General features: G+C 66.5%; 54 protein-coding genes, 3 tRNA genes and 3 riboswitches (2 of these 60 running past the window's edge). Of the genes, 21 read left to right on the top strand and 36 right to left on the bottom strand.

Going from position 1 to position 55,001, the window contains the following annotated elements; translation table 11 throughout:
* Nucleotides 1–620, bottom strand: partial view of an extracellular solute-binding protein gene (locus tag L0V05_RS15595; protein ID WP_234872012.1) — the 5' portion only. It extends 424 nt beyond the left edge of the window; 620 of the gene's 1,044 nt are visible here — the first part of the coding sequence; its start codon is at nucleotides 618–620; the stop codon falls past the left edge of the window.
* A 231-nt stretch (nucleotides 621–851) separates the two neighbouring features.
* The gene (locus tag L0V05_RS15590; protein ID WP_406565977.1) at nucleotides 852–1,907 is read right to left on the bottom strand and encodes an extracellular solute-binding protein; all 1,056 of its coding nucleotides are present in this window, start codon (nucleotides 1,905–1,907) and stop codon (nucleotides 852–854) included.
* A gap of 212 nt (nucleotides 1,908–2,119) precedes the next feature.
* Between L0V05_RS15590 and L0V05_RS15585 the strand changes: the two genes are divergently transcribed.
* The 5 genes from L0V05_RS15585 (at nucleotide 2,120) to L0V05_RS15565 (ending at nucleotide 7,751) form a co-directional block, all read left to right on the top strand.
* The gene (locus tag L0V05_RS15585) at nucleotides 2,120–3,349 is read left to right on the top strand and encodes an aminotransferase class V-fold PLP-dependent enzyme (RefSeq protein WP_234872010.1); all 1,230 of its coding nucleotides are present in this window, start codon (nucleotides 2,120–2,122) and stop codon (nucleotides 3,347–3,349) included.
* Nucleotides 3,350–3,489: 140 nt separating this feature from the next.
* Entirely contained in the window at nucleotides 3,490–4,899 is a 1,410-nt protein-coding gene (locus L0V05_RS15580; protein WP_234872008.1) for a cryptochrome/photolyase family protein, read from the top strand.
* A 62-nt stretch (nucleotides 4,900–4,961) separates the two neighbouring features.
* Nucleotides 4,962–6,173: a class I SAM-dependent methyltransferase gene (locus L0V05_RS15575; RefSeq protein WP_234872007.1), complete on the top strand. Its 1,212-nt coding sequence runs from the start codon at nucleotides 4,962–4,964 to the stop codon at nucleotides 6,171–6,173.
* A 7-nt stretch (nucleotides 6,174–6,180) separates the two neighbouring features.
* On the top strand, nucleotides 6,181–6,621 hold the full coding sequence (locus L0V05_RS15570) for a TrgA family protein (RefSeq protein ID WP_234872005.1): 441 nt from the start codon (nucleotides 6,181–6,183) through the stop codon (nucleotides 6,619–6,621).
* Nucleotides 6,618–7,751, top strand: coding sequence for an NUDIX domain-containing protein (locus tag L0V05_RS15565; protein ID WP_234872004.1), 1,134 nt, complete (start codon nucleotides 6,618–6,620; stop codon nucleotides 7,749–7,751). The genes L0V05_RS15570 and L0V05_RS15565 overlap by 4 nt, the downstream gene beginning before the upstream one ends.
* Here the strand turns inward: L0V05_RS15565 and L0V05_RS15560 are convergent.
* From L0V05_RS15560 to surE, 3 genes are all read right to left on the bottom strand, one after another.
* Nucleotides 7,745–8,890, bottom strand: a complete 1,146-nt coding sequence (locus tag L0V05_RS15560; protein WP_234872235.1) for a M23 family metallopeptidase — start codon at nucleotides 8,888–8,890, stop codon at nucleotides 7,745–7,747. The two genes, L0V05_RS15565 and L0V05_RS15560, sit on opposite strands and share 7 nt — an antisense overlap.
* Nucleotides 8,891–8,994: 104 nt before the next feature.
* Entirely contained in the window at nucleotides 8,995–9,636 is a 642-nt protein-coding gene (locus L0V05_RS15555) for a protein-L-isoaspartate(D-aspartate) O-methyltransferase (RefSeq protein WP_234872002.1), read from the bottom strand.
* The gene (gene surE, locus L0V05_RS15550; protein WP_234872000.1) at nucleotides 9,633–10,418 is read right to left on the bottom strand and encodes a 5'/3'-nucleotidase SurE; all 786 of its coding nucleotides are present in this window, start codon (nucleotides 10,416–10,418) and stop codon (nucleotides 9,633–9,635) included. Before surE ends, L0V05_RS15555 begins: the two co-directional genes overlap by 4 nt.
* 234 nt (nucleotides 10,419–10,652) lie before the next feature.
* Between surE and L0V05_RS15545 the strand changes: the two genes are divergently transcribed.
* Nucleotides 10,653–10,865: a DUF1127 domain-containing protein gene (locus L0V05_RS15545; protein WP_234871998.1), complete on the top strand. Its 213-nt coding sequence runs from the start codon at nucleotides 10,653–10,655 to the stop codon at nucleotides 10,863–10,865.
* A gap of 86 nt (nucleotides 10,866–10,951) precedes the next feature.
* Here L0V05_RS15545 and cueR read toward each other — a convergent pair whose 3' ends face one another.
* Together cueR and L0V05_RS15535 are read right to left on the bottom strand one after the other, a co-directional pair.
* Entirely contained in the window at nucleotides 10,952–11,359 is a 408-nt protein-coding gene (gene cueR, locus L0V05_RS15540; RefSeq protein WP_234871996.1) for a Cu(I)-responsive transcriptional regulator, read from the bottom strand.
* Nucleotides 11,356–13,839 (bottom strand): heavy metal translocating P-type ATPase, encoded by a 2,484-nt coding sequence (locus L0V05_RS15535; RefSeq protein ID WP_234871994.1) that lies wholly within the window; start codon nucleotides 13,837–13,839, stop codon nucleotides 11,356–11,358. The genes cueR and L0V05_RS15535 overlap by 4 nt, the downstream gene beginning before the upstream one ends.
* Before the next feature lie 165 nt (nucleotides 13,840–14,004).
* Between L0V05_RS15535 and L0V05_RS15530 the strand changes: the two genes are divergently transcribed.
* The gene (locus L0V05_RS15530; RefSeq protein ID WP_234871992.1) at nucleotides 14,005–14,193 is read left to right on the top strand and encodes a heavy-metal-associated domain-containing protein; all 189 of its coding nucleotides are present in this window, start codon (nucleotides 14,005–14,007) and stop codon (nucleotides 14,191–14,193) included.
* A gap of 6 nt (nucleotides 14,194–14,199) precedes the next feature.
* Here L0V05_RS15530 and L0V05_RS15525 read toward each other — a convergent pair whose 3' ends face one another.
* Together L0V05_RS15525 and katG are read right to left on the bottom strand one after the other, a co-directional pair.
* On the bottom strand, nucleotides 14,200–16,905 hold the full coding sequence (locus L0V05_RS15525; protein WP_234871990.1) for an HAD-IC family P-type ATPase: 2,706 nt from the start codon (nucleotides 16,903–16,905) through the stop codon (nucleotides 14,200–14,202).
* Between the two features lie 144 nt (nucleotides 16,906–17,049).
* Nucleotides 17,050–19,269: a catalase/peroxidase HPI gene (katG, locus tag L0V05_RS15520; protein ID WP_255683781.1), complete on the bottom strand. Its 2,220-nt coding sequence runs from the start codon at nucleotides 19,267–19,269 to the stop codon at nucleotides 17,050–17,052.
* A 209-nt stretch (nucleotides 19,270–19,478) separates the two neighbouring features.
* Between katG and L0V05_RS15515 the strand changes: the two genes are divergently transcribed.
* Entirely contained in the window at nucleotides 19,479–20,414 is a 936-nt protein-coding gene (locus L0V05_RS15515) for a LysR substrate-binding domain-containing protein (RefSeq protein ID WP_234871988.1), read from the top strand.
* Here L0V05_RS15515 and L0V05_RS15510 read toward each other — a convergent pair.
* The 14 genes from L0V05_RS15510 to cbiE all read right to left on the bottom strand — a co-directional run bounded on the left by L0V05_RS15510 (nucleotide 20,411) and on the right by cbiE (nucleotide 32,564).
* Nucleotides 20,411–20,680, bottom strand: a complete 270-nt coding sequence (locus tag L0V05_RS15510) for a DUF1127 domain-containing protein (protein ID WP_234871986.1) — start codon at nucleotides 20,678–20,680, stop codon at nucleotides 20,411–20,413. The genes L0V05_RS15515 and L0V05_RS15510 overlap by 4 nt on opposite strands.
* Before the next feature lie 125 nt (nucleotides 20,681–20,805).
* Entirely contained in the window at nucleotides 20,806–21,684 is an 879-nt protein-coding gene (locus tag L0V05_RS15505) for a DNA adenine methylase (protein ID WP_234871985.1), read from the bottom strand.
* 227 nt (nucleotides 21,685–21,911) lie between these two features.
* Entirely contained in the window at nucleotides 21,912–23,429 is a 1,518-nt protein-coding gene (exaC, locus tag L0V05_RS15500; protein ID WP_234871983.1) for an acetaldehyde dehydrogenase ExaC, read from the bottom strand.
* A 140-nt stretch (nucleotides 23,430–23,569) separates the two neighbouring features.
* Nucleotides 23,570–24,526: a GAF domain-containing protein gene (locus tag L0V05_RS15495; RefSeq protein WP_234871981.1), complete on the bottom strand. Its 957-nt coding sequence runs from the start codon at nucleotides 24,524–24,526 to the stop codon at nucleotides 23,570–23,572.
* A gap of 157 nt (nucleotides 24,527–24,683) precedes the next feature.
* Nucleotides 24,684–25,439 carry a precorrin-6A synthase (deacetylating) gene (gene cobF, locus L0V05_RS15490; protein ID WP_234871979.1) on the bottom strand — a complete coding sequence of 252 codons (756 nt, stop codon included), beginning with the start codon at nucleotides 25,437–25,439 and terminating at the stop codon, nucleotides 24,684–24,686.
* 63 nt (nucleotides 25,440–25,502) lie between these two features.
* Nucleotides 25,503–26,180 carry an energy-coupling factor ABC transporter permease gene (locus tag L0V05_RS15485; RefSeq protein WP_234871977.1) on the bottom strand — a complete coding sequence of 226 codons (678 nt, stop codon included), beginning with the start codon at nucleotides 26,178–26,180 and terminating at the stop codon, nucleotides 25,503–25,505.
* A gap of 64 nt (nucleotides 26,181–26,244) precedes the next feature.
* A riboswitch (cobalamin riboswitch) is annotated at nucleotides 26,245–26,460 on the bottom strand.
* A 72-nt stretch (nucleotides 26,461–26,532) separates the two neighbouring features.
* Nucleotides 26,533–27,324: a CbtA family protein gene (locus tag L0V05_RS15480; RefSeq protein ID WP_234871976.1), complete on the bottom strand. Its 792-nt coding sequence runs from the start codon at nucleotides 27,322–27,324 to the stop codon at nucleotides 26,533–26,535.
* A 22-nt stretch (nucleotides 27,325–27,346) separates the two neighbouring features.
* The gene (locus tag L0V05_RS15475) at nucleotides 27,347–27,520 is read right to left on the bottom strand and encodes a CbtB domain-containing protein (protein WP_234871974.1); all 174 of its coding nucleotides are present in this window, start codon (nucleotides 27,518–27,520) and stop codon (nucleotides 27,347–27,349) included.
* Nucleotides 27,521–27,554: 34 nt separating this feature from the next.
* A riboswitch (cobalamin riboswitch) is annotated at nucleotides 27,555–27,762 on the bottom strand.
* Between the two features lie 60 nt (nucleotides 27,763–27,822).
* Nucleotides 27,823–28,140: a DUF1636 family protein gene (locus L0V05_RS15470; RefSeq protein WP_234871972.1), complete on the bottom strand. Its 318-nt coding sequence runs from the start codon at nucleotides 28,138–28,140 to the stop codon at nucleotides 27,823–27,825.
* Entirely contained in the window at nucleotides 28,137–28,862 is a 726-nt protein-coding gene (gene cobA / locus L0V05_RS15465) for a uroporphyrinogen-III C-methyltransferase (protein ID WP_234871970.1), read from the bottom strand. The genes L0V05_RS15470 and cobA overlap by 4 nt, the downstream gene beginning before the upstream one ends.
* The gene (locus L0V05_RS15460) at nucleotides 28,859–30,172 is read right to left on the bottom strand and encodes a cobyrinic acid a,c-diamide synthase CobB (protein ID WP_234871968.1); all 1,314 of its coding nucleotides are present in this window, start codon (nucleotides 30,170–30,172) and stop codon (nucleotides 28,859–28,861) included. Before L0V05_RS15460 ends, cobA begins: the two co-directional genes overlap by 4 nt.
* Before the next feature lie 78 nt (nucleotides 30,173–30,250).
* Nucleotides 30,251–31,015: a precorrin-4 C(11)-methyltransferase gene (gene cobM, locus L0V05_RS15455; protein WP_234871966.1), complete on the bottom strand. Its 765-nt coding sequence runs from the start codon at nucleotides 31,013–31,015 to the stop codon at nucleotides 30,251–30,253.
* Entirely contained in the window at nucleotides 31,012–31,368 is a 357-nt protein-coding gene (locus L0V05_RS15450) for a cobalamin biosynthesis protein (RefSeq protein WP_234872232.1), read from the bottom strand. The genes cobM and L0V05_RS15450 overlap by 4 nt, the downstream gene beginning before the upstream one ends.
* Nucleotides 31,365–32,564, bottom strand: coding sequence for a precorrin-6y C5,15-methyltransferase (decarboxylating) subunit CbiE (gene cbiE / locus L0V05_RS15445; RefSeq protein WP_234871964.1), 1,200 nt, complete (start codon nucleotides 32,562–32,564; stop codon nucleotides 31,365–31,367). The genes L0V05_RS15450 and cbiE overlap by 4 nt, the downstream gene beginning before the upstream one ends.
* Here cbiE and L0V05_RS15440 point away from each other — a divergent pair.
* Nucleotides 32,563–33,312: a cobalt-precorrin-6A reductase gene (locus L0V05_RS15440; protein WP_234871962.1), complete on the top strand. Its 750-nt coding sequence runs from the start codon at nucleotides 32,563–32,565 to the stop codon at nucleotides 33,310–33,312. The genes cbiE and L0V05_RS15440 overlap by 2 nt on opposite strands.
* Here the strand turns inward: L0V05_RS15440 and cobJ are convergent.
* Genes cobJ through L0V05_RS15405 form a run of 7 tightly spaced genes read right to left on the bottom strand, consistent with a single transcriptional unit; the run spans nucleotide 33,288 to nucleotide 41,237 of the window.
* Nucleotides 33,288–34,040, bottom strand: a complete 753-nt coding sequence (gene cobJ, locus L0V05_RS15435; RefSeq protein ID WP_234871960.1) for a precorrin-3B C(17)-methyltransferase — start codon at nucleotides 34,038–34,040, stop codon at nucleotides 33,288–33,290. The genes L0V05_RS15440 and cobJ overlap by 25 nt on opposite strands.
* Entirely contained in the window at nucleotides 34,037–34,777 is a 741-nt protein-coding gene (locus L0V05_RS15430; protein ID WP_234871958.1) for a precorrin-2 C(20)-methyltransferase, read from the bottom strand. The genes cobJ and L0V05_RS15430 overlap by 4 nt, the downstream gene beginning before the upstream one ends.
* Nucleotides 34,774–35,403 (bottom strand): precorrin-8X methylmutase, encoded by a 630-nt coding sequence (locus L0V05_RS15425; RefSeq protein WP_234872231.1) that lies wholly within the window; start codon nucleotides 35,401–35,403, stop codon nucleotides 34,774–34,776. Before L0V05_RS15425 ends, L0V05_RS15430 begins: the two co-directional genes overlap by 4 nt.
* A complete protein-coding gene (locus L0V05_RS15420; protein ID WP_234871956.1) occupies nucleotides 35,400–36,536 on the bottom strand; it encodes a ferredoxin-like domain-containing protein in 1,137 nt (378 codons plus the stop codon). Before L0V05_RS15420 ends, L0V05_RS15425 begins: the two co-directional genes overlap by 4 nt.
* On the bottom strand, nucleotides 36,533–39,811 hold the full coding sequence (gene cobN, locus L0V05_RS15415) for a cobaltochelatase subunit CobN (RefSeq protein ID WP_234871954.1): 3,279 nt from the start codon (nucleotides 39,809–39,811) through the stop codon (nucleotides 36,533–36,535). The genes L0V05_RS15420 and cobN overlap by 4 nt, the downstream gene beginning before the upstream one ends.
* Before the next feature lie 9 nt (nucleotides 39,812–39,820).
* Entirely contained in the window at nucleotides 39,821–40,858 is a 1,038-nt protein-coding gene (gene cobW / locus L0V05_RS15410) for a cobalamin biosynthesis protein CobW (protein WP_234871952.1), read from the bottom strand.
* A complete protein-coding gene (locus L0V05_RS15405) occupies nucleotides 40,851–41,237 on the bottom strand; it encodes a DUF1636 family protein (protein WP_234871950.1) in 387 nt (128 codons plus the stop codon). Before L0V05_RS15405 ends, cobW begins: the two co-directional genes overlap by 8 nt.
* A 198-nt stretch (nucleotides 41,238–41,435) precedes the next feature.
* Nucleotides 41,436–41,651, bottom strand: a riboswitch (cobalamin riboswitch).
* A gap of 38 nt (nucleotides 41,652–41,689) precedes the next feature.
* On the opposite strand from L0V05_RS15405, the gene cobO reads away from it, so the two are divergent.
* Both cobO and L0V05_RS15395 read left to right on the top strand, forming a co-directional pair.
* Nucleotides 41,690–42,310: a cob(I)yrinic acid a,c-diamide adenosyltransferase gene (cobO, locus tag L0V05_RS15400; RefSeq protein WP_234871948.1), complete on the top strand. Its 621-nt coding sequence runs from the start codon at nucleotides 41,690–41,692 to the stop codon at nucleotides 42,308–42,310.
* 91 nt (nucleotides 42,311–42,401) lie between these two features.
* Complete coding sequence (locus L0V05_RS15395) at nucleotides 42,402–43,853, top strand: cobyric acid synthase (protein WP_234871946.1); 1,452 nt, start codon at nucleotides 42,402–42,404, stop codon at nucleotides 43,851–43,853.
* Between the two features lie 3 nt (nucleotides 43,854–43,856).
* Here L0V05_RS15395 and L0V05_RS15390 read toward each other — a convergent pair whose 3' ends face one another.
* Nucleotides 43,857–44,216 (bottom strand): hypothetical protein, encoded by a 360-nt coding sequence (locus L0V05_RS15390; protein ID WP_234871944.1) that lies wholly within the window; start codon nucleotides 44,214–44,216, stop codon nucleotides 43,857–43,859.
* Nucleotides 44,217–44,421: 205 nt separating this feature from the next.
* Between L0V05_RS15390 and L0V05_RS15385 the strand changes: the two genes are divergently transcribed.
* Both L0V05_RS15385 and L0V05_RS15380 read left to right on the top strand, forming a co-directional pair.
* Nucleotides 44,422–44,497, top strand: a tRNA-Val gene (locus L0V05_RS15385).
* A 129-nt stretch (nucleotides 44,498–44,626) separates the two neighbouring features.
* The gene (locus L0V05_RS15380) at nucleotides 44,627–45,415 is read left to right on the top strand and encodes a DUF1684 domain-containing protein (protein WP_234871942.1); all 789 of its coding nucleotides are present in this window, start codon (nucleotides 44,627–44,629) and stop codon (nucleotides 45,413–45,415) included.
* Nucleotides 45,416–45,426: 11 nt separating this feature from the next.
* Here L0V05_RS15380 and trhA read toward each other — a convergent pair whose 3' ends face one another.
* From trhA to L0V05_RS15365, 3 genes are all read right to left on the bottom strand, one after another.
* Nucleotides 45,427–46,092: a PAQR family membrane homeostasis protein TrhA gene (trhA, locus tag L0V05_RS15375; RefSeq protein WP_234871940.1), complete on the bottom strand. Its 666-nt coding sequence runs from the start codon at nucleotides 46,090–46,092 to the stop codon at nucleotides 45,427–45,429.
* Between the two features lie 82 nt (nucleotides 46,093–46,174).
* The gene (gene tdh / locus L0V05_RS15370) at nucleotides 46,175–47,200 is read right to left on the bottom strand and encodes an L-threonine 3-dehydrogenase (RefSeq protein WP_234872229.1); all 1,026 of its coding nucleotides are present in this window, start codon (nucleotides 47,198–47,200) and stop codon (nucleotides 46,175–46,177) included.
* A gap of 8 nt (nucleotides 47,201–47,208) precedes the next feature.
* Nucleotides 47,209–48,420: a glycine C-acetyltransferase gene (locus L0V05_RS15365; RefSeq protein ID WP_234871938.1), complete on the bottom strand. Its 1,212-nt coding sequence runs from the start codon at nucleotides 48,418–48,420 to the stop codon at nucleotides 47,209–47,211.
* 170 nt (nucleotides 48,421–48,590) lie between these two features.
* On the opposite strand from L0V05_RS15365, the gene blaOXA reads away from it, so the two are divergent.
* From blaOXA to L0V05_RS15330, 7 genes are all read left to right on the top strand, one after another.
* Nucleotides 48,591–49,397: a class D beta-lactamase gene (gene blaOXA / locus L0V05_RS15360; protein WP_234871936.1), complete on the top strand. Its 807-nt coding sequence runs from the start codon at nucleotides 48,591–48,593 to the stop codon at nucleotides 49,395–49,397.
* Between the two features lie 96 nt (nucleotides 49,398–49,493).
* Nucleotides 49,494–50,429, top strand: a complete 936-nt coding sequence (locus L0V05_RS15355) for a pirin family protein (protein WP_234871934.1) — start codon at nucleotides 49,494–49,496, stop codon at nucleotides 50,427–50,429.
* Between the two features lie 63 nt (nucleotides 50,430–50,492).
* A complete protein-coding gene (locus L0V05_RS15350; RefSeq protein WP_234871933.1) occupies nucleotides 50,493–51,371 on the top strand; it encodes an alpha/beta hydrolase in 879 nt (292 codons plus the stop codon).
* A gap of 109 nt (nucleotides 51,372–51,480) precedes the next feature.
* Nucleotides 51,481–51,557, top strand: a tRNA-Asp gene (locus tag L0V05_RS15345).
* 52 nt (nucleotides 51,558–51,609) lie between these two features.
* A tRNA-Asp gene (locus L0V05_RS15340) sits at nucleotides 51,610–51,686 on the top strand.
* Nucleotides 51,687–51,752: 66 nt separating this feature from the next.
* A complete protein-coding gene (locus L0V05_RS15335) occupies nucleotides 51,753–51,974 on the top strand; it encodes an RND transporter (protein ID WP_234871931.1) in 222 nt (73 codons plus the stop codon).
* Between the two features lie 130 nt (nucleotides 51,975–52,104).
* Nucleotides 52,105–52,773, top strand: a complete 669-nt coding sequence (locus L0V05_RS15330; protein WP_234871929.1) for a hypothetical protein — start codon at nucleotides 52,105–52,107, stop codon at nucleotides 52,771–52,773.
* On the opposite strand, the gene L0V05_RS15325 is transcribed toward L0V05_RS15330, so the two are convergent.
* Both L0V05_RS15325 and L0V05_RS15320 read right to left on the bottom strand, forming a co-directional pair.
* Complete coding sequence (locus tag L0V05_RS15325) at nucleotides 52,774–53,217, bottom strand: GNAT family N-acetyltransferase (RefSeq protein ID WP_234871927.1); 444 nt, start codon at nucleotides 53,215–53,217, stop codon at nucleotides 52,774–52,776.
* Entirely contained in the window at nucleotides 53,214–54,587 is a 1,374-nt protein-coding gene (locus L0V05_RS15320; RefSeq protein WP_234871925.1) for a M20/M25/M40 family metallo-hydrolase, read from the bottom strand. Before L0V05_RS15320 ends, L0V05_RS15325 begins: the two co-directional genes overlap by 4 nt.
* A 126-nt stretch (nucleotides 54,588–54,713) precedes the next feature.
* Here L0V05_RS15320 and L0V05_RS15315 point away from each other — a divergent pair, with 126 nt between their 5' ends.
* A protein-coding gene (locus L0V05_RS15315) for a 5-aminolevulic acid synthase (RefSeq protein ID WP_234871923.1) crosses the window boundary here: on the top strand, nucleotides 54,714–55,001 show its start. It continues 309 nt past the right edge of the window; the window shows 288 of its 597 coding nt (coding positions 1–288); the start codon lies at nucleotides 54,714–54,716; the stop codon falls past the right edge of the window.

Here is a 55,001-nt window from a genome sequence, read left to right as displayed (position 1 = left end):
CAGTAGACGCGAACATTCGGATGCACCTTGCGCAGCCAGTCGGCGGCCGCCTGGAATTGCTCGTCCGTCACCGTGGTCCAGTCGGTCACGCCGGTGGCCAGCAGCGCCAGCGACCAAACGTCATCGGTGTTGTCGGGCAGAGAGATACGGCCGGCATATTTCGGATCGGTGAATACGCTCAGCGACGCGACATCCGCCTCGGGCACTTCCTTGGAGTTGTAGGCAATGGCCGTATAGGCGTAGTCCGTCGGAATGAACCAGACACCGCCATCATCCTTGAACGTGGTGGAGTTCAGGAAGCGGGGGTTGATGTTGGCGAATTCCGGGATCTTGCTGACATCCCAGGGTTCGATCAGGCCGGCATCGCGATACTTGCCGATCATCTGAGAGCAGGGGTGGCCGACATCGGCCTTGAACCCCGCCGACATCTTCTGGAACGCCTCGTCGTCATCGGCGAAGAAGGAGTAGGTTGGCGTGGTTCCGTGTTTGGCGGAGTAGTCCGGAATGAGGTCCGGTACTTCCCAGCCGGCCCAGTCGAACACGATCAGGTCAGGATCGGTCGCGAGGGCCGGCGTTGCCACCGACAGAAGGGCGGCTGCCAAAAGGCTCTTCTTGAACATGGAGGCTCCCGTTGGGTTTGTTCTTGGTTTTATATTTAAGAATTAGGGGGCGACCGGACCATGCAGCAAGTCACATTTGTCCGATTGCAGCACTGGAGTTGCCTTACGTTAAGGCAATTGGCGGAATTCTGACCATTTAGTTGTCGGCTGGCGGCCAAAACCCAAGCCATCCTACAAATGATTCGCGCCCGGGCATGGCCCGGGCGCGAATGCGTCTGCCTGAAACGCAGATCAGAAGCCGGCTTTGATCTGTTCGAATTCCTCGAGCATCCGGTTGCGCATTTCCGGATCGATCGGGGTCTGCGACAGGACCGTGCCCTTGATCGGGCTGACGCCGGCGGCGACCAGTTCGTCATTCGGGATCGTGGCCAGCGCGGCATCGTCGGCATGGGCATAGCCGATCTCGTCCAGGAGCGTCCGCGCGCTGGCGGGCGTCAGCCAGGAATTGATGAAGTCATAGGCCTTGTCTTCCTTGCCCGGACCGTTCTTGAAGTTGACATAGCCGCAGAAGAAGGACGACACACCTTCCTTCGGCTCACGCTGGAAGCCGATCGGGAAGCCTTCCTTCTTGAGGATGGTCACGCTGTCGTTCCAGGACCAGGCCACCAGAACCTCGCCGGTCGCCATCAGCTGCGACAGTTCAGACGGGTCTTTCCAGTAGGCGCGGACATTCGGGTTCACCTCGCGCAGCCAGTCGGCTGCAGCCTGGAACTGCTCGTCGGTGATGTTGGTCCAATCGGTCACGCCGGTGGCGAGCAAGGCCAGTGACCAAACGTCATCCGTATTGTCCGGCAGCGAGATGCGCCCGGCATAGGCCGGGTTGCGGAACACGTCGAGCGTCGCGATGTCCTCGGCCGGAACCTTCTCGGTGTTGTAGGCCACGGCGGTGAAACCGTAGTCGGTCGGAATGAACCAGACGCCCTTGTCGTCCTTGAAGATCGTCGACTGCAGGAAGGCGGGGTGGATATTGGCGAATTCCGGGATCTTGCTCACGTCCCAAGGCTCGATCAGGTCGGACTCGCGGTACTTCGCGATCATCTGCGAGCAGGGATGGCCGACATCGGCGCGGAATCCGGAAGCGACCTTCTGATAGGCTTCGTCATCGTCGCCGTAGAAGGAATAGGTCGGCATGGCGCCATTCTTGGCCTGATAGTCGGTCATCAGCCCGGGAAGACCGAAGCCGGCCCAGTCCAGCACCAGCAGTTCCGGGTCTTCGGCCTGTGCGGCAAGCGGGGCCATGAGCGCCAGGGCGCAGAGCCCGGCTTTCAGCATGCTCACATGTTTCATTGTACCTCTCCTCTGGGCGCCGGCCGACGACTCATTCGCGGGAAGGCGCAATCTCGAGGCGACTATGCCATGTCTCGATGTGGGCGCAATGGTGGTCCCATAAATTTGATCAAATTTTGAAAGTTCCGTAACGGCTGGAGCGGATCCTTGCCGGATGCTAGGAGGATACGACCGGATTTCCCCGGCGATGCAAGCAACGGACTACAGAGACGATGCCCTTTGACCTTGACTTCGTGCGCAGCCAGTTCCCCGCCTTTTCGGTTCCGGGCCTCAAGGATCAGGCCTTCTTCGAGAATGCCGGCGGGTCCTATCCCTGCCGCCAGGTCGTGGACAGGCTTCACCGCTTCTACACCGAACGCAAGGTGCAGCCCTATGCGCCCTTTGCCGTCTCGCAGCTGGCGGGGGAGGAGATGGACGAAGCCCGCGCGCGGCTCTCGGCGATGATGGGGATCGCGCCTGACGAGCTGAGCTTCGGCCCATCGACCAGCGCCAATACCTTCGTTCTGGCGAATGCGGTGCGGTTGTGGCTGAGGGGAAAGAACGCGGCAATCGTCGTGACCAACCAGGATCACGAGGCCAATTCCGGAGTCTGGCGGCGTCTGGCGGACGAGGGGATCGAGGTCCGGGAATGGAAGGTCGATCCCGAGACCGGGCATCTCGACTCGGCCGATCTGTCCCGGTTGCTTGGCGACGGCAAGGTGCGGCTGGTCTGCTTCCCGCATTGCTCGAACGTGGTGGCAGAGATCAACCCGGTGGCCGAGATCTGCGCGATGGCGCGGGCGGCGGGCGCCCGGACGGTGGTCGATGGCGTGAGCTATGCCCCGCATGGCCTGCCTGACGTTCCGGCGCTCGGGGCGGATGTCTACCTGTTCTCGGCCTACAAGACCTATGGCCCGCATCTGGGCATCATGACGATCACCCGCAGCTTTGGCGAGGAACTGCCGGCGCAGGGCCACTGGTTCAACGCGGGTACCCTCTACAAGCGCTTCACCCCTGCGGGACCCGATCACGCCCAGATCGCGGCCTCGGCCGGGATCGCAGACTATATCGACGCGCTTCATGCCCGCCATTTTGCCGCTGCGGGCGACCCAGCAGAGCGCAACCGGGCGGTCCATGACCTGATGCGCGCCCGCGAGGTCGAGATTGCGGCGCCGCTGCTCGAATACCTCGCCGGACGCAACGATCTGCGCCTGATCGGGCCGCGCGGGGCGGCGGAGCGCGCGCCGACGGTTGCCGTGGCGCTTGACCGGGCGGCGGAGCCGGTGGCGGGCGAGCTTGGCAAACGTGGGGTCAATTGCGGCGGCAGCCATTTCTATGCCGTCCGTCCGCTTGAGGCGATGGGCGTGGACACGGAGAAGGGCGTGCTGCGGATGAGCCTTGTCCACTACACAAGCGCCGAGGACGTTGCGCGCCTGATCGCCGCGTTGGACGAGGTGCTCTAGGGCAAAGAAGGGAGGGGGCTGTCTGCCCCCTCTGGCCCGTGCCGGGCCATTCACCCCCGAGGATACTTGGAAACGGAAGAAGACCTGATCCGTTTGCCCTTGTCCGGCGTATAAGAACCAATACTCCGGCTCGGCCTGATATGACCCAACCGCTCATCCTCTGGTTTCGCCGCGATCTTCGGCTTGCGGACAACCCCATGCTGACGTCGGCGGTCGCATCAGGGCGTCCGCTGCTTCCTGTCTTCATTCTGGACTCCGAAACCGAGACCCTCGGTGCGGCCGCAAAATGGCGACTGGGGCTGGCAATCGAAGCCTTTGGCGCGCGACTGGAGGGGATTGGCAGCCGCCTGATCCTGCGGCGCGGTCCGGCGCTTGTGGAACTCGAGTCGCTGATCGCCGAAACCGGCGCGGCGGGTGCGATGTGGACCCGGGCCTATGATCCCGAGGGCCGCGCCCGCGACACGGCGGTCAAATCGGCCCTGAAGGCGCGCGGACTGATCGCCGAAAGTCATCCGGGCCATGTGCTCTTCGAACCCTGGACGGTCGAGACCGGGCAAGGGGGATGCTTCAAGGTCTATACGCCCTTCTGGAAGGCGGTTCGCGGGCGGCCGGTCCCACAGCCGTCGCCCGCACAAGTCCGTTTGCCCGGCCCCGCGACCTGGCCTGGATCGGATCGCCTTGGCGATTGGCGGATGGGGGCGGCGATGCGGCGGGGCGCTGCGGTGGTTCTGCCCTGGCAGGCCGTTGGCGAGGCGGCGGCCAACGACCGGCTCCGGCGCTTCCTCGCTGGACCGATCCAGGACTACCGCGAGGCGCGGGACTACCCGGCCCGCGATGCAACCTCGCGCCTGTCCGAGAACCTGACCTATGGAGAGATAGGCGCGCGGACGATCTGGCACGCGGGCTGGCGCGCGATGGAGGAGGGCAAGGCGGGCGCCGAGCATTTCCTCAAGGAACTGGTCTGGCGCGACTTCGCCTGGCACCTGCTTTACCACACCCCCCATATCGCGACGCGCAATTGGCGCGAGGACTGGGACAGCTTCCCCTGGGCGGGTGACAATCCCTTGGCCGAGGCCTGGCGCCGTGGCATGACCGGCGAGCCGCTGGTCGATGCCGCGATGCGAGAGATGTATGTGACCGGCACCATGCACAATCGCGGGCGGATGATCGTCGCGTCGTATCTGACGAAGCACCTGATGACGCATTGGAAGGTGGGTCTCGACTGGTTCGCCGAATGCCTGACCGATTGGGACCCGGCGTCGAATGCGATGGGCTGGCAGTGGGCGGCAGGGTCGGGGCCCGATGCCGCGCCATACTTCCGCATCTTCAACCCTGCGACCCAGGCGGAGAAGTTCGACCCAGAAGGCACCTACCGCCGCCGGTTCGTCGCCGAACTGTCGTCGCGAACGGGATCGGAGGCGATGTCCTATTTCGACGCCGTGCCCAGATCCTGGCATCTCGACCCCAAGACGCCCTATCCGAAGCCGATCGTCGCCCTCGAGGCCGGCCGCGAGCGGGCACTGGCCGCCTATGCGTCAAGAAAGTCTTGAGCCTCGGGACATCATCGGCCAGCATCGCGCAAAACAAAAGACGACTAAGCCGGGGGGAAAAGGTGACGGCACTCACATCAACGAAGGACCAGAAAGACCTGCCGCGGTATTTCACGGCGGCTTTCGACGTCGCGCGTCGGCTGCAGAACGGCAGGCTGGACTTCGTTCTGCCGGACGGACGGCGCTTTCGGGCGGAAGGTCCAAAACCCGGTCCGGTTGCCGAAATTCACATCCATAACCCCGATACCTTCGCCCGACTGATCCGCGAAGGCGATCTGGGGTTCTGCGATGCCTATCTCGACGGCTGGTGGACGACCCCCGATCTGCAGGCCTTCATGGATCTGGTCCATGAGGACAACGACGGCGTGTATGATGGCTACCCCGGTCTCGGCCTGATCCGCGCCTACGAGAAATTCCGCTTCTGGCTGCAGCGCAATACCCGCGAGCAGGCGAAGAAGAACATCGAGTACCACTACGACCTCGGCAACGACTTCTACCGGCTCTGGCTCGATGATACGATGACCTATTCCTCGGCGCTGTTCCGCACCGGGCAGGAAAGCCTCGAACGGGCGCAGATCCAGAAATACGCCAGCATGGTCGACCAGATGGGGGCAGCCCCGGGCGACCATGTGCTCGAGATCGGCTGCGGTTGGGGCGGGTTCGCGGAATATGCCGCCAAGGAGCGCGGTCTGAAGGTGACGGGCCTGACCATCTCGAAGGCCCAGCACGACTATGCGGTGGAACGGATTGCCCGCGCAGGTCTGTCGGACCGGGTGCAGATCAAGCTGCAGGACTATCGCGACGAGACGGGCGTCTATGACGGCATCGCCTCGATCGAGATGTTCGAGGCCGTGGGCGAGAAATACTGGCCGGTCTATTTCAACACGCTGCGGGACCGGCTGAAGCCGGGCCGGAACGCAACGCTGCAGATCATCACAGTTCAGGACAAAAGGTGGGAGGTCTACAAGCGCGGCGTCGACTTCATCCAGAAATACATCTTCCCCGGGGGCATGCTTCCCGCCCCGTCGATCCTGCGCGCCGAGGTCGAGAAGGCCGGGCTCAAGGTACGCCACTCGATCGAGTTCGGCCAGAGCTACAGCCAGACGCTGCGCCGCTGGCACGACACCTTCAACGACCGGTGGGACGATATTGCCAAGATGGGCTTCGACGACCGCTTCCGGCGCATGTGGAACTTCTACCTCACCTCTTGCGCCGGCACCTTCCGCGGCGGTAACTGCGACGTGACCCAGATCACCGTCACCCGACCGCAATAGGGACGCGATGCCGACCGCCGCCAAGCTCGTTGCTGCCATCCTTTTCGCCGCGCTCAGCTTCTTGGTCGCCGAGATTTACAAGACCACGATCACCGAACGCACGGTCTGGGGCTACTTGAGCGAGGTTTCGGCGTTCATGGGCCTTGTCTGGGGCTGGCGAGTTTCGGGGCGGTTCGCGGGGGCGGGCTACTGGGCGTCAATAGGCTTTGGCGCGCGCACGGTCGTGACGGTGTTCTTCTGGGTCATCCTGACCTTCGCGATCTACGTCATGGTCATCCAGTCGACCCGGAGGATCTACGGAGATCCGCTGGAGGCGCTTCTGGGTGCGGGCAGCTTGATGCTTGATTTCGGTCGATCGATCCTGACCGTCGATGTTCTGGTGCCGGCCTTCGCCGGCGGCATCCTGGCCGGGATCATCTGCGAATTCGTCAGCCGGCGGTGGCCGTGAGCGCAGACGTCTTCCTGCATGGCGCCCTTGCATTGCCCGTGTCCTGCAGCGCCATCCTGGGGCGGGAGGCTGCGAGCGCCCGCACGAGGCTTGCGGATCATGCCATCGTCCTTTCGGAAGACGACCCCTGGCCGCTGCTCCTGGCCTCGGAGGGCGAGGACGCCGAGGGTGTGGTGCTACGGCTGGATGCAACGGCGCTCTCCCGGCTCGAATTCCTGGCAGACGTCCTCGACCAGAGCCTGGCGCTGGTGACGATCGCAACCACGGCAGGGGGAGGAACCGCCCGCGCGCTGGTTCCGCGCCACCCACCGTCGAAAAAGGTGATCCCCTTGCAATCCGGCCCTTGGACAAGGCAATGGGCCGCGACCCTTGCCGCGACAGTCGAGGACGTTCTGGCGCTTCAGGGGCAGGCGCACCCGGCCCAGATCCGCCGCCGGCTTCGGCTGATGATGGTGCGCGCCTCGTCGCGGGTGCGGGCGCTGGCTTCGCCGGCCCCGGCGACGCTCCGTCACGATGCCCGGCCGGGCGATGTCGCAACGCGCGCGATCCGGCAGCCCTATGCGAATTTCTTCGCGGTCGAGGAATATGAGCTTCGCCACGTCCGGTTTCGCGGCGGCCTGGGCCCCGAGGTCAACCGGGCGGTTTTCATCTCGGGCGATGCGGTGACGGTGCTGCCTTACGATCCGGTGCGCGACCGCGTGCTGCTGATCGAGCAATTCCGCCCTGGTCCCCTGGCGCGGGGCGATGCGCAGCCCTGGCTGCTGGAGGCGATCGCCGGGCGGATTGATCCGGGCGAGACACCGGAGGAGTCGGCACGGCGCGAGGCGGTGGAAGAGGCGGGCCTCGTGATCGGACAGATGCATTTTGCCGCCGGATACTATCCCTCGCCGGGCGCCAAGGCCGAGTACCTTTACTCTTACGTCGCGCTGACGGACCTGCCTGATGGCAGTGCCGGGACCTTCGGGCTAGCCGAGGAATCAGAGGATATCCGCGGTCACCTGATCGGCTTCGAGCGGCTGATGGAGCTGACCGGCAGCGGCGAGATCAACAACGCGCCGCTGCTGGTGACGGTGATGTGGCTGGCCGCGAACCGCGACCGGCTGCGGGCAGGGGGGCAGGTGCCCTACTGAACGTAGGGCGCCGGATCCACCGCCTCGGTGCCCTTGCGCACCTCGAAATGCAGATAGGTCGGGTCGGCCTTGCGCACCGTGGCGAATTGTTGGCCGCGCTTGACGGTGTCGCCCTTCTTCACGGTGATGTTGTCGACATTGGCATAGACCGTAGCCAGGTTGCCGGCATGGCGGATCACGACGATCGCCACGCCAGAGGTATCCTTCGTCACGGCGCCGATCGTGCCGTCGTCTGCGGCCTTGACCGGGCTGCCGCCCGGCGCGCCGATGTCGATGCCCATGTTCGCCTTCGGCGCGAAGGCCCGGATGATGCTGCCCTGCGCCGGCATGGCAAAGCGCGCGGCGGACGCAGAGGTGCGCTGCTTGCCAAGATCGGGCGAGGGGGGCGTTCCCTCGGGCTTGGCGGAGGCGGGCTGGGTTTTCTCCTTGGGCAGCGGCTTGGAGGCCGAGGGCGGTTCAGGCGTCGGTGAACCCGTGCCTGGAGCGTTGACCACCGTCGGCGCGACCGCAACGGGAGCAGCGCCGGGCAGGGCCACCGGGATCAGCAGGTACTGGCCTTCATGCACTGACAGATCGGGGCCAAGTCCGTTCCATTCCGCAAGTGACTTGGCCGAGACGCCGTACATCCTGGCGATGGAATAGGCGGTCTCGCCACGGGCGACCTTGTGGCGGATCGGCTCCACTCCTCCGGGCGCAGGGGCGCTGGTGGTTGTGCTTGTTGCTGTGGAGCGGTCGATCGCGCTGGAGGCGATGGCCGTCACCTCGATGCCCCCTGCCGTTGCCCCCGGAGCTGTCGGGGTTGCGGTGCCCATTGGCGCGCTTTCGGCAACGCGGCTTGGCAGCGCGAGGACAGCGCCATCGTTGAGCGGCGTATCGACAGTCAAGGCGTTGAACTGGGCCAGCTGCGTCGGTGCAATCCCGACACGCGTGGCGACGCTGCCGACCGTATCGCCTTGCCGCGCGACGGCAACCTGATAGCCGGGATAGGAGATGACGCCGCGTGCGTCAGGCGTCGGACGGTTGGCCGTCGCGGTCATCGCTGCCTCGGTGGTCGAGGCCCCGTTCGCACGCAGATCCCAGTCCTGCGCCCCTTGCGGGCTGACGCAGGCAGTCAGCGCCGACAGGGCCGCGCCCGCCATCAGCACGCGAACCGTCGCACCGGAATTCGATCCGCCGAAAGCCATCCTGCCAGAAAACACCATGCCTTGCCCCACCTTGCCGCCCGGGTTGATCCCGATGCGCTTCATTCCGACCCGAGCCCTTCGACCAGCGGAACGAAGCGCACCGGTCTAAGTTCCTCGTATTCGAAGCCAGTTTCGGTCCTTGTGACCTTGATCAGGCTTTGCACCGCATCGGACTGCCCGACCGGAAGTACCATGATACCGCCGATCTTCAACTGCGCCAAGAGCGGCCCCGGCGGGTCTTCCGCCGCGGCCGTCACGATGATCCGGTCGAACGGCGCCTGGTCTGGCAGGCCGAAGCTGCCATCTGCCGTCATCGCCGTGATGTTTACCAGGTCAAGCTGCTGGAACAGCTCCTGCGCCTCGCGGACCAGCCGCCGGTGGCGGTCGACCGTATAGACCCGCCGCGCGAGCAGGCTCAGGATCGCGGCCTGATAGCCCGAGCCTGTCCCGACCTCGAGCACCTTGTCGCGCGTGTTCACATTGAGCGCCTGCGTCATCAGGCCCACGACCGAGGGCTGGCTGATCGTCTGCCCGCAGGAGATCGGCAGCGGCATATCCTCATAGGCGCGTTCGGCGAAGAGGCCGCGGACGAACAGGCCACGGTCGATCTTCTCCATCGCCGACAGAACCCGAGCGTCGGTCACGCCCTTGGAGCGGAGTGCGTAAAGAAAGCGCATCTTCTGCTCCGCGGCATCCGTCATCCGAGCGCCACCTCGAGATCGCCAAGGCGGTCATGCGCCGTCAGGTCCGCGCGCATGGGGGTCACCGAGATGTAGCCGTCAAGATTGACCGCCACATCGGTGCCCGGCAGGGTCGGGCGGTGCTGCGCGCCGCCCTTGATCCACAGGAAGCGCCGCCCCGAAGGCGACATATGCGGTTCGACCGAGAACGAGGTGTCCCGGCGGAACCCTTGCGCCGCGACACGAGACCCGCGCACCGCGGCCGCAGGAACCGGCGGGAAATTCACGTTGTAGAACAGCCGGTAATCCGTCTGATCCCAATGGCCGCGCTCCAGCAGCCGCCGGATCAAGTCAGTTCCATGCGTGCGGGCCGCCTCGAAAGGATCATCGAGCCCCTCGGTCGCGCTGCCCATGAATTGCGAGAGTGCGATTGCCGGGATGCCTTGCAGCGCCGCCTCCATCGCTCCGCCGATCGTGCCGGAATACAGCACGTTCTCGCCAGCGTTATTGCCGCGGTTCACGCCCGACAGGACCAGGTCCGGCCATTGCCCGTCGAGCACATCGTAGAGCGCTGCCAGCACGCAGTCGGCAGGGCTGCCTTCGGCGGCATAACGCCGTTCGCCAAGCTTGGCGATCATCATCGGGTGGGTGTAGCTGATGCAATGTCCGACGCCCGACTGCTCGAAGGCCGGGGCGACGGTCCAGACCTCGCCCCTTGGCCCGGCAAGTTCGGTGGCGATCTGGGTCAGCACCTCGAGGCCTGGCGCGTTTATGCCGTCGTCATTGGTGATCAGAATGCGCATTCGCCTGCCTTTCGCCGTCCGTTTCCTGATTAGACGAGGGCGTCTCTGGCGTAAAGCGGCCAACGCCCGCAAGGCGGCGGGACAGGCGGGCGGAGCCGATGCGAAGCAGAGTCAAGCCATGCGATATGTGCATGGCGGTTCTTCCGGATGCATGGGTTAAAGTCAGCGGTACATACCTATATGCTGCAATGCAGAAAGCGGAGGAAAGTCCGCTTGCTAAGAAAGGACCAAGATATGACCATTTCCATTGCCCATAGCGCACCCCGCAGCACCGTTGGTTTCTTCACCAACCTGAAGCAGGCCTTCGCCCGCAAGATGCTCGAGATGCACGTCTATGCTCAGACCCGCGACGAACTCGAAGCGATGACTGACCGCGAGCTGGCCGATATCGGCATTGCCCGCTTCATGATCGGCGACATCGCCTCCGAAGCCGCGCGCCGCGCATGATTTCGCGGACTTCCCCGAACGGGGAAGGACGAACATGACCCTCCGCCGCCCGCCCTCCGGGTGGCAGAGGGGTCCGGACCACCTGTCTAGTGGCAGGCCTTGGCTGGACTACTGCCCAGATCATCCAGGATCGGGCAGTCGGGCCGCCCGTCGCCCGCGCAGGTTTCGGCCAGATGTCGCAACGTGCTTGCCATCGCCTGCATCTCGGCGATCTTTCGTTCCAGATCCGCAACGTGGTCGAGCGCCAGCCGCTTGACGTCTGAGCTTTGTCGGCTGCGGTCGCGCCAGAGCGCCAGAAGCGCCGCGATCGTCTCGACCGGAAACCCCAGATCGCGCCCGCGCCGGATGAACCGCAGGATCTGCACTTCGGTATTGCCATAGGTCCGGTAACCCGAATTGGTCCGCGCGGCCGCCGGGACCAGGCCGATCGACTCGTAATAGCGGATCATCTTCGCCGAGACGCCCGAGGCGCGGGCAGCTTCCCCGATATTCATGCCGGACGCTCCGGATGGGGGGCAAAGCGCCGCAGACGCAGCGCGTTGCCAAGGACAAAGACAGACGACAGACCCATGGCCCCGGCCGCGACGGCGGGTGATAGCAGGATGCCATAGGCGGGCCAAAGAACACCGGCCGCCAGCGGTATCAGCGCGGTGTTGTAGGCGAATGCCCAGAACAGGTTCTGCCGGATGTTGCGCATCGTCGCCTTCGACAGGGCGATCGCGTCCGAGACTCCGGTCAGCCGGCCCGACATCAGCACCACATCCGCCGCTTCGATGGCGATGTCCGTCCCGGTCCCGACCGCGATGCCCACATCCGCCTCGGCCAGCGCCGGGGCATCGTTTATGCCATCGCCGACGAAGGCGAGCCGGCCCATCTCCTTCAGCCGGCGCACTACTGCGACCTTGCCCTCGGGCAGCACCTCGGCCACGATCTCGTCGATGCCGAGCTTGCGGGCGATGGCCTCGGCCGTCCGGGCATTGTCGCCCGTGACCATCGCGACCTTTAGGCCAAGCGCATGGAGCGCTTCGATCGCCTGGGGCGTCGTCTCCTTCACCGGGTCGGCCACGGCGAGGATTGCCGCCAACCTTCCGTCGATCGCGGCATAAAGAGGCGAGCGGGCTTCGTCCGCCATCCGCTCCGCCTCGGCTGCGAAGGGCGCGGTATCGAGCCCGAGCTTCGCCATGTAGCGGTCAGCGCCCACGGCAACAGTCGTGTCGCCCACCTTCGCCGTCACGCCATAGCCGGTGACCGAGGCGAAGTCGGTTACCGCCGGCACCCCGAGACCCTCGGCAGTGGCCGCCTCGACCAGTGCGCGGGCGATCGGATGCTCGGACCGTGCCTCGACCGCGGCCACGGCGGCAAGAACCGCGGACCGGTCGAAACCGGGGGCAAGCGTCAGGTCGGTCAGGCGCGGATGGCCCTCGGTCAGCGTGCCGGTCTTGTCCAGCGCGACCACGGTGACATCCTGCAGGGCCTGCAGCGCCTCGCCCTTGCGGAACAGCACGCCCAGTTCGGCGCCGCGCCCGGTGCCGACCATGATCGAGGTCGGCGTGGCAAGGCCCATGGCGCAAGGGCAGGCGATGATGAGGACGGCAACCGCGTTGACCAGCGCGAAGGTCAGCGCAGGCGAGGGTCCGAAGGCCAGCCAGGCGGCGAAGGTCAGGGCCGACAGCGCCATGACCGCTGGCACGAACCACAGCGTCACCCGGTCGACGAGCGTCTGGATCGGCAGCTTGCCGCCCTGAGCTTCTTCGACCATGCGGATGATCTGCGACAGCATCGTTGCCTCGCCCACCGCCGTCGCCCTGAATGTGAAGGCGCCGGTCTGGTTGACCGTGCCACCGGTGACCTGCGCACCGGCAGCCTTGGCCACGGGCAGAGGCTCGCCGGTGATCATGCTTTCATCGATCCAGCTTGTCCCCTCGGTCACCGTGCCATCGACCGGCACCCGCTCGCCGGGGCGAACCTCGACCATTTCCCCGGTCCGCAACTCGGCGACAGGCAGTTCGACAACCCCGTTGACCCTCCGGACACGCGCCGTCTTCGGTTGCAGCCCGACCAGCCGCCGGATCGCTTCGGAGGTGCGGCCCTTGGCCCGCGCCTCGAGCCAGCGGCCGAAGAGGATCAGCGTCACGATCATCGCCGCGGCCTCGTAATAGACATTCACCGTGCCAGGGGGCAGCAGACCGGGAAGGAAAGTCGCCACCAGCGAATAGCCATAGGCGGCCAGCGTGCCGACGGCGACGAGGCTGTTCATGTCGGGTGCGAGCCGGGCCAGAGCCGGAAGGCCCTTGCGGTAGAAGCGCAGGCCCGGACCAAGCAGTACCGCTGTCGTCAGGGCGAATTGCAGATACCAGCTGTTCTGCATCCCGATGGTGTTCATCACCGCCATATGCACGGCCATGAACAGATGCGATCCCATTTCCAGCACGAAGACCGGCAGGGTCAGCGCGGCGGCGATCAGCAGGTCCCGCTTCAGCGTGGTTTCCTCGACCGCGCGGCGCTCGGCGGTCTCCGCCATGGCCGCACCGGCAGCGGCAGCCACCCGCGCGTCATACCCCGCCTTCTCGACCGCCGCGATCAGCGCCGCCGGGTCGGCGGACCCCGCCACCGTCGCCCGTTCGGTCGCAAGGTTGACTGCCGCCGAGGTGACGCCGGGCACCGCTGCCAGCGCCTTTTCCACCCGCGCCACGCAGGAGGCGCAGGTCATCCCCTCGATCGCCAGATCGACAGGCGGGCGGCGCACGTCATAGCCTGCGGTCTCGACCGACCGGATCAGTGCCGCGCGGTCGAGGTCAGGCCCCGTGATCTCGGCCCGTTCGGTCGCAAGGTTGACCAAGGCGCTCTTGACCCCTGGCACGGCCTTCAGTGCCCGCTCCACCCGGCCAACGCAGGACGCGCAGGTCATTCCCTCGATGTCGAGAACGAGCCGCTCGACAGAGGGTTTTGCTACGGGTTTCTCATGTCTGGTCATGGCGGGACTCCTTTCATGGATGTCGTCCGCTGACCCAGATAAGGTTTCCAATGATGGGAAGGTCAAGACCCGATCTGCTGCAAATCAACGATTGGCTTTGCTCTTGACCTTGCCACCGTTGGAAGCCCTATCTCGGGGAAACCAGTTCCGAGCCAAGAGGCCATCATGCAGTTCCACGTCGAAAACATGACCTGCGGCGGATGCGTCCGCGGTGTCACGCGCGCAATCCAGGGCATCGACCCTGAAGCCGAGATCAAGGCCGATCTCGAGACGCGAAACGTCGAGGTCAAGACGGGTGCCGAACGTCAGGCCATAGTCGCCGCCCTCGCGGAAGCGGGATTCGAGGCGGCGTAAGTCGCCTCAGACGAAGTGGCGGCGCAGGAGGTGCTTCTCGATCTCAAGAAGCACCAGCGACCCCGCACCGACGGCGAGGATGATCGCGCCATCGCTCAGCGAGAGCGGGCGAGAGCCGAAGATGCCCTGAAGCGCTGGAAGATAGGTGAAGGCCAGTTGCCCCGCGACGACCACCGCGACGGCAGCCAGCACCGGCCCCGTGCCCTTCACTCCTGTCAGCGAAAAGGACGTGCGGTGCAGATACCGGACGCTGAACAGATAGGAAATCTCCAGCACGACCAGCACGTTGACGACCATTGTTCGCGCGGTTTCCAGGTCGCGCCCTTGATCCAGCGCCCAAAAGAACATGGCAAGGCAGATCGCCGTGAACAGCGCCGTGACGAAGGCGATCCGCCAGACGAGGAACCGCGACAGAAGCCCTGCATCTGCCCGGCGCGGCGGGCGTTGCATGACGCCCGGCTCTGAGGGCTCGAAGGCAAGAACCAAGCCGAGCGTTCCCTCGGTCAACAGATTGACCCAAAGGATCTGGACCGGCGTCATCGGCAGGACGAACCCCAAGAGGATCGCCGCGATGATGATCAGCGCCTCGCCGCCATTGGTGGGCAAGGTCCAGGCCACGACCTTGCGGATGTTGTCCTGAACCGTGCGACCCTCCTGCACGGCGGCGACGATCGAGGCGAAGTTGTCGTCCAGAAGCACCATCTGGGCCGCTTCCTTCGCCGCCTCGGTGCCCTTGAGACCCATGGCGATCCCGACATCTGCCTGTTTCAGGGAAGGTGCGTCATTCACCCCGTCGCCGGTCATCGCGACGATGCGATCCTCCGACTGGAGCGCCTGCACGATCCGCAGCTTGTGGGCAGGGCTGGTTCGGGCAAAAACCGTCACGTCGCGGATAGCGGCCGCAAAGTCAGCGTCGGACAGGCGGTCAAGATCCTGTCCGGTCATGACTGTGACGTGTTCCGACAGGTTCAGTTGACGCGCGATGGCCAGTGCAGTCTCGGCATGGTCACCAGTTATCATCCTGACCGCGATCCCGGCCGAGCGGCATTCGGCAATGGCGCGGATTACCTCGTCTCGTGGCGGGTCGATGAGGCCGACGATGCCAAGAAAGGTCAGATCCCTGCGAAGATCGTCGAAGCCGATGGAGTCCTGACCGCCAGGCAGGGCGTGCGTTGCAAAGGCCAGGACCCGCTCGCCCTGGCTTGCAGCCTCGGCGATTCGCGCAGTCCAGAAGGCGCTGTCGAGCGGCTCGGTGCCGGTTGCGGCTTCCTGTCGGTTGCACATCGCCAGGACCTGCTCCGGCGCCCCCTTCACGAAGACGATGCGCTGTTCGTAGGGCATCCGGTGCAGCGTCGCCATGAAACGGTGCCGCGCGTCGAACGGAATCTCGTCGATCCGCTGCCATTCCTCTCGCTCGTTGGCCGGATCAAAGCCGGCCTTGTGGGCGAGCGTGACCAGCGCGCCTTCCATCGGATCGCCCTCGACCGACCACCCGCGGTCGGCGCGAAGCACCGCATCGTTGCAGAGCGTCGCCGCCCGGATCAGCGACAGAGTGGGGCCGTGATCCGTCTCCGCGCCAAGCCCATGCGGACCCGGGTCATATCCGGCGCCGTCGATCTCGGTTGTCTTGTGCCCGGCCACGACCCGCCGGACGGTCATCTCGTTGCGGGTCAGGGTGCCGGTCTTGTCGGAACAGATGACCGACACCGCGCCGAGCGTTTCGACCGCGGGCAACTGCCGGATCACGGCCCGGCGTGCCGCCATCCGCCGCACGCCAATCGCAAGCGTAATGGTGATGACCGCGGGCAAACCCTCGGGCATCATGCCGACCGCCAGCGCTACGACTGCCAGCAGCGCCTCGGTCCAGCCAAAGCCGCGCAAGCCGACCGCAAAGGCGAATAGCGCCGCAGCCAGGACAAGGCTGAACCAGGTGAAACGCCGGCCGAAATCGTTGATCTGCCGCAGGAGGGGCGTCGTCAGATCCTCGACCTTGCCGAGCATGGCGCTGATCTTGCCGATCTCGGTCGAAAGTCCCGTCGCGACGACGATTCCGCTTCCCTGGCCCGCGGCAACAAGCGTGCCGGAATAGGCCATCGAATGTCGGTCGCCGAGGGGGCACTGTGCGGCCGAGGGGGCGGTCTGCTTCGCATTTGCCACCGACTCTCCGGTCAGGACCGCCTCGTCGATCAGCAGGCTTCGCGCCTTGATGAGGCGCAGATCGGCGGGAACGCGGTCTCCCGCCTCGATGAGCACGACATCGCCGGGGACGAGTTCGGCCATCGGCAGGCCGATCCGCTGTCCTTCGCGCAAGACGGCGGCTCGCGGTGCGATCAGGTTGCCGATGGCCCGCAAGGCATCCTCGGCCTTGCCCTCCTGCAGGAAGCCGACCGTCGCGTTCACCAGTACAACCGCAAGAATGACGCCCGCGTCTATTCCGTGACCGAGCGCGATTGCGGCGGCTGCGCTGGCCAGCAGGAAATAGATCAAGGCATTGTTGAACTGGGACAAGAACCGCAGGAGCGGGCTACGACGCCGGGTTTCTGGCAGGGCGTTCGGACCGAAGATCGGCAGACGTCGTGCCGCCTCATCCGAACTGAGCCCGCTGCCGCTCGTGCGGAACTGGGTGGCGACTTCGTTTGCGGATGTTTGGTGCGCGCCTGCTGCCTGTGCCGCGAAAGCGGCTGCGTCAAGGCCGGGCTCGTCATGTGTCATGGTGCACCGACGATCCGGAAAAGGGGGGCAGGGCGCTCGAACGGCATATACCCACTCTGGCGGGCGGTGCGCGTTCGGATCAAGGACAAAGACAAGGGAACAGGCGCGGCGGATTGGCCGCGCCTGCAATCTGCGTCAACGCGATCAGCTCAGATCGAAGCGGTCGAGGTTCATCACCTTGGTCCAGGCCGCGACGAAGTCCTTGACGAACTTGCCTGCATTGTCGGCCTGGGCATAGACCTCGGAGATCGCGCGCAGTTGCGAGTTCGACCCGAAGACGAGGTCGACTCGAGTGGCCGTCCACTTCGGCGCACCCGTCTTGCGATCACGGCCTTCGAACACGTCCTGCCCGTCCGAAGTCGCGACCCATTTCGTGCTCATGTCGAGCAGGTTGACGAAATAGTCGTTGGTCAGTGTGCCCGGACGGCTGGTGAAGACGCCGTGCTTCGTGTGGCCGTGGTTCGCATCCAGCGCCCGCAGACCGCCGACCAGAACCGTCATCTCCGGCGCGGTCAGCGTCAGGAGCTGGGCCTTGTCGATCAGCATTTCCTCGGCGGACATGCTGAAGCGGGTCTTGGCGTAGTTGCGGAAGCCATCCGCGACCGGTTCCAGAACCTCGAAGGAGTGGACATCGGTCTGGGCCTGCGTCGCATCGGTCCGGCCAGGGGCAAAGGGCACGGTCATGTCATGTCCCGCCGCCTTGGCCGCCAGTTCGACCGCCGCATTGCCGCCAAGGACGATCAGGTCGGCCAGCGACACTTTCTTGCCGCCGGTTGCAGTCGCGTTGAAATCGGCCTGAATCTTTTCCAGCGCAGACAGAACCTTGGCCAATTGCGCGGGCTGGTTCGCCTCCCACGATTTCTGCGGCTCAAGCCGGATGCGCGCGCCGTTCGCGCCGCCGCGCTTGTCCGATCCGCGGAAAGTCGAGGCCGAGGCCCAGGCGGTTGCCACCAGTTCCTGGATGCTCAGGCCCGAGGCGACGATGCGTGCCTTCAGCGCAGTCGCATCGGCCGCGTCGATCAGGGCATGGTCCACCGCCGGCACCGGATCCTGCCAGATCAGGTCTTCCGCTGGCACTTCCGGCCCGAGATAGCGAACCTTCGGCCCCATGTCGCGGTGGGTCAGCTTGAACCACGCACGAGCAAAGGCATCAGCGAACTGGTCCGGGTTCTCGAGGAAGCGGCGCGAGATCGGTCCGTAGATCGGGTCAAAGCGCAGGGCGAGGTCGGTTGTCAGCATCTTCGGAGCATGCCGCTTGTTCGGATCATGCGCGTCAGGAACCGAGCCTGAGCCTGCACCGTTCTTCGGCCGCCACTGATGCGCGCCGGCAGGCGATTTTTCCAGCTCCCATTCGAAACCGAAGAGGTTCTCGAAGTAGTTGTTGGTCCATTGGGTCGGGGCGGTCGTCCAAGTGACCTCGAGGCCGCTCGAGATCGTGTCGCCGCCCTTGCCCGAGCCGAACTTGCTGGCCCAGCCAAAGCCCATTTCCTCGATGCCCGCCGCTTCCGGCTCTCGCCCCACGAGGGCCGCGTCACCGGCGCCATGGGTCTTGCCGAAGGTATGGCCGCCCGCGATCAGCGCGACGGTTTCCTCGTCATCCATCGCCATGCGGGCGAAGGTCTCGCGGATGTCCTTTGCTGCGGCAAGCGGGTCGGGGTTGCCGTCGGGACCCTCGGGGTTCACGTAGATCAGGCCCATCTGCACGGCCGCGAGCGGGTCTTCCAGGTTGCGGTCGCCGCTATAGCGGCTGTCAGGGCCACCGCTGAGTTCAAGCCATTTCTTCTCGGCCCCCCAGTAGACGTCTTCTTCCGGCTCCCAGGTGTCGGCGCGACCGCCACCGAAGCCGAAGGTCTTGAAGCCCATCGACTCGAGCGCGACGTTCCCGGTCAGGATCATCAGGTCGGCCCAGGAAATCGCGTTGCCGTATTTCTGCTTGATCGGCCAAAGGAGCCGCCGGGCCTTGTCGAGGTTGACGTTGTCGGGCCAGGAATTCAGCGGCGCGAAGCGCTGCTGCCCGGCACCTGCGCCGCCGCGGCCGTCGCCGGTGCGGTAGGTCCCGGCGCTGTGCCACGCCATGCGGATGAATAGGGGTCCGTAATGGCCGAAGTCAGCCGGCCACCAGTCCTGACTGTCGGTCATCAGCGCGCGCAGGTCGGCCTTCAGCGCCTGGTAGTCCAGCCCCTTGAACGCCGTCTCATAATCGAACGCCTCGCCCAGGGGATCGGATTTGCCCGAATGCTGATGGAGGATCCGCAGGTTCAGCTGGTTCGGCCACCAGTCCTGGTTCGACTGCGCGCCGAGCGTCGTCAGCGCGCCGTGCATCACCGGGCACTTGCCGCCGCTGCCGGTATCGTTTCCATCCATGGCTTTCTCCAATGCTGGCTCATCAAGGACAATCGCGGGGTCGTCCCTGTGGATACGCGCCCTGGATCAAGACCGCATGACACATTGCCGTGCAGAACAGACTCAGTGGTGGCGTGAACCGCATCTCCCCCGCGTCACAGACATCGCAGTAGCAGAGCCGGACGATTAGATTAAGTTGGATTTGCTGATTGCTGCGATAAGATCCACTTATGAACAATCTTACGCTCCGCCAGCTTCGCTACTTTGCCGCGCTCGCCCGTCAGCGCCATTTCGGCCGGGCGGCCGATGTCTGCGCCATATCGCAACCGGCGCTGTCGATGCAGATCCGCGAACTGGAGGGGTCGCTTGGCACCGAGCTGTTCGAACGCGGGGCCCGTCAAGTTCGCCTGACAGGCTTCGGTGAGGAATTCGCACGAAGGGTCCAGGACATCCTGCGCTCGGTCGATGAGCTTGGCGATCTGGCCCGGGTCTCGCGCGACGGGCTGGTTGGGCGGCTTCGGATCGGAGTCATCCCGACAGTCGCCCCGTATCTTCTGCCCTCGATCATCGCCCGTCTGACCGAGATGAACCCGGATCTCGACCTGCATCTGCGCGAGACGATCACGACCAAGCTGGTGCAGGAGCTGGACGAGGGCAAGCTCGATGCTGCCATCGTCGCGCTTCCGGTCTCGGAACCCGCGTTGACGGAGGTTGCCCTCTTTTCCGAGGAATTCGTGTTGGTGCGCCCGCTCGCCGACAGCAACAAGCCCGTGCCGGACCGCGAGGGGCTGCGCGAGATGCGGCTGCTCCTGCTGGAAGAGGGCCACTGCTTCCGCGATCAGGCGCTTTCCTTCTGCAACCTCGCGGCAACGCCGCCGCGCGAGCTGCTGGACGGAAGTTCTCTATCGACGCTGGTGCAGATGGTGGGCGCTGGCATCGGCGTCACGCTGATCCCAGAAATGGCGGTTCCGGTCGAGACCCGCTCAGCCGCCGTTTCAATCGCGCGGTTCCGCCCGCCTCATCCGACCCGGACGATCGGCATGGTCTGGCGCAGGAGCAGCCCCTTCGCACGGCAACTTGCGCAGGTGGCCGAGGTGGTGCGCGGCGCCGGAATGGCCGGGCTGCGCGGACCGGAGCGTTTCCGACCCGCGCCTGAGACGGCTTAGCCCTGCCTGTCCAAGCGGATCGTCAGCTTCCGTCGCCGGATGACCGGTCGGTCGAGCAACATCTGGATGTCGTCTCCGGTCAGGCCGATATCGGCCAGCTGGCGATGGTCGACAGCCAAGAGCCCGCTGAGTGCGCGACGATCCTGCCTTTGGCGCCACCATCCGGCGGGACGGCGGAGCAGCCCGGCCAGCCAAAGGCGGATCAGGTGCAAAGGGCCGGAACCCGAGCCGTAAAGCAGGGCTTTGCGGTCGGGCGATAGGGGCATGGTTGGTGACATTTCTGATCCTTTCTGCGGTTCAGGGTCCTGCAGGAAGGATGCGCCGTGCCGCGTCAGGGCATCGTCGCGATGTTCGGCAAGACCGTGAACGAAACGTCAGAGCGCCTGTTCGCTCACCACGTCAGCAGCAGCCGGTCGCTGACATTTTCCGCCTCAAGACTCTGGCCCTCCATCTGGAACCTGCGCAGCATGGACCGGCCAAGGTCGACCATCACCTCACGCTCAAACAGGCCTGGGGGCAGGGGGATCGCGCAGGACCGGTCGCCGCTTTTCTTCGTGCCGTCGATGCTGAGTGCCAAGCGGACGCCGCGCGCCTTGCAGTCGGCAATCGCGGCCATGAGGCGCGTCAGGTCGAACGATTGCGCCCCGTATAGGATCGTCTGGGAATGGGCATAGGGCGGGTCGCAATAGACCAGATCGCCAGGCTTCGCCCGCGCCATCGCCTCTTCGAAGTCGAGCCGGTCGAACTGCGCCCCCTTGAGCCGGGCGTGCCACAGGTCCACCCGCTTGGCAAAGGCGAGGGGCGAGATCGGGGGATGGGCGCCGACCGGCGTCGACATGTAGCCATCCTTGCGCCGGAACCGCACGACACCGCCGTAGCAGCTTCGGGTCAGGAACAGGAAATCCGCGCCATTCGGATGGGCGTTGTAGCTTGCCTTGATGCGCTCGTATTCCACCTCGCGCTCGCCTGCCTTGAAGGCCGTCCACCGTTCGGCATACCAGCGCTTCAATCGCTCGGGGTCGCTGGCCAGGGCCTGCCAGATCTCGATCAGCGGCGGGAACGTGTCCGAACCGAAGGCGCGCTCGGGGGCCAGGGTTGCCAGAACGCCGCCCGCGCCGAGGAAAGGTTCGTGATAGGCCCCGAAACGGGCCGGGAATTCTGCGATGATCCGGGGCGCGACCTTCTGCTTGCTGCCGATCCATTTGAGCAGCTGCGGCTTGAAGGGCGTGACCGCGCGCCGGTCCGCTTCGGTCGCGAAGGCATACTGCATCTTGTCGGCCCGTCCTCGCCAATCCCTACCCGCAGTAGTCTGGCCCGAAACGCCGGCTGTTCCAAGACCGAACCGCGCGGCGGTTGAAAAGGAAAGGGCGGCGCATGGGGGAGGACCCGCGCCGCCCGATAGGGCAAGAAAGCTACGCACGATGCCGGAGATCATGCGCCTTGTTTGCCCGGGACCCTGCGGCGGAAAAAGGAGGGAACCCCGCCGCAGGGATCGGCTTAGAAGAACCCGAGCTTGTTCGGGTTGTACGAGACGAGCAGGTTCTTCGTTTCCTGATAGTGGTCGAGCATCATCTTGTGGGTTTCACGCCCGATGCCCGACTGCTTGTAGCCGCCGAAGGCCGCACCCGCCGGGTAGGCGTGGTAGCAGTTGGTCCAGACACGGCCCGCTTCGATGCCGCGGCCCGCGCGGTAGGCGGTGTTCATGTCGCGGCTCCACACGCCGGCACCCAGGCCGAAGACGGTGTCGTTGGCGATCTCGAGCGCTTCTTCCAGCGTCTTGAAGGTGGTCACGGACACGACAGGCCCGAAGATTTCCTCCTGGAAGACCCGCATCTTGTTGTTGCCTTCGAAGACGGTCGGCTGGATGTAGAAACCTTCCCTCAGATCGCCGTTGAAGTGGTTTGCCGAACCACCGGTCAGCACTTTCGCGCCTTCCTTGCGGCCGATCTCGAGATAGGACGAGATCTTGTCGAACTGCTCCTGGCTGGCCTGCGCACCGATCATGGTGTTGCCGATCCGGGGGTCGCCTGCCACGATCGCCTCGACCCGCTTGAGCGCCTTTTCCATGAACCGGTCGTAGATCGATTCCTGGATCAGGGCCCGGGACGGGCAGGTGCAGACTTCGCCCTGGTTCAGGGCAAACATCGTGAACCCTTCCAGCGCCTTGTCGAGGAACGCGTCATCCTCGTTCATCACGTCGGCGAAGAACAGGTTCGGCGACTTGCCGCCCAGCTCCAGCGTGATGTTGGTCAGGTTGTCTGCGGCAGCGCGCATGATCATCTTGCCGACGGGGGTCGAGCCGGTGAAGGCGATCTTGGCGATGCGCTTCGACGAGGACAGCGCCGCGCCAGCCTCTTCACCGATGCCGTTGACGATGTTCAGCACGCCCGGGGGCAGCAGGTCTTCGATGAACTGCATCATGTACAGGATCGAGGCCGGGGTCTGCTCGGCCGGCTTCAGCACCACGCAGTTGCCGGCGGCGAGCGCCGGGGCGAGTTTCCATGCCGCCATCAGGATCGGGAAGTTCCAGGGGATGATCTGGCCGACAACGCCGAGCGGTTCGTGGAAGTGATAGGCGACGGTGTCGTTGTCCAGCTGGCCGATCGAGCCTTCCTGCGCGCGGATCGCGCCGGCGAAGTAGCGGAAATGGTCGACGGTCAGCGGCAGGTCGGCGGCCAGCGTCTCACGCAGCGGCTTGCCGTTGTCCCAGGTCTCGGCCAGAGCGATGGCTTCCAGGTTCTGCTCGATCCGGTCGGCGATCTTCATCAGGATGTTCGAGCGCGTGGTGATCGAGGACTCGCCCCAGGCCTTGCGGGCCTTGTGCGCGGCGTCGAGCGCCATCTCGATGTCCTGGGCATCCGAGCGAGCAACTTCGCAGATGACCTGGCCGGTCACCGGCGAGATGTTCGGCATGTAGCGGCCGGACTTGGGCGCCACCCATTCGCCGCCGATGTAGTTGTCGTAGCGGGTCTTGAAGGGGGCCGTCTTGAGGCCGAATTCTTCGTGTTTGGTCATGGTCTCTCCTCCTCATAGCCGCGTTTCGCTGCGGCCTGGGAAGAAGCTGGAATCATCTGGGCCCGCTGTCAGCCCGTCGCCGGGACACGAAACAGCTGACCTGTCTCAGGATTGCGACACATGACGACGGCGAATTGCGGCTATGACCGCTGTGCAAGGCTGCCGATCTTGCGGTGGAAGGTCGCGCGGCTGATCCCTAGCGAGCGCGCCGCGGCAGAGACGTTCCCGCCGTGCCGGGCAAGGGCGCGCTGAAGCACTGCCCTTTCTGCATCCTCGAGCGTGTCCGGGCCGGCCATGCCCAGCATGTCGCTGGCCGGACGGGGTGCCGCGAGCAGGTCGCCGGTGAGGTTCAGCAACTGGCGGGCGCTGCGTGTCGCCCCCACAACCAGATCGTCGCCATCCACGGCCAGAAGCGCCGCCGCTGCCCGGTCGGAGCCAGGCACGAGCACGATGCGCGCCCTGGGAAAGGCGTGGCGGAAGACGTCGGCTTCGATCTTCCGCGCGGCTTCGACCACCAGATGCGAGATGATGGCGGCAAATCCCTCGGTCAGGTCGTCGCGGCAGGACGACACGTCAAGAACGCCGGCGATCTGGCCGGTCGCATCATGGACCGGCGCGCTCATGCAGGACAACGCCGTGTTGCGCGACAGGTAATGCTGGTCGCGGTGAATGGTCACCGCGCGCCTTTCGGCAAGTGCCGTGCCGATGCCGTTGGTCCCCTCGGTCGCCTCCGACCAGATCGCCCCGGTCCACAGACCCCAGTCGTGGAACTGCCGGTCGTCGACGGAAGCCCCACGGCGTTCGACCGGAACGCCGTCGCTATCGGCCAGCATGACCGAACAGCCCACACCGCCCACGGTCTGAAACAGCTTGTCGAGGCTCGGACCCGCAACCTTCAGAAGCGGTTCCATCCGTTCGCGCGCCTGGGCAAGCTCGGCCTCGGTCAGACGTTCCGGCGGGCGGCGGTGTTCCGGGTCTAGGCCATGCAGGTGTGCCGACCGGCTCCACGACGCGACAACGGGCGAGCGCGCCGCAGCGTCGCTGCGGATCGCGGCTTCCACGGCGCTTGCATGCGTCTGAGCAAAGGTCCGTGCCACGGCAGGCCTCCTCACCCCGGGCCATCACCAGCAACCGGTCCTCCTCCGGGTGCCGATGATCATCCCCTAACATGAAGGCTGGATGGGATAAGTCAACCTTGTGTGACATCAGGGCCAGCCCCAGGGGGCGGGAAGGCGCCCACGAAAGAAACGCAGGTCAGGCGGTCCGCCGCATCAAGTAGATGTCCATGATCCAGCCATGTTCGGCTCGTGCCGCAGCCCTTGCCGCGATGATCCTGGGGCCGGTGTCGGCGAGCGGACCGTGGTCCATGATCTGCATGGGCATGCCAAGATAGGCCGCCCACCAGATCGAGATGCCTTCGGGCGGAACCGCCTGGAACGATGAGTTTCCATCGAGCATCACCGCCACCGTGTCTGCCCCCGCGGGCCAGCCGTGGTCACGGATCTGTCGGCCGGTGGTGATGACGACAGGCGCGCCCAGATCGTTCAGCGGAATCGCGTGAACCGCGGTCAGAAGCTGGAGCGAGGTCAGGCCCGGCACCACCTCGACCGACATCTCGAGCCCCGCCGCTCGCAGTCGTTTGGCGATGCGCAGGGTCGAATCGTAAAGCGACGGGTCGCCCCAGACCAACAGCGCCACCCTGCCGCCGTTCGGAGCATGTTCGGCGATCAGCCCGGCCCAGGTGGCAGCAATCGCGTCGTGCCAGTCGTTCACCCCGTCAAGGTAGTCGGGGGTTGCGGCATCGCGCACGGGCAGATCGAATTCCACCACCCGCGCCGGGCCGGTCAGATGGTCGGCCAGGATTGTCCGCCTCAGATCGGCGAGATCGGCCTTGTTCTCGCCCTTGCGCGGCAAAAGGATGACGTCCGCTGCGTTGATCGCGCGGATGGCCTGCAGGGTCACATGGTCGGGGTTGCCCGTGCCGATGCCGATCAGGGAAAGCTGGATCATCTGTCCGCCGAAAAAAGATAAACGCGGCCCCAGGGAGGGCCGCGTTCGCAAACTGTGCAGGGTTCAGGCCGCCGCGTAAAGACGCGGGGTCACGAGGCCTTTCAGGTCGCGTCCCTTCAGCGCCTTGGCGCCCGCCAGAACGGCGAGGTCGACCAGCGGCTCGATCAGGATGACCGCCATATAGGCGATGCCGAACGCTCCGACGCTTTCAAGCGTGTGCTTGCTAACGCCGAGGCCGTAGAAGGCCCAGAAGGCGACCCAGGCAACCACGCCGCCCTGATAGGCGAAGGACAGCTTCATCAGCTGGGCATAGGTCACATCGACATAGGCCGTGCCCGCCGGGATGACCCGCTTGGCCAGCGCGTCGATCGCGAAGAGCGGAACCAGAAGCGTGGTGACGTTCATGCCGTATTGCGGCAGGTCGAAGGGCGCGAAGGACAGTCCCTGCACCAGCAGGCCCATGGCCAGGCCGATCGCGGCCGGTGCCGCACCGAACAGCAGCAAGAGCGTCGTACCAAGGATCAGGTGCACCTCCGACACGCCGACTGGCGCATGCGGCAACACTTCGAAGAAGCAGAAGACCAGAACGGTCGAGATCACGCTGCGCAGGACGAGCGACGGCATACCCTGCGCCCGGATCGCATCGAAGGCATATTTCAGGGTCACGCCACCGACTGCGGCGGCCGTGGCATAGGAGAGGATGATTTTTGCACCGGTCACGATGCCGGGTTCGATATGCATGTCTTGCTCCTTGCTCCGCATACACCCCGTGCAGCGGCATGGATTTCGGTTTGGGGCGCGAACCCCGATTGCGATCCTGGCGGCCGGTCTCCGGGCTTGCGAGCCGGGATCGCTCCCGCGGCGCCCCGCCTTCCCACGCGTGCCGCGCAGTGGCATATGGGGGCCTAAGCTCGCCTACCGTTGCGGGGGCAGCGCCGGATTTCGGATCACTCCGTCACCGGCTTCCCGTTTCATCGCCGCCCCGGCAGGGGCGGGCGACACCGTAGGACACATCCTTGTTACCGGTCGCGATCTTGGCGCGTCAATCGGATTGCGCCCTTGCAGGGTGCGGCTGCGACATCGCGGCCCGGGATCAGGTCGAAGCTTCGTCCTGGCTCCAGAACCGGCCCGCGAGCCAGCCGAGCAGGGCCCAGGACGCAAGTCCAACCGCCAGTGCACGGGCCGCAAACGAGGCCGCGAGTTCCGGCGGAACGACCCCGCCGAACGCTGCCGGTTCCGGCGCTCCGATCACGTGGGGCAGCGCCAGCAGGATCGCGCCTGCGACGACCGCGATCAGGCTGCGCCCGTAGCCGATCAGGGCAAGCCCGCCTGCCGTGGCGATCGCGGTTCCGACCCACCAGATCTGACGCGCCGTCAGGTCTGCCGCCGGTGTACCGGGAAGCTCGGGCGCAAGGCCGATAGCCGGGGCAAGCTGGAAGGCGGCAAAGCCCGCCAGACCCCAGAGCAGACCCTGCCGCGCCGTGACCTGGATGCCGAATTGTGCCGCGACGGCGAACCCTGCGACCAGAAGCAGTCCGTAACCCACATAAACGAGGGCCAGGAAGCCGATAGTCAGCATGTTGCGGGTGAGGGGCGGCGTCTCGCCGCTGGCCTCGTCGTGATGGTGGCTGTGGGCCTCTGACCCTTCGGCTGCAGGCTCTGCCGTCGCATCGGTCGCAGCAGCGGCGTCGGCAGCGTCATGATCATGGTCGTGATCGTGGGCGGCTTCCGCGCCCGCGACACCGGCGAAATGTACCAGCTCGCCCGATTCATACCGTTCGCTCAGCACGATCAAAGGCTGAACAAGAAAATACTGGAGGAGGGCCGCAAACAGGCCAGCCAGTACTCCGGCGAACAACGCGCCGGTCAACATGTGTTTCAGCATGGGGGGGTGGGGTCAGCCTGCCTCAGTGGCAGGGAAAGCCCGTGGTGTGACGAACGTCATGCGCCGCGTCGTGCAGCGTCTGCGACTGGGCGAGACCGGTCAGGAAGACGCTCGAAGCGCCGAGGACGGTCACGAACAGGATCGCCATCAGGGCAGAGCCCGACTTGGCGGCGCTGAGCGAGGTGGAAGTGGTCATCGTGTCTCTCCTTGCCGTCACACCCGACGGCGCTACCTTCATTCCGTGCACGGCCGGTCTCCTGACTCGCGGGTCGCTGCGCCCGTTCCGCCTTCCCGATCCCAGGGGGATCAGTGGCATTCCGGAGGGGCGCTCGCCGCATACAGTCGCGGGGGCGGTGGGGTTGCAGGCCTTGCGGCCGGTCCCGGTTCCCGTTTCAGTCCGTGCCTTGCGACACGTCCACCTTGCCCAGCCCTTGTGATCCTGCAACCCCGTCGGGTCAAGCGCGAACTGCGACCCCGGCAGGCGCAGCCGCGACATCCTCAGCCCGGAATGCGGGCAATCGACTTGAAGCGCAGCCCACCGAGCGGACGCGCGTCGGCAAGCTCACCGTTGGATGATGCGGCATAGAGGGACAGGAACGTCATCAGGTCCGGCAGGTCGGCCTCGCTGGTCTCGCCAAAGAGATAGGCGGTCTTGCCCTCTTCCCGCACCGCCAGTGCTACGGGTCGCGCGCAGCCCTGCATGCAGGCGGCCGTCGCCACCTTGACCGGCAGGCCCGCCGCCTCGATCGCCTGCCGCAGCGCATGCAGGTAGCCCGTCGAATAGCCCTCGCAGGTCGCGCAGAGCGTGACCTTCACGGGGTATCCTCCATCAGCGGGCCATAGACGATCAGGGCAGGCGCATCGCCCGCGGCCTGTTCCAGAAGCGTGGCCAAGCTCGCCATCGTGTGCCGGCTCAGGCGCTGGTCGGGGTGGCTCACGTTCTCGGCCATCAGGCAGGGCGTTTCGCTCGGCAGACCCGCCGCGATCAGCCGTCCTGCCAATGCGGGAAAGGTGCGCTTGGGCATGAACACCACGGTCGTCGCTATGGGATCGGCCAGCGCCGCAAGATTCAGGTCGCCCGGCAGGGCGCCGGCCACGTCATGGCCGGTGACAAACTGCACCCGCCGTGCCGTCAGCCGGCGCGTCAGGGGAATTGCGGCGGCGGCGGCGGCGGCGGTGGCCGAGGTCACGCCGGGGATCACCTCGAAAGGGATGCCCGCCGCGCGCAGCGCGACGATCTCTTCCTCGAGCCGCCCGAATATGCCCGGATCGCCGGATTTGAGCCGCACAACCCGCGCGCCCGTTGCGGCGTAATCCACCAGCAGGCGGCTGACATGATCCTGCTTGGGCGAGGGGCGCCCTGCACGTTTGCCGACCGCCACCATATCCGTGCCGGGCCGCGCGAGGTCCAGGATCGGCCCCGCCGAGAGGTCGTCGAACAGCACCGCATCGGCCGCCTTCAGCCGGTTCACGGCCTTGATCGTCAGAAGCTCCGGGTCTCCCGGACCCGAGCCGACGAAGGAGACAAAGCCCGTCATGCGTCCTCCGCGATCAGATGGAAGAAGGTTCCGGTCACAAGGCCCCGGCGCGAGCCCGTCTCGGGTACCTCGGCGGCCTCGGCATCGGTGACGCGGGCGAGCGGCGCGTCGGGCTGCTCGAGGATCGTCGAGTAATGGAATTCATGCCCCCGCAGCGCCGCGCCCGGCCCGAAGCCCGGCATCGGCGCCAGGAGCTCGGCCCGCCGGTAGCCCAGATGCATCCGCCGCTTCTCGTAGCTCGTCACCAGCCCCAGAAGCCCCGCCATCCGGTGCCGCGTGCCGTCTTTGTCGATCAGCGCGTCGCCCAAGGCCATGTAGCCCCCGCATTCGCCATGCACGGGACGCGTTTCGGCAAAGGCGCGCAGGCCGTGGCGGAACCGTTCTGCCGCTGCCAGCCGCCCGCCATGCAGCTCCGGATAGCCGCCGGGCAGCCAGCACAGGTCCGCCGAAGGATCGGGCGCCTCGTCGGCCAGGGGCGAGAAGGGCAGGATCTCCGCCCCGGCCTCGCGCCAGCCGGCGACGAGATGCGGATAAGCAAAGGAAAAGGCCGCGTCCTGCGCCAGCGCGATCCTCTGGGCCGGGGGACGGGGCAGGGCGCCCGCCGCCCCTGCCGTCGTGCCAGCGGCCAATGCCGCCAGCGCCGGGACATCGACATGGGCCGACAGGAAGGCGGCATAGGCGACGATCGCGGCCTCGAGGTCGGGGTGTTCCACCGCCTGCACGAGGCCTAGATGCCGCTCGGGCAGCACAAGGTCGCCGCGCCGGGGCAGGGCGCCCAGCACCGTCAGTCCCGCCTGTTCCATCCCCAGCCGGGCAAGACGTTCATGCCGTGGGCTGGCCACGCGGTTCAGGATCACCCCGGCAAAGGGCAGGTCCGGGCGGTATGCCTGAAACCCGAGTGCCGTCGCAGCTGCCGACTGCGCCTGACCGCCCACATCGAGCACCAGCACCACCGGCCAACCCATCCGCGCCGCGATCTCGGCGCTCGCCCCGGTGCCGGTCGCCCCTTTGCTCGCGACCCCGTCGAAGAGGCCCATGGACCCCTCGGCGATCACGAGATCCGCGTCCGTCGCCCGATGCGCGATGGTATCGAGCAGCGCGGGCGCCATCGCCCAGCTGTCAAGGTTGTAGGAGGCGCGTCCCGCCGCCGCGCGATGAAAGGCGGGGTCGATGTAATCCGGCCCCGACTTGTAGGGCTGCACCGCCATCCCCCGGTCCCGGAGCGTGCGCAGCAGCCCCAGCATGACCGTGGTCTTGCCGGTGCCCGAGGCAGGGGCCGAGACGAGAAGTCCGGGAGGGAGGGGGGTCATGATCGGTCAGGCCAGACCGACGCGGACATGGCCGGGCTGGTGCCACGCAGGGACGCGTCATTGGTGTTGCGCCAGAGCTCAGCCATCGGCCCGCTGCGGTCGGAACCGCCGGTCATAATCGGTCGAATAGAGGCGGCTTTCGTTGAACCCCTCCGCCGCCAGCGCCGGTCCGACAAGGATCAGCGCCGTCCGCTCGACCCCATCCCCCATCGCCGCCTCGATGGTCGAAAGTGTCGCCCGCACGATCTTCTCGTCGGGCCATGTCGCGCGGTAGACGACCGCGACTGGACAATCGGCGCCGTAGTGGGGCGTCAATTCCTCAACGACTTTCCCAAGAACATGGATCGACAGATGAACGGCCAGCGTCGCCCCCGTCGCGCCGAAGGCCGCCAGCGTCTCGCCCGAGGGCATCGGCGAGGCCCGCCCCGAGGTCCGCGTCAGCACCACCGACTGCGCCAGTCCCGGCAGCGTCAGCTCGGCCCCAAGCGCGGCGGCCGCGGCGGCAAAGGACGGAACCCCCGGCGTCACGTCATAGGGAATGCCCATCTCGCGCAGGCGCCGCAGCTGCTCGCCCATGGCCGACCAGACCGACAGGTCGCCGGAATGAAGCCGCGCCACATCCTTGCCCTCGGCATGGGCCGCCGCGATCTCGGCCATGATCGCGTCGAGGTCCATCGGCGCGGTGTTCACGATTTTCGCCCCCGGCGGGCAATGGCGCAGGATCTCCTCCGGCACCAGCGAGCCCGCGTAAAGGCAAACCGGGCAGGCCGCGATCAGGTCGCGCCCGCGAAGTGTGATGAGGTCCGGCGCGCCCGGTCCGGCGCCGATGAAATGCACGGTCATGGGGTTGTCCTTTCCGCCAGCGCACAAGTTGCCATACGGTCGCGCGACACGGCGCGCGGCCCCAGAAGCGACGCGCCCGGGCCAGCCGCGACCAGCGCCGCCGCCTCGGCCACGCTGCCCGCGCCATGCGCCGCTCGCGAGGCGGCGCTTTCGGTTCTCGTATCGGCCTGCCGCAGGTCGTCATCGGCCACGGCCACCGCCGGCACCGCCAGCGCCTCGGCGAGTGCGCGGAAGGCCGGGTGCCCCGCCTTCGCTGCGGCAGTGGCGATCAGGCCCGGCGTTACGCCCGCCAGCGCCTCTTGCAGCGAGGCAAGCGTCGCCGCCTGACGAAAGCCGAACCCCGCCACGATCATCGCGTGACGCTCCATTGCACGACCGGATAACTCGCCTTCCAGCCGCGCTTCCGCCCAAGGGGCGCGGCCTCGGCGAGTTCGATCCGCAAGAGCGTGCCGCCTGCCTTCTCCTGCCAGACGGCAAACAGTGCCTCGCTTTCGATCGTCACGGCATGGGCGACCACGCGGGTGCCTTCGGGCAGGATGTCCCACAGATGGGTCAGCAGCTGCTCGGTCACGCCGCCGCCGATGAAGACCGCTTGCGGCAAGGGCAGACCCGCCAGCGCCTCGGGCGCGGTGCCACGCACGATCCGCAATCCGCCCACGCCCAGAACCCCGGCATTGGTCTCGGCCCGCTCCGCCCGCGCGGGGTCGGCCTCGATCCCGATCGCGCGGCAGGTCGGATGCGTCAGCATCCACTCGATGCCGATCGAGCCGGAGCCCGCACCGATGTCCCACAAAAGCTCGCCCGGACGCGGAGCCAGCGCCGACAAAGCCAGCGCCCGGACCGGCCGCTTGGTGATCTGGCCGTCATGGGCGAATAGATCGTCCGGCAGTCCGCTGGCCCGCGTCAACACGCGCCCGTCGCCCTCCACCTCGATGGCGAGGGCAACGGGATGCGCCACATCATCCAGATCATATGAATGGGCGTTCATCTTTCGCAGCCGCTCGCGCGGTCCGCCGACCGCCTCGCAGACGGTCAGATGGCTTGCTCCGAACCCCAAGGCGAAGATCCGCGTCGCCAACTGCTGGGCCGCCGCACCGTCCCGCAGAAGCGCGATGATCCGCTGACCGGGCGCCAGATGCGGCCGGATATCGGTCAACAGGGCAGCATGGAGGCCGAGGCAGGTTGTCCGCTCGAGGGGCCAGCCAAGACGCGCGGCGATCAGCGCGAAGGTCGAGGGCGCGGGGTGCGCCACCCATTCCTCGGGCTCAAGGTGCTTCGCCACAGAAGTGCCGGCGCCAAACCAGAACGGATCGCCCGAGGCGAGCATGACCACCCTTCGGCCCCGGAGCGCCAGCACGACCGGGATGCCATCGGCAAAGGGCACCGGCCATTCGATCGTCTCGGCCTTGAGGCCCGGCAGCAGCGCCAGATGCCGCTTGGCGCCCATGACGACCTCCGCCGCCTCGATAGCGGCGCGGCTTGCGGGCGGCAGGCCATCCGGGCCATCTTCGCCCAGACCGACAATCGAGAGCCACGGGGTCTCAGCCATGCGCAACATCCTGATCCTCGGCGGCACGACCGAAGCCACGGCACTCGCCCAGTTGCTGGCCGAGCGGCGAGAGCGAGCGGTCCTCAGTTATGCCGGCCGGGTGGACAGTCCGCGCGCGCAGCCTATTCCGGTGCGAACGGGGGGATTCGGCGGCGTGCAGGGGCTGGTCGAATATCTTTGCGTGAACAACGTCACGCATCTTGTTGATGCCACGCACCCTTTCGCCGCACAGATGAGCGCCAACGCAGTCGCCGGAGCGCGGCAGGCCGGCGTTCCGTTGGTCGCGCTGACCCGCCCTGCCTGGCAGCCGGTTCCCGGCGATGACTGGCAGCGTGTTCCCGACATTCCCGCTGCCGTTCAAGCGCTTGCGGGGGGTTCCCGACGCATTTTCCTTGCGCTTGGCCGGATGCATCTGGCCGAATTCGCCGCCCAACCCCAGCACCATTACATCCTGCGCCTCGTCGATCCGCCGGTCGGCCGACTGCCGTTGCCGGACGCAACGGTGATCGTCTCTCGTGGCCCCTTCACGGTCGAAGGCGACCGGGAGGTGATGCAGGACCACGGTGTGGATATCGTCGTCTGCAAGAACGCAGGCGGCGATGGGGCCTCGGCCAAGCTTGCGGCGGCGCGGGAACTGGGGTTGCCGGTCCTGATGATCGACCGCCCCGTCCTGCCACCCCGGCGCGAGGTGCATGAGGTGGCCGAGGTTCTGGAATGGCTCGATCATTCCGCGAACCTCGGGGTATAGACGATCGGGGCGAGGTCCGGCCTCTCGATGATCCGGGTGCGGCTGGAGCCGACGATGACCAACGTGCGCATGTCAGCCATCTCGGGCGTGGTCTCGGTCAGCGGCACGACGCGTATCGTCTCGTCGGGGAGAGAAACGTTGCGGGCAAAGATCACCGGGCGGGCATCGCCGCAGGCCTCTCTCAGAACTTCAAGAGTGCGCTCGAACCCCATGGGGCGGCTTGCAGATCGTGGGTTGTAGAAGGCCATCGCGAAATCCGCTTCTGCGGCAAGACGAAGCCGTTTCTCGATCACATCCCAGGGCTTGAGATTGTCCGACAGGTTGATGGCGCAGAAATCGTGCCCGAGCGGCGCGCCCGCGCGGGCCGAGGCGGCGAGCATCGCCGTGATCCCCGGAAGCACGCGGATGTCGATGCTGCGCCAGTCGCGTGGCCCGGCCTCCAGCGCCTCGAACAGCGCCGAGGCCATTGCAAAGACGCCCGGATCGCCCGAGGAGACGACAACCACCCGTTTCCCCTCGGCTGCCATCGTCAGGGCGTGCGTCGCGCGGTCCACCTCCACCCGGTTGTCGGAGGGGAGCAGCGTCAGGCCGGGACGCGGGGTCACGCGGGCGACATAGGGAATGTAGCCCACCACGTCGGTGGCCTCGGCCAGAGTTGCGGTCACCTCCGGGGTCACCAGCGCCTCGGCGCCAGGACCAAGGCCCGCGACGGCAACCCAGCCGGTCATGGCCGCCGTCCATGACCGTGGACGATCACGATGGAAAAATAGGGAGTTACGCCATCAACCTCAGACAGTCTGGAAACCCTCTGTCCCGGCATGGTGGCGTATTCGACGATCCAGGCATCGCCAAGTTTCCCGGCGCGTTCCAGCGCGCGGCGGACCTTGTCGATGTTGCGGCCGATCTTCATGACTACCAGCGCATCGGTATCCGCCATCCGCCGGGCAAGGTCATCCTCGGGCAGGGTTGCCATCAGCACGGTCAGCACGTCGTCGCCCCAGGTGATCGGCTGGCCCGTCGCCGTCCATGCACCGGACATGCCAGTGATGGCGGGCACGACCTGCACGGGATGGGTGGCGGACAACCGCGTGTAGAGATGCATGAAAGAGCCGTAGAAGAACGGATCGCCCTCGCACAGCACGACGACCTCCTCGCCGCGATCCGATAACTCGGCCAGATGCGCGGCGCAGTCGGCATAGAAGGAGGACAAGGCGGTGTTATAGGCGGGGTCTTCCAACGCGATCTCGGTCGTTACCGGGTATTCCATTGGGAATTCAACCGCTTCTGGGCCGATCATGCCATTGACGATCTGCCGTGCCTGTCCCGGTCGCCCGGCCTTGCGGAAGTAGGCGACGTGGCGCGCGCCGCGCAACAGGCGGTCGGCGCGGACGCTCATCAGGTCGGGCTCGCCGGGGCCGAGGCCCAACCCCCAGATCGTACCTTGATGAGCTTCGGGCGCGGTCATTCCTTGCGGCTCGCGATGGCGTTGACGGCGGCGACGGTGATCGCGGAGCCGCCCAAGCGGCCTTCGACGATCAGGCTCGGCACAGGTTGTTCGGCCCAGAGCGCGTCCTTCGATTCCGCCGCGCCGACAAAGCCGACCGGGCAGCCGATGATCGCGGCCGGGCGCGGGCAGGCAGGGTCTTCGAGCATGTTCAGAAGGTGGAACAGCGCGGTCGGCGCGTTCCCGATGGCAACGACCGATCCCGCCAGATGTGGCCTCCACAGCTCCAGCGCGGCGGCCGAACGGGTGTTCGCCATCCGTCTGGCAAGTTCCGGCACCGAGGGGTCGTGCAGGGTGCAGATGACCTCGTTGTCGGCGGGCAGGCGCGTGCGGGTCACGCCTTCGCTCACCATCCGCGCGTCGCAGAGGATCGGCGCGCCGGCCTCCAGCGCCGCGCGGGCGGCGGGGACGAAGCCGGGCGAGATCTTCACGAACCGCTCCAGCCCCACCATCCCGGCAGCGTGGATCATGCGGACCACGACCTGCTCCTCGTCGACGTCGAAGCGGCCGAGGTCGGCCTCGGCCCGGATCATGGCGAAGGACTGGCGGTAGATCGCGGCGCCGTCGGTTTCGTAAATGTGCATCAGGCGGTTCCGAGGGTCTGGGGCAGGGTCTCTGGCGAAAGGCCCGAGGCGATCGGGGCATCCCATGCCGCGCCGTTTCTGACAAGGTCGAATGCGCCGCCCCGGCCGACAAGCGCGACATCCGCCGTCGCGGCATGGGCGCAACCCTTGGCGCAGCCGGAAACGTGCACCGTTCCCTTGGCCAGCGGGGCGAGCCGGCGGGCGAGTTGGCGCGTCTCGACGGTGGAGGACGGGCAAAAGGGCGCGCCGGGGCAGGCCTCGACCCGGCGCAGCGGATCGGCGGGGTCGGTGATGAAGTCGGGCGTCGCGGCCGGCTGGCCGCCCTCGAGCAGCAGAAGGCGGTTGGGGCTGACGCGCAGGGCGGTGGCTCGGGTCGTATCCAGCAGCCGGGCGAGGGCGGCAGCCTCGATCTGGCCGAAGGCGACGCCATAGGCGGGGCCAAGAGCCGTAAGCCCCGGTTCCGGCAGGGAGGCGGGCGCGGCGGGGGCCGTGCCGGTGAATGCGGGCGGGAGGGGCATCGCCTCAAGATGGCGGGACATCCGCCCGGCCACCGCGCCGCCGGTCTCGGTGAACCAGTTTGCGAGGTCGATGAGGCGGTCGATGGCCTCGGCCTCGGCCACCGCTTGCCCGGTCGGGCTGCCATCGGCGCGCAGGATCAGGCTGCCGTCCGCCGCCCGCTCGAAGCGGAAATCGGCGGAGTGATGCGACAGGATCGGCGCGGGGCCGGTATCAATAGCGATCCCCATCTTCGGGGGCAGGTCGGGCAGATCGGCCAGCTGCGCGAGAAGGGCGTGGGTCAGCCGGTCGGTCAGGTCGCCGTCCGTCCATAGCGGCTGCACGAGCAGGTTCCGCCGCCCCTCGAGGCTCGGGTCGGCGTCGAGGAGTCCGAGCCTGTCGAGATCGGCGATCAGCGGATCGAGGCTTGCGGAAGTCACGCCCCGCAGTTGCAGGTTCGCCCGGCTGGTCAGGTCGATGATGCCCGAGCCGTGCTTCAGCGCGGCGTCGCAGAGGCCAATCGCCTGTTCCACCGTCAGCCGCGCCAGCACCGGGCGCACCCGCGCGATCAGCCCGTCGCCGGATTGCATCGGTCGGTAGGCGCCGGGGCACCAGCCCTTGACCTGCGGACGGGGTCTCATGTCAGACGCTCCAGATTGGCGAGGACCAATCCTGCTAGAATCGAATTCCTCCGGGTGCGCCAGAGGCCGGCGGCGTGCAAGGCGGCAAAACGCGCTTCCATTGCGGCGAGCGCCCCGGGATTCTCGCGGGCGAGGAAGTCGCGGACCTCCGGGTCGCCCAGTGTCGCGTCGTGGTAGAGGTCGAAGAGATGCGGCTCGACCGCGCCCGCCAGATGGGCAAAGGCCGCCATGTGATCGAGCGTCGCCGCGATCTCGGCCCCGCCGCGGAAGCCGTGGCGCATCATGCCGCGGAGCCAGTCCGGATGGGTGGCCCGGGCGCGGGTGACGCGGGCGATCTCTTCCTTCAGGGAGCGGGCGCGGGGCGTGTCGGGGTTGGTCGCGTCGAGATGCCAGAGCGCGGCCTTGCCCCCGGTCACCGCCTGCGCGGCGGCAAAGCCCGCCTCATGCGCGGCATAGTCGACGGCGAGCAGGAGGTCGGTCTCGGGCAGGTCCTGCAGGTGGACGAAGGCATCGGCCCCCGCGATGCGGAGTTCAAGTCCCGTCCGGTCGGGCGTGGGCTCCGCGCCGTCGAGCGCCCATTGGCTGGCCGATAGCCAGGCCTCGCCTGCGGCGCGGCGGCCCTCGTCGGTATAGTCCTCGACCGTCTCGCCCATGCCGAGGCCGTAGCTGCCGGGCGCGGGGCCATAGACGCGCGACTGCGCCGCGCGGCCGGCGAAGGGGTTCCAGTCGGGCGCCTCGTCGCGCCCGGCGAGGGCAGACACGGCCTGCCCGAACAGGGTGGAGAGCGTCGGGAACACGTCACGGAACAGGCCAGAGACGCGCAGGGTCACGTCGAGGCGCGGCCGGTCAAGCAGGGCGAGTGGCAGGATTTCGACGCCCGAGACACGGTCGGAACCGTCGTCCCAGACCGGTTTCGCGCCCAGAAGGTGCAGCGCCATGGCGAATTCCTCGCCCGCCGTGCGCATCGTGGCCGACCCCCAGAGATCGACGACCAGCCCCTTGGGGTAGTCGCCGTGATCCTGCAAATGGCGGCGGACGAGTTCCTCGGCCAGCTTCACGCCCTGCGCATAAGCGGCGCGCGACGGGACGGCGCGCGGATCGGTGGTGTAGAGGTTCCGCCCCGTCGGGAGAACATCGGCCCGGCCGCGATAAGGGGAGCCCGAAGGTCCGGGGGCGATGCGCTTGCCGTTCAGCGCGTCGAGCAGCGCCTGCCGTTCGGCAATCGCGCTGGCCCCGCCGCCCGGCTCGCCCGGCGCGGCGCGGCCAAAGACATGCAGCCCCTCGCCGAACTGGCTTTCCTTCACGTCGCAGACGAAGCGGTCGATGCGGGTGATCGCCTCGGCCGCCGACATCTCGGGCTGAAGGCCCAGATCAGCCTCCACACCCGCCGCCTGCGCCTCGTCGCGGATCGAGCGTTGCAGCCGGTCGCGGCGGGCGGGGTCGAGACCGTCGGCGTTCGAGAACTCGTCCAGCAAGCCTTCCAGCCGCCTCAGCTTCTCCGAGGTGCCCCCGACTTTCAGCGGCGGCGGAACATGACCGATGGTCACCGCCCCGATCCGCCGCTTGGCCTGTGCCGCCTCGCCGGGGTCATTGACGATGAAGGGATAGATCACCGGCAGATCGCCGGTCAGCGCCTCGGGCCAGCAGGCGTCGGACAGCGCGACCGACTTGCCCGGCAGCCATTCGAGCGTGCCATGCGCGCCGATATGGACGAGGGCATGGATGCGCTCGGCGCGGCGGAGCCACAGATAGAAGGCGACGTAGGCGTGGCGCGGTGTGCGCGAGAGGTCGTGGTATTCGGCGTCGCGGTGGTTCGGCGTCCCCCGCTCGGGTTGCAGCGCGACCAGCATGTTCCCGCGCCGGACAGCAGAGAAGCGGAAGGCGCCTTCGTGGACAGCAAGGTCCTCTTCGGGCGCCCCCCATGCGGCGGTCAGATCGGCGCGCAGGCTTTCAGGAAGGCGCGCAAGCTCTGCTTCGTAGGCGGTAACTGGCCAGTCCATCGTCTCAGTCAGGAGGTCCTCCGCCAGCGGACCCGCAGGCGAGCCAAGGTCGGCCAGCATCGCTTCGGCCGAAGCCAGCGCGTCGAGGCCCACGGCATGGGCCATCTGGTGCGCCTTGCCGGGGTAGGTGGAGAGTACAAGCGCAACCCTCCGCTCGGCCTCAGGCACCGTGGAAAGCCGCACCCAGCCCGCGACACGGTCGGCGATGGCCTCGATCCGGGGCCCATCCGCCTGATGGGCGTAGCGCGCGAATTCCAGAACCGGGTCGCGCGCGCCCGGCTCCTTGAACGAGGCGACCCCGGCGAAGAGGCGGCCATCGACCTCGGGCAGGACGACATGCATGGCGAGGTCGGCGGGCGACAGGCCGCGCGCCGACCCGTCCCAGGCTGCCCGTGTCGCCGTCGAGAGTGCGATCTGGAACACCGGCACGCCCGCCGCGTCGAGTGGGCTCGTCCCATCATCCCCGCGACCGGAGAAGGAGGTGGCGTTTACGATGGCCACAGGTTTCAGCGCTTCGGTCCAGCGCGCGAGCCAGCCCTTGGCACCCGGCGCTTTCAGCGACGGTGCGAACAGTCCGACGGGATCGAAGCCCCGCGCACGCAAGGCAGCGAACAGCGCCTCGATCGGGCCAAGGTCATGCGCCGCCACCCAGGCGCGGTAGAAGGTGACAAGGACGCGCGGCCGTTCTGCCGCCAGCATCAGCCCCGCCGGGCAGGCGACACCGGCCTCCGGTGTCCATCCCCCGACATCAGGCAGCACCTTCGCGCCGCGCACCGGGCCGGCATAAAGCCCTGCCGCCAGCGCCATCTGCGCCAGCGCCGCCTGCGCCGCTACCGCGCCGCCCTCGTCACAGAGATGCTGAAGGCGTTTCAGCGTCGAGGCGGGCAGGGTCGATACGGCGTCGAGGCGCGGGTCGGGCCGCCCGTCGGCGGGCAGCACGGCGAGCGCGATACCGCGCTCCCGCGCCAGCGCTTCGACCTGTTGCAGCCCGTAGGCCCAGTAAGGCACACCACCGATCAGGCGGATCAGGATGCCCTTCGCGCCCGAGAGCGTCTGCTCGACATAGGTATCGACCGACAGCGGATGCTTCAGCGCCGCCAGATTGGCAAGCCGCAGGCTGGGCAACGACCCCTTCGCCCGGTGCCATCCCGCCGCGAAGGCGCCAAGGTCGCTGTCCGAGAAGGATAGCACCACCAGATCGGCGGGGGTTTGCCCCAGATCGGTGGGAACCGCCGTCTCGTCCAGCCCGTGGCTTTCGCGGAAGATGACGTGCATCGCCTTACCTTACCCCGCAAGGACCGCGCGGATCGCGGCCTCGTCGATGTCGTCATGCTCGGCGATGACCACCAGCCGCCCGCGCCGTGCCTCGCCCGGCTCCCAAGGCCGGTCGAACTGCGTGCGCACCCGCGACCCGACCGCCTGCAGCAAGAGCCGCATCGGCTTGCCCGCGACGGCAGCATAGCCCTTGACCCGCAGGATGTTCAGCTCGCGCGCCAGCCGCTCGACCTTGGCCGCCAGCGCCGCCGGATCGGCCTGTTCGGGGATGTCGATCACGACCGAGTCGAAATCCTCGTGGTCATGGTCCTCCATCCCGTCATGATGCGAGGGCCGCGCGGCAAGGTCATCCTCCGCCGCCGCACCAAGGCCGAGGATCACGCGCGGATCCACCACGCCCTCGGCCACCTCGACCACCGGCAGTGGCCGCGGCGCCTCAGCCGCGATCACGGCGCGGGCGGCGGCCAGGCCCTCGACCCCTGCAAGGTCAGGCTTGGTCAGAAGCACGATGTCGGCACAGGCGATCTGGTCTTCGAACACCTCCGAAAGCGGCGTCTCATGGTCGATGGAGTCATCTGCCTGCCGCTGCGCATCTACTCGCTCCACATCCGGCGCGAACCGGCCCGCCGCCACCGCCTCGGCATCCGCCACGGCGATCACGCCATCGACGGTGATGCGCGACCGGATCGCCGGCCAGTCGAAGGCCTTCAGGAGCGGCTTTGGCAGCGCGAGGCCTGAGGTCTCGATCAGGATGTGGTCGGGCCGCGGGCTGAGTGCCATCAGCCCTTCGATGGTCGGGATGAAATCGTCGGCCACCGTGCAGCAGATGCAGCCATTCGCCAATTCGACGATGTTCTCCTCCGGGCAGTCGGGCAGCGCGCAGCTTTTCAGGATCTCGCCATCGACGCCGACATCGCCGAATTCGTTCACGACGACCGCCAGCCGCTTGCCTTGCGGGTTCTGCAGCAGGTGGCGCACCAACGTGGTCTTGCCGGCGCCAAGGAAGCCGGTGATCACGGTGACGGGGATCTTCACGAGGTCAGACATTCTGGGTCTCCAGCGGCGGGATGCGCGCGATGCAGTGTTTGCGGAAATGCTCGGGCCGCTCGCGCCACGGGATCAGCCCGTCAGGCGTGGCGGCATAGCGGGTGGCGCCGTCGATCAGCGCGTCGAGATGCAGGTCGGGGTCGATGTCGCCATAGACATAGGTCCAGCGGCCCGGTCCGCGCAGAGCGACGGAACAGCCGCGCTCGCAATTCGACAGGCACTCGACGGCCCGCACCGTGACGCCGGGCACGCCTGCCCGCGCCAGTTTGGCATGCAGGATCGCGCCGGGCCGCACCGGCCCCTCGGCCGGCGCGCCCATGATGCGACAGGTCGTGCAGATGAGGAGTTCGACCGAAGGCCGCGCGGCGCTCAGATCCATTCCGGCCCCCGGCTTCTTCTTGGCGAAAATACCCCGGGGGACTCCGCGCCGCAGGCGAGGAGGGGGGCAGCGCCCCCTTCCACGATCGGGGGCAGGTGCAACATCGGGGCAGGGCAGGGCCGCATCGTCGTCCTTCATTAGGCGGGGATCGGCGGGGCGGCACAGCTGCCGGACCGTCACCGGGGCACCCCGCCCGGTTGGTGTTCCATCACGCTGGCAGGTCTCCCGGCTTGCGGATCTCAGGTTGCCCTGTCGGTCGCCCGGCCTTCCCGGCATCTGCCAGTGGCGGTTGGGCGACCTCTCCGGTCACGGTCGCGGGGGCGGCTGTGCTTCGGGGGGCCCAGTCAGACGGGCCGCCCTAGCACATTCCCTTTTCACCTGTCATAGACAGGAACCAGCCCGCCACCCCTGCGCCAAGAGCCGCGCCCTGTCAAGCAGAAGGCCCCGAAGGCATGTCCGATCCGACCCCCGAAGAAGAGCGTCGCCACCGCGAGAAGAAGGCGAAGATCAAGGAGGTGCGCGACCGGATGATGGCGGAGAAGACCGGCGAGAAAGGTCTTGTCATCGTCCATACCGGACCAGGCAAGGGCAAGAGTTCGGCCGGGTTCGGCATGATCTTCCGCTGCATCGCGCATGGGATGCCCTGTGCGGTCGTGCAGTTCATCAAGGGCGCCTGGTCGACCGGTGAGCGGACGCTGATCGAGACGCATTTCGCCGACCAGTGCCGTTTCGTCGTGGCCGGCGAGGGCTTCACCTGGGAGACGCAGGACCTCGCGCGCGACAAGGCGATGGCAGCAGCCGGCTGGGAAACGGCCAAGCAACTGATCCGCGATCCCGAGATCCGCTTCGTCCTGCTGGACGAGATCAACATCGCGCTGCGTTACGATTATCTCGATATCGCCGAGGTCGTCGCCTTCCTGCGCGACGAGAAACCCGAGATGACCCATGTCTGCCTGACCGGGCGGAATGCCAAGCCCGAGCTGATCGAGATTGCCGACCTCGTGACCGAGATGGCCCAAGTGAAACATCCGTTCCGCGCCGGCATCAAGGCGCAGCCGGGGGTGGAGTTCTGAGAATGCGGCGATACGAATTTCCTGCGAAAATTCAGAGACGCCCAGATTCCGATTTTGCTACGCTAAATCATTCGGTTGCGGAGCGGTCATGATGCGCGCGATCATGATCCAGGGCGCCGGTTCCAATGTCGGAAAGTCGCTCCTTGTCGCGGGTCTTGCCCGGGCCTTCACCCGGCAGGGCCTGCGTGTGCGTCCGTTCAAGCCGCAGAACATGTCGAACAATGCGGCCGTCACCGTCGATGGCGGCGAGATTGGCCGGGCACAGGCGCTGCAGGCTCTGGCCTGCGGGGGCGAACCTCACACCGACATGAACCCGGTGCTGCTGAAGCCAGAGACGGACACCGGCGCGCAGATCGTGGTCCAGGGCAAGCGATGGGGCACGGCCCGGGCGCGGGACTACTCGGCGATCAAGCCGCGCCTGATGGCGCCGGTGCTGGAGAGTTTCCGCCGTCTCGGAGCCGACGCTGACCTCGTGATCGTCGAAGGGGCGGGCAGTCCGGCCGAAGTGAACCTCCGGTCGGGCGATATCGCCAATATGGGCTTTGCCCGCGCGGCGGGGGTGCCGGTCATCCTGGCCGGAGACATCGACCGAGGGGGGGTCATCGCGCAGATCATCGGCACGCAGGCGGTGCTTGACCCGGACGATGCCGCGATGGTGAAGGGATTTCTCATCAACAAGTTTCGTGGCGATCCTCGCCTTTTTGACGATGGTTATGCGATGATCGCGGCGCGAACCGGTTGGCGGGGACTGGGCGTCGTGCCCTGGTTTCCGCAGGCCCACCGGTTGCCCGCCGAGGATGCGCTCGATATTGCCGGCGCCGAACGGCGGGGCGGCCTCCGGATCGTCTGCCTGCAACTGGCGCGCATCGCCAACTTCGACGATCTCGACCCCCTGAAACTCGAGCCGGGCGTTTCGGTGCAGATGCTCCGGCCGGGCGAAGCTCTGCCCGGCGATACCGACCTCGTGATTCTGCCAGGGTCCAAGAGCACGGTCGGTGATCTTGCCTTTCTCAGGGCGCAGGGTTGGGACATCGACCTTGCCGCGCATCTGCGCAGGGGAGGGAGGATTCTTGGCCTTTGCGGCGGCTACCAGATGCTCGGTCGGCTCATCCACGATCCCGAGGGCATCGAGGGGGCGCCGGGAACTACCCAGGGTCTTGGCCTGCTCGACATCGAAACCACCATGTCGGCAGACAAGCGGCTGGAGCGGGTCGAGGGCCGGCATCAGCAGAGCGGCTCGCCGATATCGGGCTATGAGATCCACCTGGGCCGGAGCGAGGGGCCTGACCGCGCGCGCCCCTTCGCCGAGATCGACGGACAGCCCGAGGGGGCGATGTCGGCTGACGGGCGGGTGGTTGGAACCTATCTGCACGGCCTGTTCGGCGAGGATGGATTCCGGTCTGCCTGGCTTTCCGGGATTGGCGCGGCCCCATCGGGCCTGCGCTACGGGGCAGAGGTGCAGGTCACGCTCGATGCCCTGGCAGATCATATCGAGAGCGCGGTGGAACTCGATGCGCTTCTTGGGCTTGCCGCTGAGCTCTGACCCTTAGCGGCGGGCAAGTTCCGGGCGGAAGGCCGACACTGCCACACGGCGCGGGGCGACGGTGGTGCGAACCGGAATATCGGTCGCCTGTTGTGCCTCGGTCGGAATGCGGAGATGTGCAAGGCGCTCGGCATCCGATGAGGGCTTGCGGACCGGGGCGGCATCTGCCACCGAACCGAGAACCGCACCCATAAGCGAGACGACCAGGGACCCTGCGACCCAGTTCACCAGCGTTGCGCGACCAGCTTCACCGGGATTGAAGACCATCGCCACCACCATCCCGGTAAAAACTCCCAGGGCCCCTATGGTGAACACGATGAATGCAAGGCTTCCGGCACGTTCGGCAATCTTGTGGATCTTCATGGCGCAACTCCTTCAACTCGTGTGACGTCGGAGCCTTCTGCCTCCTGACGCATTCAAGAATCACTCGACATGAGACAATTTTAAGGCGAACGCCGTACGGTTGCGCGGCGACGGATCTTTTTTCTGCCTTGGGTTGTGTTCATTCCAACCCTGCCGCAGGCTTGGCTTGCACAGCACCGCGATATCGCGCTATGCGGCTTTCGGCGGGCGGTTAGCTCAGTTGGTAGAGCGTCTCGTTTACACCGAGAATGTCGGGGGTTCGAGTCCCTCACCGCCCACCAGTTTTCCTTACATGGCTCAGGCTCACCCGTTGCTCTTTACAACTGCGCCGGGCTGCCGGACAACGCTGGCGTTGACTGCTTGATGCACCGGCTGACCAGAAGAACCGCCTCGGGTGGAACGGGACTGACATGGATGAGACTTACGCAGAGCAGATTGCCACCTGGAAGGCGAGGCGCCTTGCCGATCTCAAGGCGGATGCGGGTTGGCTGAACCTGACCGACCGGCTGGAGGTGACCCCGGGGCGCTGGCGGGTTGGCAGGGCGGCAGACAATGATCTGGTTTTGTCAGTAGGGCCCGAGCATCTCGGTCTGCTGGATCTGCCAGTGGACGGTGCAGCGACCATTCTGCCGGAAGGGACTGGCACCGCGCTGCCGTTCCAGCCCGTGCCCGATGCCTATCCGCAGGTCCGGACCGAAGGGCTGATCCTTGAGCTTACCACTCTGGAGGGCACCTGGGCGCTTCGGGTTCGCGATTGCGATCCGGCAAACCGCGCGAATTTCCCCGGCCTGGCCTATTTCCCGCTTGATCCGACTTGGCGCGTCCTTGCCCGGTGGGAACCTCTGGCTACGCCGCGAACATTCGACATCGACATGGTCAACGGGGTGGCAACCCATGTCACGCTGACTCACCGTGCCAGTTTCGAGCGTGACGGCAAGACGTGGTCCTTGCTGCCGACCCATCTGAAATCAGGCAAGCCGATGTTCGTCCTGCGAGACCTCACTTCGAAATCCGAGACCTATGCTGCCTCGCGCTTTCTCTATGGAGAAGAGGCCGGGAATGGGACGATCGTCCTCGACTTCAACAAGGCCTTCAATCCGCCCTGTGCCTTTACCGACCTTGCCGTCTGTCCGCTGCCGCCGCAGGAAAACATTCTGCCGTTTCGCATCGAGGCGGGTGAGTTGATGCCGATCACTTAACCGGCCGGCCCTCAGGCCCCTGCAGCCACGGCGACGGCGGCAAAGTGGAGCGCCGCCGCGACGGCCACGCAGAGGTGCCAGATCGCATTGTGGAAGTGCAGGCTGTGCCATTTGTAGAAGGCGATGCCGGCAACATAGGTGACGCCACCCAACCCGATCAGGATCAGGCTCGCCGTCGGCAGGGCCGTCCAGGCCGGTTGGATCGCGGCGAGGCCCACACCGCCCAAGGCCACATAGGCGATCACCGACAGGCCATCGAACCTGCCGGGCAGACCGATCTTCACCACCGCGCCGAGGATGGCGCCGGTCCAGACCACACCAAGCAGTGCAAGGATCCAGATCCAGCTGTCGAATTGGATGACAAGCGCAGTGTAAGTGCCTGCGATCATTATGTAGATGGACGAATGGTCGAACCGCCGCAGAACCCACTTGATCGGGGAGGGCGGCACCATGTTGTAGGCCAGCGAAAAGCCGAACATCAGGAAATAGCCCGCGGCATAGACCGCGAGAGCCGAGAAGGTCCCTAGGTCCTGCCGCCAGAGCACCTGCGCCAGCAGGACCGAAAAGGCGACCAGCCCGGCGATCAGCGCCACAGCATGAACGATGCCGTCTGCCAGCAGTTCCTGCGCCGTGAAGGGCCGCTTGCGCAGGCGCGGATGGTTCTCGGGCAGGGTCATGGAGCCTCCTCTCGCGCGGGTCGCGTCAGAGTGGCGGCTTGGCGGCTCAAGCGACAGAGGAACGTTACGTAACGGATCTGCCTCAGGTCCAGTCGAGAACGATCTTTCCGCTTTTCCCCGAGCGCATGGTCTCGAATCCCTCGCGGAAGTCGTCCACCTTCATCCGGTGGGTGATGACCGCACGGATGTCGAGGCCGTTTTCCAGCATCGCGATCATCTTGTACCAGGTCTCGAAGATCTCGCGGCCATAGACGCCCTTGATCGTGATAGCCTTGAAGACGATGCGGCTCCAGTCCACTGGCGATTTCCCCGGCGGGATGCCGAGGAGAGCGATCCGCCCGCCCATCACCAGCGCCTCGACCATCTGGTCGAGCGCGGCCTGGTTCCCCGACATCTCCATCCCCACGTCAAAGCCCTGCACCATGCCGAGCTTCGCCATGACCGCCTTGAGGTCCTCCTGCGCCACGTTCACCGGCACCACGTCGGCGACCTTGGCCGCCAGCGCCAGCCGATCCGGGTTCACATCGGTGATGACGACGTGCCGCGCGCCGACATGGCGGGCGACGGCGGCGGCCATGATCCCGATCGGGCCAGCACCAGTGATGAGCACGTCCTCGCCGATCAGGTCGAAGCTGAGGGCGGTATGCACGGCATTGCCGAGCGGATCGAGAATTGCGCCGATTTCGTCGTCGATGGCGTCGGGCAGGGGCACGACGTTGAAGGCTGGCAGGCGCAGGTATTGGGCGAAGGCGCCGGGTTCGTTGACACCCACGCCGCGCGTCTCGGGGTCGAGGTGGAACTTGCCCGACCGGCTCTGGCGGCTGTGCTTGCCGATCAGGTGCCCTTCGCCCGAGCAGCGCTGGCCGATCTTCAGGTCGGTGACGTTGCGGCCCAGTTCCACGATCTCGCCCGCGAATTCGTGGCCGGTGATAAGGCCGACCGGCACGGTGCGCTCGGCCCAGGCATCCCAGTTCCAGATATGGATGTCGGTGCCGCAGATGCCCGTTTTCTTGATGCGGATCAGCACGTCATCCGGCCCGATCTCCGGCACGGGGCGGTTCTCCATCCACAGACCCGGTTCCGGTTTGGCCTTCACCAGCGCCTTCATCATGTTAGTCATGCCAGCACTCCCGTGGCCTTGCCCGCCGCCCGGAAGGCGTCGAGCGCGAAATCGAGGTCTTCGCGCGTCAGCCGCGCGTTCATCTGCGTGCGGATCCGGGCCTGCCCCTTGGGCACGACCGGGAAAAAGAAGCCCGAGACATGGACGCCGCGGGTGAAGAGGTCGCGCGCCATCGCCTGCGCCAGCGTCGCCTCGCCCAGCATGACCGGGATGATCGGATGCTCGCCCGGTAGCAGGCGGAAACCGGCATCGGTCAGCCCCGCCCGCCAGTAGGCGGCATTGGCGAAGAGCTGGGCGCGAAGGTCGTCCGCTGCCTCGACGATGTCGAGCGCCGACAGTGCCGCGCCGACCACGGCCGGGGGCAGTGCGTTCGAGAAGAGGTAGGGCCGCGCCCGCTGGCGCAAGAGGTCGATCGCGGCCTGCGGCCCGGCGATGTAGCCGCCAAGCGCCCCACCAAGGGCCTTGCCGAGCGTGCCGGTCAGGATATCGACCTTGACCCCGGCATGGGCCGGCGTGCCGCGCCCCTGCGGCCCCATGAATCCGGTGGCGTGGCAGTCGTCAACCATCACCAGCGCGCCGTATCGGTCCGCCAAGGCCCGGATTTCGCCCAGCTTCGCGAGGTAGCCGTCCATCGAAAAGACACCATCCGTCGCGATCATCAGGAAGCGGGCGCCATCGGCGCGGGCCTGCTGCAGCTGCGCCTCCAGATCGGCCATGTCGGAATTGGCGTAGCGATAGCGCTTCGCCTTGCAGAGCCGGATGCCGTCGATGATCGAGGCATGGTTCAGTGCGTCGGAGATGACCGCATCCTCTGGCCCAAGCAAAGGCTCGAACAGCCCGCCATTGGCGTCGAAGCAGGCGGCGAACAGGATCGAATCCTCCATCCCGAGAAAGCGCGCGATCCGCTCCTCCAGCTGCCGGTGCAGGTCCTGCGTGCCGCAGATGAAGCGGACCGAGGCCATGCCATAGCCGTGCTCATCCATCGCCTGCTTGGCGGCGGCGATCAGCGCGGGATGGTCGGCAAGGCCAAGGTAGTTGTTCGCGCAAAGGTTCAGAACCTTGCGGTCCGACCCCTGCATGCCCACCCATGTTCCCTGCGCCGAGGTGATGAGCCGTTCGCGTTTGTAAAGCCCGTCCGCCTCTATCCCGGCCAGTGTCTGGCCGAGGTGGGAGAGGAAGTCAGCGCGATCAGGGGCGGGGGCGGGCATGGGGACTCCTCGAACTGGCGCGGCGGGCTTGAGGGCAGAGTGCGGCCCAATCGACGGAGACGTCAACACATCTGCGACACGACATGTCGCATTTGCGTGAGGACGAGGCCGAGGATCTTGGTTGCCTTGATCTTGCACGCTAGGGCCGCGCCCTTTGCAAGGAGAAGTTGATGCGTTCCACACTCGCCCTATCCCTCTCGCTGATCCTGCCGCTGGTCGCTGTTCCGGCCGAAGCCGGGGCGCCCCTGCTGCAATGCACCGTCGTTGCGGACGTCGAGTCCGGGGATGTCCTGCATCGCGAAGGGGACTGCGCCACCCGGATGCCGCCGATGTCGAGCTTCAAGCTGCCGCTCGCGATCATGGGCTTCGATGCAGGTGTGCTAATCGACGCGCATACCCCGGTCTGGGACTTGCCGGCCGGAGAGGAGCCTGCCTCTCACGCGCCCGAGATCCGGCGGGCCGATGCCGCTCTTTGGGAGGAGCAATCGCTCGTCTGGTTCTCGCGCGTTCTGACTGGGAAACTGGGGATGGAAAGGTTTGCCGCCTATACAAGTGACTTCGCTTACGGCAACGCGGATGTGTCGGGCGACCCGGGCAAGAACAATGGCCTGACCCAGTCCTGGCTGATGTCGTCCCTCGCAATCTCGCCCGACGAGCAGGTGGATTTCCTGCGCCGCTTCCGGTTGGGCGACCTGCCGGTGTCGAAGCGGGCCGTCGCCATGACCGAGGCCGTGCTTCCTGTCTTTCAGGCCGGCGGTTGGACGGTCCACGGCAAGACCGGGACGGGCTATCCTCTGGTAGAAGGCAAGCCAAACCGTGCCACGCCGCTCGGCTGGTTCGTCGGCTGGGCCGAGAAGGAGGGGCGCGAGGTCGTCTTCGCGACGATGCAGATCGATGCCGAACGGGGCGGTCCGGCGCTTGGCCCGCATTTGCGTGGTGAGGTGCTGGAGATGCTCCCGGCCATCCTTTCCGACTGATCTGCGCGAAAATGCGCAGAATCTGATCGTGGGTGGCCAATTTGTGCGCCGAAGGTTCGGGTCTATCTTGGCGTCAGACAGGAACAGGAGGCCGTCATGTGGAACCCGCTGCTCGATCCCGAGATCCCGATCGGGGACGCCGTCGATGCCATCGAAACGGTCATTGTCCCCCGGGCCCGCGACCTTGGCGGATTCGAGGTGCGGCGCGCGCTGCCCTCGGCTCAGCGTCAGATGGTCGGCCCCTTCATCTTCTTCGACCAGATGGGACCGGCCGAGTTCCTGACCGGGCAGGGGATCGACGTGCGCCCCCATCCCCATATCGGGCTCGCCACCGTGACCTATCTGATGAAGGGTCGGCTGCATCATCGCGACAGCCTTGGCACCAACCTCTGGATCGAACCGGGCGCGGTGAACTGGATGGTGGCCGGGCATGGCATCAGCCATTCGGAGCGCACCGACGAGGAAATGCGCAAGGCGCCCTTCTCGATGCTCGGCCTGCAGACCTGGATGGCCCTGCCGAAGGAGCACGAGGACGCGACACCCGACTTCATCCATGCCGAAAAGACCTCGCTGCCGGAACTGGAAGGCGAGGGCAAGCAGGTGCGCCTCGTGCTGGGCACCGCCTGGGGTGAGAAAGCCCCGGTCAAGGTGTTCTCCGAGACCTTCTATGCCGATGCCCTGCTGCAGCCCGGCGCGGCGATCCCGCTGCCGGACGACCACGAGGATCGCGGGGTCTACGTGCTCGATGGCGCCGTGACTGTCGGCGGGCAGGAGTTCGAGGCAGGCCAGATGCTGGTCTTCCGCCCCGGCGACCGCATCTCGGTCCGGGCAGGGGATCAGGGCGCGCGGCTGATGCTGCTGGGTGGGGCAACGATGGACGGGCCGCGCCACATCTGGTGGAACTTCGTCGCCTCGTCGAAGGAACGGATCGAGGCGGCAAAGGAGGCCTGGCGCGCCGGCGACTGGGCGCATGGCCGCTTCCGCCTGCCCCCCGACGACAATCAGGAATTCATCCCGGCGCCCGAGCGCTGAACGACTCCCTTGCCGCCTGTCGGCGTCCGGTCTCAAGATAGGGGCAGGCAGAGGAGGGGGCGCATGTTCGAAGGCTTCACCCGGTATCGCATCGCGGTCGATGGCGCAGAAATCTTCTGCGTTGCGGGCGGTGAGGGGCCGCCGGTCCTGCTCTTGCATGGTTTCCCGCAGACCCATGCCCTTTGGGCGCGGATCGCGCCCGATCTTGTCGCCCGAGGCTACCGGGTGATCTGCTCCGATCTGCGGGGCTACGGCGCTTCGTCGAAACCGCAGGACATGGCCGATTGCTCCTTCCGGGCCATGGCTGCCGACCAGCTTGCAGTGATGCGCGCGCTTGGAGCGCCGCGCTTCCATCTCGTCGGCCATGACCGTGGCGGGCGAACGGCGCACCGGATGGCGCTTGATCACCCGGAGGCGGTGGCAAGCGTTACGCTGATGGATATCGTGCCCACACTGACGCTGCTTGATGATTTGCGGATGGAGGTCGCCCAGACCTATTGGCACTGGTTCTACCTTGCCCAGCCGGAACCTTTCCCCGAGCGGATGATCGGCGCCGACCCGGATTTCTTCTTCGAGACCTCTCTCGTCGGCTGGGGCGCGTCAAAGGTTGCGGATTTCGATGCCGAACAGATGGCGGCCTACCGCGCCGCCTGGCGCGACCCAGAGGCGATCCGCGGGGCCTGCAATGACTACCGTGCGGCGCTGACGGTGGATCGCGCCGATGACCGGGCGGATCTCGGTCGTCGCATTGCCGCGCCGACACTGGTGCTCTACGGCGCCAGCGGTGCGATGGCCCGGCTTTATGATCTGCCCGCCACCTGGGTGCCGAAATTCACCAGCCTTCAGGCCGAAGCGCTGCCGGGCGGTCATTTCTTCCCCGATCTCCATCCGGCGCAGACGGCAGCGGCGATCGCCCGTTTCCTTGCCGCGCATCCGCTGTAGGGGGCGGAGGCGCAAATTTCCCGGCTTTCGCGGCGGGGTGCGCTTGACGCCGCCTGTGGGGATGCGTAATAGACCGCCCACGCCGGGAGTGTCCCCGGCAGGTGCCCGCGCGGTGGTAGCTCAGTCGGTTAGAGTACCGGCCTGTCACGCCGGGGGTCGCGGGTTCGAGCCCCGTCCACCGCGCCACCTGCCAGGACACCGACCGGCGTCGTATTTCCGGCGAAACGGATGCCCATGCGCGGTGGTAGCTCAGTCGGTTAGAGTACCGGCCTGTCACGCCGGGGGTCGCGGGTTCGAGCCCCGTCCACCGCGCCATTTCACCTCAGCGACAGCCGGGTTGCGATGCGCGATGACTTCGCCATCTCATTCGGGAACGCGCATATGTCTCTCTTCGATCAGACGCCCCTTTTCTATTTTCTGCTGGCGGCGGCCACGCTTGGCCTCGCCCCCTTTGTTCCTGAGCCGCATATCGTGGAAAAGCTCAGGATGCTGGCCTCTGGCACGCTTGTCCGTCCGCTCGACTGGTTCGATCTGGCGCTGCATGCAGCGCCCTGGCTCGCGCTGATCGTCAAGCTCGTTCGTATGGCACAGGGCGCGTCCTGAACTGTCCCGATCGGTTTGCGCGGCTGATTGCCGAAAGGTAGATGCCGATCACGTGATTGGGGGTTCAGAATTCGCTGCCGAGATGGCATGTGTTGCGAAGACCGCGTCCCCGGACTGCAAGGAGAAGACGATGCGCCCCCTCCGCCCGCTGCAAACCATGGCCCTGTCGGTGATTCTCGGGGCGGGGCTGGCATCCGGCAGTCTGGCTCAGGACTATTCCCTGGGCGCCCCCGTCGATGACGGCCCTCTGGCGCAGCCGCCAATTCCAATGGAGTCGGTTCCGAACGAAGCGCTGTCGATGGACCCTTCGACCCAGGCGCCGGACACTCAGATCAAAGTCACCAACCCGCCCATCGACTCGCTTGGCGAACCGGTCGAACCGGTGGCCGGCGATGCCACCATGGGCCAGCCGGTCGACCCCATGATGGGACAGCCGGTTGACCCCGTCATGGGTCAGGCGATCGAGCCGAGCATGGGCGAACCGGTCGATGGCGGGCAGCCCACCGATGCCTCGATGGGCGCGCCGGCCGAGAATACGCCCCTGGTCTTCGATGAATTCGGTGTTGCCGAGGAGAGCGTCGCTATTCCGGACACGCCGACGATTCCCACGGTGACCGCGACGGGAATCGTGAAGAGTTTCAACGAGTCGTCGCTGAACCTCATCCTGTCGAACCGCACCGTCTATCGTTTGCCGGCAGATTTCATTGATCCGGGGCTGAAGAACGGCAGCAAGGTCCAGATCGAATGGTATGCCGATGGCGCGAACCGCCGCGCAACCTCGGTGACGATCATCAAGTAGTCAGAGCGGCATCCGGTAGCGGATCAGCCCGTCCCAGGGCGCCAGCGTCTCGTAAAGACTTCTGGCGCGATCGTTGTCGATCTCGGTGTTCCAGCACAGGCGCCCAAGCCCGCGCGCCCGGCCGACCGCCGCCAGATCCTCCATCATCGCCCGCCCTAGGCCCCGGCCACGACAGGCGGGTTCGATGAAGAAATCCTCGAGATAGAGGTCGTCCTTCAGGAGCCAGGTCGCAATCTGGGGATGCCAATGGGCCAGGCCCGCCACCTGTCCGTCAAGGAGCGCGAGGCGGCAATTCAGCCCGTGACCCGGATCGAGGATCCGCGCCCAAATCCCATCCGTAACGGCGGGGTCCAGCGTTTCGGCGTAGTGGTCGAGAAAACCCTGCCAAAGCTGCCGCCACGCTGCCTCGTCCTCGGGCTGCGCATCGCGGAAGGCGATGGTCATGTCAGGGCCGCGAGGATGCGTGCCCAGGACCGGATGCCCTTGTGGAAGCAATCGAGGTCGTATTTCTCGTTCGGCGAATGGATCTGGTCGTCGTCCTTCGAGAAGCCGATCAACATCGCGTCCATGCCGAGATAGGTCTTGAAATAGCCCGCGACCGGGATCGAGCCGCCCTCGCCGATGAAGGCCGCCGGCATCCCCCATTCGTCGCTCAGCGCCTTCCGGGCCAGTTCGAAGGCCGGATCTGTCACCGCCATGTGGCTGGCCGGGCTGCCGGTGGACTGGTCGAACTCGACCGTGCAATCGGCGGGCAGGTTGGCGCGGACATAGTCGAAGAAGGCCGCGCGGATTTTCGCCGGGTCCTGCTGGCCGACGAGGCGGAAGCTGACCTTGGCATGGGCCTCGGCCGGAAGCACGGTCTTGAAGCCAGCACCCGTGTAGCCGCCCCACAGCCCGTTGATCTCGCAGGTCGGGCGGGACCACAGCATTTCGAGCGGAGTGCGGTCCTGCTCGCCCGCCGGAACCGACAGGCCGACATCGCCAAGGAAGGCGGCATGGTCGAAGGCCAGCCCCTGCCATTGGGCGCGGATGTCCTCGGGCAGTTCGGTCACGCCGTCATAGAAGCCGGGCAAAGTGACGCGTCCCTTGTCGTCATGAAGGCCCGCGAGAAGCCGGGCCATGACCCGCAGCGGATTGATCGCAAGGCCGCCATAGCCGCCGGAATGCAGGTCGCGGCTGGCCGCCCTGATGGTGAATTCGACCTTCGCCAGCCCGCGCAGTTGCGTGACGATGGCCGGCACCCGGTCGGCGAAAAGACCTGTGTCGCAGATCAGAGCGAGGTCTGCCTTCAGCTCGGCCGCATTGTCCTTGAGGAACGGGATCAGCGAGGGGGAGCCCGATTCCTCCTCGCCCTCCAGGAAGATCGTCAGGCGGCCGGGCAGGGTGCCGTTCACGGCCTTCCAGGCCCGGCAGGCCTCGATGAAGGTCATCAGCTGTCCCTTGTCGTCCGAGGCCCCGCGGCCGCGGATCACCTTGCCCCTGGGCGTGTCCTCAATCTGCGGGCCGAAGGGATCGCTGTGCCACAGTTCCAGCGGATCGACCGGCTGCACGTCGTAATGGCCGTAGAACAACAGGTGCCGTCCGCCGCCATTGCCGCCATGGCCCATGACCATCGGATGGCCGGGGGTCGGGCGCGCCGAGGCGTCAAAACCGATCCCGCGCAGATCCTCGACCAGCCAGTCGGCGGCCTTGGCGCAATCGCTGCGATAGGCCGGGTCGGTCGAGATCGACGGGATGCGCAGCAATGTCTCAAGCCGGGCGACTGCTTCGGGCAGGTCGCGGTCGATGCGGGCGAGGACGTCTTGCAGGCTCATTGGAAAACTCTCGTGATTTGGCTGGCCCGCGACCCTAGGCGCGGGTCGCAACCTCTGTCCAGTGCCGCCGGGATCGCTTATATCGGCGGCGACTCTGGCAGTAAGCCGCAGAACGGAGAGATTGGAATGACCGTCATTCGGGCTGGCCTCACCCTGGCCGCCGGCATCGTTTCCCTGGGGATTTCCGCAGCAGCGGCCCAGACCATGACCGAAGCCGCAGTCGCGCCGCTTCTCTATCCCGTCGGCGAGGCCGAGGTCGAGATCCTGCCGAACAAGGCACTGTCCGACAAGGAAGGCGTGATTCTGGCCCAGGTCGGCGCGGCCCAGCCCTATTACGGTGCGATCGCCATTTCTCCCGATGACGGGCTCATGTCGGAAGCCACGGTTGCCGCTGCCAACCACCACACGATCGAG

Origin of the sequence: Alitabrizicola rongguiensis, assembly GCF_021491355.1 — a bacterium.
In the GTDB taxonomy this organism is placed as follows: Bacteria; Pseudomonadota; Alphaproteobacteria; order Rhodobacterales; family Rhodobacteraceae; genus Aliitabrizicola; species Aliitabrizicola rongguiensis.
This window is presented reverse-complemented; position numbering and strand designations above follow the sequence as displayed.

Bases quoted from the DNA above. Each gene is read 5' to 3' on its own strand.
- L0V05_RS15590 (WP_406565977.1), bottom strand. From the start codon at position 1,907: ATGAAACATGTGAGCATGCTGAAAGCCGGGCTCTGCGCCCTGGCGCTC.
- L0V05_RS15585 (WP_234872010.1), top strand. From the start codon at position 2,120: ATGCCCTTTGACCTTGACTTCGTGCGCAGCCAGTTCCCCGCCTTTTCG.
- L0V05_RS15580 (WP_234872008.1), top strand. From the start codon at position 3,490: ATGACCCAACCGCTCATCCTCTGGTTTCGCCGCGATCTTCGGCTTGCG.
- L0V05_RS15570 (WP_234872005.1), top strand. From the start codon at position 6,181: ATGCCGACCGCCGCCAAGCTCGTTGCTGCCATCCTTTTCGCCGCGCTC.
- L0V05_RS15560 (WP_234872235.1), bottom strand. From the start codon at position 8,890: ATGGCGGGCGCGGCCCTGTCGGCGCTGACTGCCTGCGTCAGCCCGCAA.
- L0V05_RS15555 (WP_234872002.1), bottom strand. From the start codon at position 9,636: ATGACGGATGCCGCGGAGCAGAAGATGCGCTTTCTTTACGCACTCCGC.
- surE (WP_234872000.1), bottom strand. From the start codon at position 10,418: ATGCGCATTCTGATCACCAATGACGACGGCATAAACGCGCCAGGCCTC.
- L0V05_RS15545 (WP_234871998.1), top strand. From the start codon at position 10,653: ATGACCATTTCCATTGCCCATAGCGCACCCCGCAGCACCGTTGGTTTC.
- cueR (WP_234871996.1), bottom strand. From the start codon at position 11,359: ATGAATATCGGGGAAGCTGCCCGCGCCTCGGGCGTCTCGGCGAAGATG.
- L0V05_RS15535 (WP_234871994.1), bottom strand. From the start codon at position 13,839: ATGACCAGACATGAGAAACCCGTAGCAAAACCCTCTGTCGAGCGGCTC.
- L0V05_RS15530 (WP_234871992.1), top strand. From the start codon at position 14,005: ATGCAGTTCCACGTCGAAAACATGACCTGCGGCGGATGCGTCCGCGGT.
- L0V05_RS15525 (WP_234871990.1), bottom strand. From the start codon at position 16,905: ATGACACATGACGAGCCCGGCCTTGACGCAGCCGCTTTCGCGGCACAG.
- katG (WP_255683781.1), bottom strand. From the start codon at position 19,269: ATGGATGGAAACGATACCGGCAGCGGCGGCAAGTGCCCGGTGATGCAC.
- L0V05_RS15515 (WP_234871988.1), top strand. From the start codon at position 19,479: ATGAACAATCTTACGCTCCGCCAGCTTCGCTACTTTGCCGCGCTCGCC.
- L0V05_RS15510 (WP_234871986.1), bottom strand. From the start codon at position 20,680: ATGCCCCTATCGCCCGACCGCAAAGCCCTGCTTTACGGCTCGGGTTCC.
- L0V05_RS15505 (WP_234871985.1), bottom strand. From the start codon at position 21,684: ATGCAGTATGCCTTCGCGACCGAAGCGGACCGGCGCGCGGTCACGCCC.
- exaC (WP_234871983.1), bottom strand. From the start codon at position 23,429: ATGACCAAACACGAAGAATTCGGCCTCAAGACGGCCCCCTTCAAGACC.
- cobF (WP_234871979.1), bottom strand. From the start codon at position 25,439: ATGATCCAGCTTTCCCTGATCGGCATCGGCACGGGCAACCCCGACCAT.
- L0V05_RS15485 (WP_234871977.1), bottom strand. From the start codon at position 26,180: ATGCATATCGAACCCGGCATCGTGACCGGTGCAAAAATCATCCTCTCC.
- L0V05_RS15480 (WP_234871976.1), bottom strand. From the start codon at position 27,324: ATGCTGAAACACATGTTGACCGGCGCGTTGTTCGCCGGAGTACTGGCT.
- L0V05_RS15475 (WP_234871974.1), bottom strand. From the start codon at position 27,520: ATGACCACTTCCACCTCGCTCAGCGCCGCCAAGTCGGGCTCTGCCCTG.
- cobA (WP_234871970.1), bottom strand. From the start codon at position 28,862: ATGACGGGCTTTGTCTCCTTCGTCGGCTCGGGTCCGGGAGACCCGGAG.
- L0V05_RS15460 (WP_234871968.1), bottom strand. From the start codon at position 30,172: ATGACCCCCCTCCCTCCCGGACTTCTCGTCTCGGCCCCTGCCTCGGGC.
- cobM (WP_234871966.1), bottom strand. From the start codon at position 31,015: ATGACCGTGCATTTCATCGGCGCCGGACCGGGCGCGCCGGACCTCATC.
- L0V05_RS15450 (WP_234872232.1), bottom strand. From the start codon at position 31,368: ATGATCGTGGCGGGGTTCGGCTTTCGTCAGGCGGCGACGCTTGCCTCG.
- L0V05_RS15440 (WP_234871962.1), top strand. From the start codon at position 32,563: ATGCGCAACATCCTGATCCTCGGCGGCACGACCGAAGCCACGGCACTC.
- cbiE (WP_234871964.1), bottom strand. From the start codon at position 32,564: ATGGCTGAGACCCCGTGGCTCTCGATTGTCGGTCTGGGCGAAGATGGC.
- cobJ (WP_234871960.1), bottom strand. From the start codon at position 34,040: ATGACCGGCTGGGTTGCCGTCGCGGGCCTTGGTCCTGGCGCCGAGGCG.
- L0V05_RS15430 (WP_234871958.1), bottom strand. From the start codon at position 34,777: ATGACCGCGCCCGAAGCTCATCAAGGTACGATCTGGGGGTTGGGCCTC.
- L0V05_RS15420 (WP_234871956.1), bottom strand. From the start codon at position 36,536: ATGAGACCCCGTCCGCAGGTCAAGGGCTGGTGCCCCGGCGCCTACCGA.
- cobN (WP_234871954.1), bottom strand. From the start codon at position 39,811: ATGCACGTCATCTTCCGCGAAAGCCACGGGCTGGACGAGACGGCGGTT.
- cobW (WP_234871952.1), bottom strand. From the start codon at position 40,858: ATGTCTGACCTCGTGAAGATCCCCGTCACCGTGATCACCGGCTTCCTT.
- L0V05_RS15405 (WP_234871950.1), bottom strand. From the start codon at position 41,237: ATGGATCTGAGCGCCGCGCGGCCTTCGGTCGAACTCCTCATCTGCACG.
- cobO (WP_234871948.1), top strand. From the start codon at position 41,690: ATGTCCGATCCGACCCCCGAAGAAGAGCGTCGCCACCGCGAGAAGAAG.
- L0V05_RS15395 (WP_234871946.1), top strand. From the start codon at position 42,402: ATGCGCGCGATCATGATCCAGGGCGCCGGTTCCAATGTCGGAAAGTCG.
- L0V05_RS15390 (WP_234871944.1), bottom strand. From the start codon at position 44,216: ATGAAGATCCACAAGATTGCCGAACGTGCCGGAAGCCTTGCATTCATC.
- L0V05_RS15380 (WP_234871942.1), top strand. From the start codon at position 44,627: ATGGATGAGACTTACGCAGAGCAGATTGCCACCTGGAAGGCGAGGCGC.
- trhA (WP_234871940.1), bottom strand. From the start codon at position 46,092: ATGACCCTGCCCGAGAACCATCCGCGCCTGCGCAAGCGGCCCTTCACG.
- tdh (WP_234872229.1), bottom strand. From the start codon at position 47,200: ATGAAGGCGCTGGTGAAGGCCAAACCGGAACCGGGTCTGTGGATGGAG.
- L0V05_RS15365 (WP_234871938.1), bottom strand. From the start codon at position 48,420: ATGCCCGCCCCCGCCCCTGATCGCGCTGACTTCCTCTCCCACCTCGGC.
- blaOXA (WP_234871936.1), top strand. From the start codon at position 48,591: ATGCGTTCCACACTCGCCCTATCCCTCTCGCTGATCCTGCCGCTGGTC.
- L0V05_RS15355 (WP_234871934.1), top strand. From the start codon at position 49,494: ATGTGGAACCCGCTGCTCGATCCCGAGATCCCGATCGGGGACGCCGTC.
- L0V05_RS15350 (WP_234871933.1), top strand. From the start codon at position 50,493: ATGTTCGAAGGCTTCACCCGGTATCGCATCGCGGTCGATGGCGCAGAA.
- L0V05_RS15335 (WP_234871931.1), top strand. From the start codon at position 51,753: ATGTCTCTCTTCGATCAGACGCCCCTTTTCTATTTTCTGCTGGCGGCG.
- L0V05_RS15330 (WP_234871929.1), top strand. From the start codon at position 52,105: ATGCGCCCCCTCCGCCCGCTGCAAACCATGGCCCTGTCGGTGATTCTC.
- L0V05_RS15325 (WP_234871927.1), bottom strand. From the start codon at position 53,217: ATGACCATCGCCTTCCGCGATGCGCAGCCCGAGGACGAGGCAGCGTGG.
- L0V05_RS15320 (WP_234871925.1), bottom strand. From the start codon at position 54,587: ATGAGCCTGCAAGACGTCCTCGCCCGCATCGACCGCGACCTGCCCGAA.